This is a genomic window from Tildeniella sp. (assembly GCF_059505325.1).
This window is the reverse complement of the sequence record NZ_JCACKI010000023.1, coordinates 1-56,826: the sequence shown is the minus strand read 5'-3', so window position 1 is coordinate 56,826 and position 56,826 is coordinate 1. Positions and strand designations below refer to the sequence as shown.

The 56,826-nt window shown below is 51.1% G+C and carries 57 protein-coding genes and 1 pseudogene (1 of these 58 only partly in view); 42 read left to right on the top strand and 16 right to left on the bottom strand.

Annotated features, from left to right (window positions below):
• The 31 genes from rplD to AC5JO6_RS09695 form a co-directional block, all read left to right on the top strand.
• A protein-coding gene (rplD, locus tag AC5JO6_RS09845; RefSeq protein ID WP_496080883.1) for a 50S ribosomal protein L4 crosses the window boundary here: on the top strand, positions 1–618 show its 3' portion. The gene continues 15 nt to the left of window position 1, outside the view; only the last 618 of its 633 coding nucleotides appear in the window; the start codon falls outside the window, past its left edge; its stop codon occupies positions 616–618.
• Positions 611–913 carry a 50S ribosomal protein L23 gene (locus AC5JO6_RS09840; protein WP_496080882.1) on the top strand — a complete coding sequence of 101 codons (303 nt, stop codon included), beginning with the start codon at positions 611–613 and terminating at the stop codon, positions 911–913. Before rplD ends, AC5JO6_RS09840 begins: the two co-directional genes overlap by 8 nt.
• Positions 914–993: 80 nt before the next feature.
• On the top strand, positions 994–1,857 hold the full coding sequence (gene rplB / locus AC5JO6_RS09835; RefSeq protein ID WP_496080881.1) for a 50S ribosomal protein L2: 864 nt from the start codon (positions 994–996) through the stop codon (positions 1,855–1,857).
• A gap of 22 nt (positions 1,858–1,879) precedes the next feature.
• Positions 1,880–2,158: a 30S ribosomal protein S19 gene (gene rpsS, locus AC5JO6_RS09830; protein WP_496080880.1), complete on the top strand. Its 279-nt coding sequence runs from the start codon at positions 1,880–1,882 to the stop codon at positions 2,156–2,158.
• A 58-nt stretch (positions 2,159–2,216) separates the two neighbouring features.
• Entirely contained in the window at positions 2,217–2,579 is a 363-nt protein-coding gene (gene rplV, locus AC5JO6_RS09825) for a 50S ribosomal protein L22 (protein WP_496080879.1), read from the top strand.
• Positions 2,580–2,662: 83 nt separating this feature from the next.
• Entirely contained in the window at positions 2,663–3,394 is a 732-nt protein-coding gene (rpsC, locus tag AC5JO6_RS09820; RefSeq protein ID WP_496080878.1) for a 30S ribosomal protein S3, read from the top strand.
• A gap of 81 nt (positions 3,395–3,475) precedes the next feature.
• Entirely contained in the window at positions 3,476–3,895 is a 420-nt protein-coding gene (gene rplP, locus AC5JO6_RS09815; protein WP_496080877.1) for a 50S ribosomal protein L16, read from the top strand.
• 3 nt (positions 3,896–3,898) lie between these two features.
• Entirely contained in the window at positions 3,899–4,114 is a 216-nt protein-coding gene (rpmC, locus tag AC5JO6_RS09810; protein ID WP_496080876.1) for a 50S ribosomal protein L29, read from the top strand.
• 114 nt (positions 4,115–4,228) lie between these two features.
• Complete coding sequence (rpsQ, locus tag AC5JO6_RS09805) at positions 4,229–4,480, top strand: 30S ribosomal protein S17 (protein ID WP_106256529.1); 252 nt, start codon at positions 4,229–4,231, stop codon at positions 4,478–4,480.
• A 12-nt stretch (positions 4,481–4,492) separates the two neighbouring features.
• Positions 4,493–4,861 carry a 50S ribosomal protein L14 gene (rplN, locus tag AC5JO6_RS09800; protein WP_106256528.1) on the top strand — a complete coding sequence of 123 codons (369 nt, stop codon included), beginning with the start codon at positions 4,493–4,495 and terminating at the stop codon, positions 4,859–4,861.
• Positions 4,861–5,208: a 50S ribosomal protein L24 gene (rplX, locus tag AC5JO6_RS09795; protein ID WP_496080875.1), complete on the top strand. Its 348-nt coding sequence runs from the start codon at positions 4,861–4,863 to the stop codon at positions 5,206–5,208. The genes rplN and rplX overlap by 1 nt, the downstream gene beginning before the upstream one ends.
• Before the next feature lie 166 nt (positions 5,209–5,374).
• Positions 5,375–5,920, top strand: a complete 546-nt coding sequence (gene rplE / locus AC5JO6_RS09790; RefSeq protein ID WP_496080874.1) for a 50S ribosomal protein L5 — start codon at positions 5,375–5,377, stop codon at positions 5,918–5,920.
• 23 nt (positions 5,921–5,943) lie between these two features.
• Entirely contained in the window at positions 5,944–6,345 is a 402-nt protein-coding gene (rpsH, locus tag AC5JO6_RS09785) for a 30S ribosomal protein S8 (RefSeq protein WP_496080873.1), read from the top strand.
• Positions 6,346–6,422: 77 nt separating this feature from the next.
• Positions 6,423–6,962 carry a 50S ribosomal protein L6 gene (gene rplF, locus AC5JO6_RS09780; protein WP_496080872.1) on the top strand — a complete coding sequence of 180 codons (540 nt, stop codon included), beginning with the start codon at positions 6,423–6,425 and terminating at the stop codon, positions 6,960–6,962.
• 2 nt (positions 6,963–6,964) lie between these two features.
• Entirely contained in the window at positions 6,965–7,327 is a 363-nt protein-coding gene (rplR, locus tag AC5JO6_RS09775; protein ID WP_496080871.1) for a 50S ribosomal protein L18, read from the top strand.
• Between the two features lie 74 nt (positions 7,328–7,401).
• A complete protein-coding gene (gene rpsE, locus AC5JO6_RS09770; RefSeq protein ID WP_496080870.1) occupies positions 7,402–7,923 on the top strand; it encodes a 30S ribosomal protein S5 in 522 nt (173 codons plus the stop codon).
• An 87-nt stretch (positions 7,924–8,010) separates the two neighbouring features.
• Positions 8,011–8,475 carry a 50S ribosomal protein L15 gene (rplO, locus tag AC5JO6_RS09765; protein ID WP_496080869.1) on the top strand — a complete coding sequence of 155 codons (465 nt, stop codon included), beginning with the start codon at positions 8,011–8,013 and terminating at the stop codon, positions 8,473–8,475.
• Positions 8,476–8,601: 126 nt separating this feature from the next.
• A complete protein-coding gene (gene secY / locus AC5JO6_RS09760) occupies positions 8,602–9,909 on the top strand; it encodes a preprotein translocase subunit SecY (RefSeq protein ID WP_496080868.1) in 1,308 nt (435 codons plus the stop codon).
• Positions 9,909–10,457 (top strand): adenylate kinase, encoded by a 549-nt coding sequence (locus AC5JO6_RS09755; RefSeq protein WP_496080867.1) that lies wholly within the window; start codon positions 9,909–9,911, stop codon positions 10,455–10,457. The genes secY and AC5JO6_RS09755 overlap by 1 nt, the downstream gene beginning before the upstream one ends.
• Before the next feature lie 268 nt (positions 10,458–10,725).
• A complete protein-coding gene (infA, locus tag AC5JO6_RS09750; RefSeq protein ID WP_496070570.1) occupies positions 10,726–10,953 on the top strand; it encodes a translation initiation factor IF-1 in 228 nt (75 codons plus the stop codon).
• A gap of 127 nt (positions 10,954–11,080) precedes the next feature.
• Positions 11,081–11,194 carry a 50S ribosomal protein L36 gene (gene rpmJ / locus AC5JO6_RS09745; RefSeq protein WP_071777214.1) on the top strand — a complete coding sequence of 38 codons (114 nt, stop codon included), beginning with the start codon at positions 11,081–11,083 and terminating at the stop codon, positions 11,192–11,194.
• Between the two features lie 92 nt (positions 11,195–11,286).
• A complete protein-coding gene (rpsM, locus tag AC5JO6_RS09740; RefSeq protein WP_496080866.1) occupies positions 11,287–11,670 on the top strand; it encodes a 30S ribosomal protein S13 in 384 nt (127 codons plus the stop codon).
• A 145-nt stretch (positions 11,671–11,815) separates the two neighbouring features.
• Positions 11,816–12,211 (top strand): 30S ribosomal protein S11, encoded by a 396-nt coding sequence (gene rpsK / locus AC5JO6_RS09735; RefSeq protein WP_496080865.1) that lies wholly within the window; start codon positions 11,816–11,818, stop codon positions 12,209–12,211.
• Positions 12,212–12,361: 150 nt separating this feature from the next.
• Positions 12,362–13,309 (top strand): DNA-directed RNA polymerase subunit alpha, encoded by a 948-nt coding sequence (locus AC5JO6_RS09730; RefSeq protein ID WP_496080864.1) that lies wholly within the window; start codon positions 12,362–12,364, stop codon positions 13,307–13,309.
• A gap of 70 nt (positions 13,310–13,379) precedes the next feature.
• The gene (gene rplQ / locus AC5JO6_RS09725) at positions 13,380–13,730 is read left to right on the top strand and encodes a 50S ribosomal protein L17 (protein WP_496080863.1); all 351 of its coding nucleotides are present in this window, start codon (positions 13,380–13,382) and stop codon (positions 13,728–13,730) included.
• Between the two features lie 4 nt (positions 13,731–13,734).
• A complete protein-coding gene (truA, locus tag AC5JO6_RS09720) occupies positions 13,735–14,583 on the top strand; it encodes a tRNA pseudouridine(38-40) synthase TruA (RefSeq protein ID WP_496080862.1) in 849 nt (282 codons plus the stop codon).
• A 65-nt stretch (positions 14,584–14,648) separates the two neighbouring features.
• Positions 14,649–15,104, top strand: a complete 456-nt coding sequence (gene rplM / locus AC5JO6_RS09715) for a 50S ribosomal protein L13 (RefSeq protein ID WP_496080861.1) — start codon at positions 14,649–14,651, stop codon at positions 15,102–15,104.
• Positions 15,104–15,514 (top strand): 30S ribosomal protein S9, encoded by a 411-nt coding sequence (gene rpsI / locus AC5JO6_RS09710; RefSeq protein ID WP_496080860.1) that lies wholly within the window; start codon positions 15,104–15,106, stop codon positions 15,512–15,514. The genes rplM and rpsI overlap by 1 nt, the downstream gene beginning before the upstream one ends.
• A gap of 89 nt (positions 15,515–15,603) precedes the next feature.
• Entirely contained in the window at positions 15,604–15,858 is a 255-nt protein-coding gene (rpmE, locus tag AC5JO6_RS09705) for a 50S ribosomal protein L31 (protein ID WP_496080859.1), read from the top strand.
• 120 nt (positions 15,859–15,978) lie between these two features.
• The gene (prfA, locus tag AC5JO6_RS09700) at positions 15,979–17,091 is read left to right on the top strand and encodes a peptide chain release factor 1 (RefSeq protein ID WP_496080858.1); all 1,113 of its coding nucleotides are present in this window, start codon (positions 15,979–15,981) and stop codon (positions 17,089–17,091) included.
• A gap of 1,004 nt (positions 17,092–18,095) precedes the next feature.
• Positions 18,096–23,378, top strand: a complete 5,283-nt coding sequence (locus tag AC5JO6_RS09695) for an nSTAND1 domain-containing NTPase (RefSeq protein WP_496080857.1) — start codon at positions 18,096–18,098, stop codon at positions 23,376–23,378.
• A gap of 105 nt (positions 23,379–23,483) precedes the next feature.
• On the opposite strand, the gene gnd is transcribed toward AC5JO6_RS09695, so the two are convergent.
• Positions 23,484–24,995, bottom strand: coding sequence for an NADP-dependent phosphogluconate dehydrogenase (gene gnd / locus AC5JO6_RS09690; protein WP_496080856.1), 1,512 nt, complete (start codon positions 24,993–24,995; stop codon positions 23,484–23,486).
• Between the two features lie 267 nt (positions 24,996–25,262).
• On the opposite strand from gnd, the gene AC5JO6_RS09685 reads away from it, so the two are divergent.
• Entirely contained in the window at positions 25,263–26,126 is an 864-nt protein-coding gene (locus AC5JO6_RS09685) for a Ycf66 family protein (RefSeq protein ID WP_496080855.1), read from the top strand.
• 39 nt (positions 26,127–26,165) lie between these two features.
• Here the strand turns inward: AC5JO6_RS09685 and AC5JO6_RS09680 are convergent, their stop codons facing one another.
• Entirely contained in the window at positions 26,166–27,392 is a 1,227-nt protein-coding gene (locus AC5JO6_RS09680; RefSeq protein WP_496080854.1) for an amidohydrolase family protein, read from the bottom strand.
• A gap of 61 nt (positions 27,393–27,453) precedes the next feature.
• On the opposite strand from AC5JO6_RS09680, the gene AC5JO6_RS09675 reads away from it, so the two are divergent.
• On the top strand, positions 27,454–28,077 hold the full coding sequence (locus AC5JO6_RS09675; protein WP_496080853.1) for a hypothetical protein: 624 nt from the start codon (positions 27,454–27,456) through the stop codon (positions 28,075–28,077).
• A 502-nt stretch (positions 28,078–28,579) separates the two neighbouring features.
• Complete coding sequence (locus tag AC5JO6_RS09670) at positions 28,580–30,121, top strand: pentapeptide repeat-containing protein (protein WP_496080902.1); 1,542 nt, start codon at positions 28,580–28,582, stop codon at positions 30,119–30,121.
• Between the two features lie 152 nt (positions 30,122–30,273).
• Here AC5JO6_RS09670 and cbiB read toward each other — a convergent pair whose 3' ends face one another.
• Positions 30,274–31,233: an adenosylcobinamide-phosphate synthase CbiB gene (gene cbiB / locus AC5JO6_RS09665; RefSeq protein ID WP_496080901.1), complete on the bottom strand. Its 960-nt coding sequence runs from the start codon at positions 31,231–31,233 to the stop codon at positions 30,274–30,276.
• 227 nt (positions 31,234–31,460) lie between these two features.
• Between cbiB and apcA the strand changes: the two genes are divergently transcribed.
• The 3 genes from apcA to AC5JO6_RS09650 all read left to right on the top strand — a co-directional run bounded on the left by apcA (position 31,461) and on the right by AC5JO6_RS09650 (position 33,083).
• The gene (apcA, locus tag AC5JO6_RS09660) at positions 31,461–31,946 is read left to right on the top strand and encodes an allophycocyanin subunit alpha (RefSeq protein ID WP_496080852.1); all 486 of its coding nucleotides are present in this window, start codon (positions 31,461–31,463) and stop codon (positions 31,944–31,946) included.
• A 114-nt stretch (positions 31,947–32,060) separates the two neighbouring features.
• Positions 32,061–32,546: an allophycocyanin subunit beta gene (gene apcB / locus AC5JO6_RS09655; protein WP_496080851.1), complete on the top strand. Its 486-nt coding sequence runs from the start codon at positions 32,061–32,063 to the stop codon at positions 32,544–32,546.
• Positions 32,547–32,879: 333 nt separating this feature from the next.
• Positions 32,880–33,083 carry a rod-capping linker protein CpcD domain-containing protein gene (locus tag AC5JO6_RS09650; protein ID WP_496069183.1) on the top strand — a complete coding sequence of 68 codons (204 nt, stop codon included), beginning with the start codon at positions 32,880–32,882 and terminating at the stop codon, positions 33,081–33,083.
• 183 nt (positions 33,084–33,266) lie between these two features.
• Here the strand turns inward: AC5JO6_RS09650 and AC5JO6_RS09645 are convergent, their stop codons facing one another.
• From AC5JO6_RS09645 to AC5JO6_RS09620, 6 genes are all read right to left on the bottom strand, one after another.
• Positions 33,267–34,784, bottom strand: a complete 1,518-nt coding sequence (locus AC5JO6_RS09645; RefSeq protein ID WP_496080850.1) for a GMC oxidoreductase — start codon at positions 34,782–34,784, stop codon at positions 33,267–33,269.
• Between the two features lie 10 nt (positions 34,785–34,794).
• Complete coding sequence (locus tag AC5JO6_RS09640) at positions 34,795–35,406, bottom strand: cytochrome c oxidase subunit 3 (RefSeq protein ID WP_496080849.1); 612 nt, start codon at positions 35,404–35,406, stop codon at positions 34,795–34,797.
• A 116-nt stretch (positions 35,407–35,522) separates the two neighbouring features.
• Positions 35,523–37,205, bottom strand: coding sequence for a cytochrome c oxidase subunit I (ctaD, locus tag AC5JO6_RS09635; protein WP_496080848.1), 1,683 nt, complete (start codon positions 37,203–37,205; stop codon positions 35,523–35,525).
• A 106-nt stretch (positions 37,206–37,311) separates the two neighbouring features.
• Positions 37,312–38,289: a cytochrome c oxidase subunit II gene (locus AC5JO6_RS09630; protein ID WP_496080847.1), complete on the bottom strand. Its 978-nt coding sequence runs from the start codon at positions 38,287–38,289 to the stop codon at positions 37,312–37,314.
• Between the two features lie 70 nt (positions 38,290–38,359).
• Positions 38,360–38,965, bottom strand: coding sequence for a DUF2231 domain-containing protein (locus AC5JO6_RS09625; protein WP_496080846.1), 606 nt, complete (start codon positions 38,963–38,965; stop codon positions 38,360–38,362).
• Positions 38,962–39,462, bottom strand: coding sequence for a DUF2231 domain-containing protein (locus AC5JO6_RS09620; RefSeq protein ID WP_496080845.1), 501 nt, complete (start codon positions 39,460–39,462; stop codon positions 38,962–38,964). The genes AC5JO6_RS09625 and AC5JO6_RS09620 overlap by 4 nt, the downstream gene beginning before the upstream one ends.
• Before the next feature lie 281 nt (positions 39,463–39,743).
• Here AC5JO6_RS09620 and AC5JO6_RS09615 point away from each other — a divergent pair, with 281 nt between their 5' ends.
• Complete coding sequence (locus tag AC5JO6_RS09615; protein WP_496080844.1) at positions 39,744–40,448, top strand: class I SAM-dependent methyltransferase; 705 nt, start codon at positions 39,744–39,746, stop codon at positions 40,446–40,448.
• Positions 40,449–40,697: 249 nt separating this feature from the next.
• Here AC5JO6_RS09615 and AC5JO6_RS09610 read toward each other — a convergent pair whose 3' ends face one another.
• Positions 40,698–41,780 (bottom strand): 3-deoxy-7-phosphoheptulonate synthase, encoded by a 1,083-nt coding sequence (locus AC5JO6_RS09610; RefSeq protein ID WP_496080843.1) that lies wholly within the window; start codon positions 41,778–41,780, stop codon positions 40,698–40,700.
• Positions 41,781–42,021: 241 nt separating this feature from the next.
• Between AC5JO6_RS09610 and AC5JO6_RS09605 the strand changes: the two genes are divergently transcribed.
• Positions 42,022–42,180 (top strand): hypothetical protein, encoded by a 159-nt coding sequence (locus tag AC5JO6_RS09605; RefSeq protein ID WP_496080842.1) that lies wholly within the window; start codon positions 42,022–42,024, stop codon positions 42,178–42,180.
• Between the two features lie 12 nt (positions 42,181–42,192).
• Here the strand turns inward: AC5JO6_RS09605 and tyrA are convergent, their stop codons facing one another.
• Both tyrA and hppD read right to left on the bottom strand, forming a co-directional pair.
• Complete coding sequence (gene tyrA / locus AC5JO6_RS09600; RefSeq protein ID WP_496080841.1) at positions 42,193–43,299, bottom strand: bifunctional chorismate mutase/prephenate dehydrogenase; 1,107 nt, start codon at positions 43,297–43,299, stop codon at positions 42,193–42,195.
• A gap of 54 nt (positions 43,300–43,353) precedes the next feature.
• Positions 43,354–44,439: a 4-hydroxyphenylpyruvate dioxygenase gene (hppD, locus tag AC5JO6_RS09595; protein ID WP_496080840.1), complete on the bottom strand. Its 1,086-nt coding sequence runs from the start codon at positions 44,437–44,439 to the stop codon at positions 43,354–43,356.
• A gap of 789 nt (positions 44,440–45,228) precedes the next feature.
• Between hppD and AC5JO6_RS09590 the strand changes: the two genes are divergently transcribed.
• Positions 45,229–51,948, top strand: coding sequence for an amino acid adenylation domain-containing protein (locus AC5JO6_RS09590; protein WP_496080839.1), 6,720 nt, complete (start codon positions 45,229–45,231; stop codon positions 51,946–51,948).
• A gap of 142 nt (positions 51,949–52,090) precedes the next feature.
• Here the strand turns inward: AC5JO6_RS09590 and AC5JO6_RS09585 are convergent, their stop codons facing one another.
• Positions 52,091–52,876 (bottom strand): hypothetical protein, encoded by a 786-nt coding sequence (locus AC5JO6_RS09585; RefSeq protein ID WP_496080838.1) that lies wholly within the window; start codon positions 52,874–52,876, stop codon positions 52,091–52,093.
• 463 nt (positions 52,877–53,339) lie between these two features.
• Here AC5JO6_RS09585 and AC5JO6_RS09580 point away from each other — a divergent pair, with 463 nt between their 5' ends.
• The gene (locus AC5JO6_RS09580; protein WP_496080837.1) at positions 53,340–54,080 is read left to right on the top strand and encodes an LmeA family phospholipid-binding protein; all 741 of its coding nucleotides are present in this window, start codon (positions 53,340–53,342) and stop codon (positions 54,078–54,080) included.
• 108 nt (positions 54,081–54,188) lie between these two features.
• On the opposite strand, the gene AC5JO6_RS09575 is transcribed toward AC5JO6_RS09580, so the two are convergent.
• Positions 54,189–55,127: an RluA family pseudouridine synthase gene (locus AC5JO6_RS09575; RefSeq protein ID WP_496080900.1), complete on the bottom strand. Its 939-nt coding sequence runs from the start codon at positions 55,125–55,127 to the stop codon at positions 54,189–54,191.
• Between the two features lie 188 nt (positions 55,128–55,315).
• Here AC5JO6_RS09575 and AC5JO6_RS09570 point away from each other — a divergent pair, with 188 nt between their 5' ends.
• Positions 55,316–55,807, top strand: coding sequence for a DUF29 domain-containing protein (locus AC5JO6_RS09570; RefSeq protein WP_496080836.1), 492 nt, complete (start codon positions 55,316–55,318; stop codon positions 55,805–55,807).
• Here AC5JO6_RS09570 and cobA read toward each other — a convergent pair.
• Entirely contained in the window at positions 55,792–56,580 is a 789-nt protein-coding gene (gene cobA / locus AC5JO6_RS09565) for a uroporphyrinogen-III C-methyltransferase (RefSeq protein WP_496080835.1), read from the bottom strand. The genes AC5JO6_RS09570 and cobA overlap by 16 nt on opposite strands.
• Positions 56,553–56,826, bottom strand: a pseudogene (locus AC5JO6_RS09560) (hypothetical protein); the annotation flags it as partial. The pseudogene AC5JO6_RS09560 and the gene cobA, both read right to left, overlap by 28 nt.

The window sequence follows — 56,826 nt, the reverse complement described above, 5'->3', positions numbered from 1 at the left end:
GTTAAAGATTGGCAAGGTCAGGAGGCAGGTACCGCTTCTCTAGACCTAAAAGTGGCAAGTGAGGGAAATGCGGCTCACATCGTCCATCGTGCGTTGACTCGCCAATTAGCAAATGCACGTCAGGGAACTGCTTCTACGAAAACTCGCGCTGAAGTCCGTGGTGGTGGACGCAAGCCTTGGAGACAAAAGGGTACAGGTCGTGCTCGTGCAGGCTCAAATCGATCGCCCCTTTGGCGCGGCGGTGGCGTGATCTTTGGTCCTAAGCCAAGAGATTACACCGTCAAGATGAACCGCAAAGAGCGGCGGTTAGCCCTTCGCACAGCGTTACAAAGTCGGCTTGAGGCTCTGGTGGTGGTGCAAGATTTTGCTGACAACCTGCCTCGCCCGAAAACCAAAGAAGTGGTAAAAGCGTTGGCAGGTTGGGGCGTTGAGCCGAGGGCAAAAGTCCTGCTCATTGTTGCCGAGCGGAATGAAAATGTCTACTTGTCAGCTCGTAACATTGACAACCTACGAATGATTTCCGCTAGCAATTTGAACGTGTTTGACTTGCTTGCAGCTGATCACATTGTCGCCACGGCATCCGCTCTTACAAAAATTCAGGAGGTCTACGGTGACTAACTACAACGCTGGTGCTCTTGCTGACCTGGTGCGCCGCCCGATCGTGACTGAGAAAGCGACGCTCCTGTTGGAAAACAATCAGTACACGTTTGAGGTCGATCCCAGAGCGAAAAAGCCGGAAATAAAGGCGGCGATCGAGACTCTGTTTGAGGTCAAAGTGGTGAACGTTAGCACCCAAAACCCTCCTCGCAAAGCGCGTCGCGTCGGTAAATTTGCGGGTCATCGTCCGCACTACAAACGTGCAGTGGTCACGCTAGCAGTTGGAGACTCCATCACACTTTTCCCCGAAGTCTGATGTACTGACCCTCCTGCTGTCTGACGTTCGCCATGCCAAATTTTGACCCGAAACTGCAAAAATCCCCAAGAGCTTAACGTATGGGCATCCGTATTTATCGACCAATGACCCCCGGTACTCGTACCCGCACGGTCTCCGCTTTCTCTGAAGTCACTAAGAGTGAACCAGAAAAGTCTCTAACACACTCAAAGCACCGTCCCAAAGGGCGCAATAACCGGGGTGTGATTACGTGCCGTCATCGGGGTGGTGGGCACAAGCGCCTTTATCGGGTTATTGATTTCAAGCGTGATAAGCACAATATTCCCGCTAAGGTCGTTGCGATCGAGTACGACCCCAACCGGAACGCACGCATTGCACTGCTTTTTTATCAGGATGGCGAGAAGCGTTACATCCTTCACCCAGCTAACCTGCCAGTCGGCACAATCATTCGCTCTGGACCGGATTCGCCCTTTGAAGTGGGCAATGCTATGCCGTTAGGCAACGTGCCGCTCGGTACACTGGTGCACAATGTTGAACTGGTGCCCGGTAAAGGTGGACAAATTGTGCGTGCAGCAGGCGCAAGCGCACAGGTCGCGGCGAAAGAAGGCAACTTTGTCACGCTGAAGCTGCCCTCCGGTGAAGTGCGTTTGATTCGTCGCGAATGTTACGCCACGATCGGCTCTGTGGGTAACGCTGACATTCGCAACACCAGCTTTGGTAAAGCGGGTCGCAAGCGCTGGAAAGGTCGCCGCCCCCAAGTGAGAGGCAGCGTGATGAACCCAGTCGATCACCCACACGGTGGTGGTGAGGGTCGTGCACCGATCGGTCGATCGGGTCCGGTAACACCTTGGGGTAAGCCAACCCTGGGCTACAAAACTCGGAAGAAGAAGAAGCTGAGCAACGCATTGATCGTGCGTCGCCGTCGGAAATCTTCCAAGCGAGGCAGAGGCGGTCGGGATTCATAAATGACTGAGGGGAAATAGAACTATGGGTCGTTCATTAAAAAAAGGTCCGTTCGTTGCTGACCACCTGCTGAGCAAGATTGAGGCACTAAATGTCAAAGGTGATAAGCAGGTCATCAAAACCTGGTCTCGTGCGTCCACTATTTTGCCTCAGATGATTGGTCATACCATCGCTGTGCATAACGGGCGACAACACGTCCCCGTCTATGTCACCGAACAGATGGTCGGGCACAAGTTAGGGGAATTTGCTCCTACTCGGACGTTTCGCAGTCACGCGGGTGGCGACAAAAAAGCACGTCGATGACGTTAGGCGATTGGGAAAATGGGCGATTGGTTAATCGCTGCTGCTAAAGGAAAAATGTATGGCTATTGACACTACCACTGAAGTTAAAGCGATCGCTCGTTACGTTCGCATGTCTCCTCACAAAGTCAGGCGTGTGCTTGATCAGATTCGCGGGCGTTCGTACCGAGAAGCGCTCATTATCTTGGAGTTCATGCCGTATCGTGCCTGTGAGCCTGTGCTTAAAGTACTGCGATCGGCAGCCGCCAACGCTGAGCACAATCAAGGCTTGAATCGAGCAGAATTGTTAGTCAATCAAGCTTTTGCTGACCAAGGACCTTCGCTAAAGCGCTTCCGACCGAGAGCGCAAGGACGTGCCTACCAGATTCGGAAGCCTACATGCCACATTACGATCACAGTGGCTCCTGGCACAGCGGCTGAATAAGTTGAGCAGGCTTGACGACGCAGCGCTGATTAGCGACACGCAACCATCATTGACACCTACTGCTTTTATTAGAGGACGCATTCGTGGGACAGAAAATTCATCCAACTGGTTTCCGCCTGGGGATCACCCAAGAGCACCGCTCCTGCTGGTTTGGTGACCATAAGCGTTACCCCGAACTGCTGCAAGAAGATTACAAAATTCGTCGGTTTATCGAGAAGAATCTCAGCAGCGCAGGAATCTCAGAAGTGCGAATCGAACGTAAAGCCGATCAAATCGATCTGGAAGTGCGAACGGCTCGCCCCGGCGTTGTGGTGGGTCGAGGTGGTGCTGGCATTGAATCGCTGCGCGTTAGCTTGCAAGAAGTTCTAGGTGGGGGCGATCGCCAAATTCGGATCAACGTCGTGGAAGTGGCGCGGGTTGATGCCGATGCTGCGCTGATTGGTGAATACATCGCTCAGCAGCTAGAACGACGGGTGTCGTTTCGTCGTGTGGTGCGTCAAGCGATTCAGCGCGCTCAACGGGCGGGCATCGAAGGCATCAAAGTGCAAGTAAGTGGTCGCCTTAACGGGGCAGAAATTGCCCGTCCTGAATGGACGCGTGAAGGTAGAGTGCCCCTGCATACCCTCAGGGCTGATATTGATTACGCTTACTGCACTGCTCAAACGATCTACGGCACTCTAGGCATTAAAGTCTGGATCTTTAAAGGCGAAATTATCCCTGGGCAAGAGCAAGAGCCTGCTCCCACCAACAATCAGCCGCGCCGTCGTCAACAGCGTCGCCGTCAACAGTTTGAAGATCGATCGAATGAAGGATAAAGGATGACGGATGAGGGACCAACAATCTCTCAAATCCCTGATTCCTGACTCCGGACTCCTGAATTCCCAAGGTATTGAGTCATGTTAAGTCCAAGAAGAACAAAATTTCGGAAACAGCAGCGCGGACGGATGAGTGGTCTGGCAACCCGTGGTAACGAGCTTAACTTTGGTGAGTTTGGCTTACAGGCGCAAGAGCCTTCCTGGATTACAGCCCGCCAGATTGAAGCAAGCCGTCGTGCCATGACCCGCTACATCCGGCGGGGCGGCAAAATCTGGATTCGGATCTTTCCCGATAAGCCCATCACCATGCGACCCGCTGAAACTCGGATGGGTTCTGGTAAGGGTGCTCCCGAATTTTGGGTGGCAGTGGTTAAACCCGGTCGCATTATGTTTGAAATTACTGGCGTGCCTGAGGCAACGGCAAGAGAAGCGATGCGTCTTGCCTCATTCAAGTTGCCGATCAAAACCAAGTTCATCACCCGTCAAACGGAGGAGTCCTAAATCATGCCTCTTCCCAAAATTAGTGAAGTCCGCGATTTGAGTGATCAAGAGCTAACGGAACAGATTGTAGCCACGAAACGCCAATTGTTTGAGCTGCGTTTTCAGAAAGGTACTCGACAGTTAGAGAAGTCTCACCGCTTTAAACACACCCGCCACCGTTTAGCGCAACTGCTAACGCTTGAGAACGAACGGAAGCTTACTTCAAAGGATGAAGGCTAAAGGCTAAGGGCTAAAAACGGTTGGGGATCATCAGCGATCCGCTGCTAATCAACTCCCCTCAAGAACGCTTTATCCTTCATCTTTTATCCTTTATCCTTTTTCCGGAGACATCCCATGGCAGTAAAAGAGAGAGTTGGCTTAGTCGTCAGCGACAAGATGGAAAAAACGATCGTGGTGGCAGTGGAAAGCCGTTCTGCTCATCCCAAATACGGCAAAATTGTGGCGCGAACTAAGCGCTATAAGGCACACGACGAAGAGAACAAATGCCATGTGGGCGATCGCGTCCGCATTCAGGAAACGAGACCGCTAAGTGCTACAAAGCGCTGGATCGTGACCGACGTTATTACTACAGCGGCTCAAGCATAGTCGGAGGAATCCATGATCCAACAAGAGTCTTACTTGAATGTGGCTGACAACAGCGGTGCACGTAAGCTGATGTGTATCCGTGTCATTGGTGGCGGTAATCGCCGCTATGGCGGTGTTGGTGACATTATTATTGCGGTCGTCAAAGATGCGATCCCCAATATGGCAGTCAAAAAATCTGACGTGGTGCGTGCTGTAATTGTGCGAACTCGTAAGGGTCTCCGTCGCGACAGCGGCATGAGCATTCGTTTTGACGACAACGCTGCCGTATTAATTAATAACGATGGGAATCCCAGGGGCACACGGGTGTTCGGTCCGGTTGCCCGTGAGCTACGCGATAAAAACTTTACTAAAATTGTCTCCCTCGCGCCGGAGGTACTGTAATGGCACACGTTAAATCAACTGCAATCCGCCACAAGCTGCACGTCAAAAAGGGCGACACCGTTCAAATTATTGCTGGCAGCGATAAAGGCAAAGTAGGCGAAGTACTGCAAACACTGCCTAAAACGAGCAAAGTGGTTGTTAAGGGTGTCAATATTCGCACCAAGCACGTTAAACCTCAGCAGGAAGGCGAATCTGGACAGATCGTTACCAGCGAAGCGCCAATCCATAGCTCCAATGTGATGCTTTACTCTGAGAAACAAAAAGTTGCCAGCCGCGTTTGTTACACCGTTGATGCTGACGGTCGCAAAGTACGGATGCTCAAGAAGACTGGCGAAACTATCGACTAGGTAAGGTTGTTAGCAATTAGTTGCTAGTTGTTGGTCAGAATAAAGCCCTTTAGTCCAGGCTTTACCCACTTACAACTTACGTCTCAATACCTCACAACCAAGAGCCAACGACTAAAAACTGTTTATTTCCCTGACCCAGCCCAGGGGCGCTGAAGGAACGACGACTATGGCAGAACGACTCAAGACTCATTATCAAGAAAAGATTGTTCCAAAGCTGATGGAACAGTTTAGCTACGCCAACATTCACCAGGTTCCCAAAGTGATCAAGGTGACTGTGAATCGAGGGATGGGTGAAGCCGCTCAAAATGCAAAGGCACTAGAAGCATCATTGGCTGAAATCAGCTTAATCACGGGGCAAAAGCCCGTTGTTACACGAGCCAAAAAGGCGATCGCTGGTTTCAAGATTCGTCAGGGTATGCCCGTTGGCATCATGGTGACGCTTCGGTCGGGACGCATGTACGCTTTTCTTGATCGTCTCATCAACCTCACTCTGCCACGGATTCGAGATTTTCGCGGGATCAGCCCCAAAAGCTTTGACGGACGGGGAAATTACACATTGGGCTTGCGCGAACAGCTCATTTTTCCAGAAGTTGAATACGACAGCGTTGACCAGGTACGTGGGATGGACATTTCAATCATTACCACTGCAAACACCGATGAGGAGGGTCGCGCCTTGCTGAAAGAACTGGGCATGCCCTTCCGGGATAACTAAGGCAGCTTTATCAAGGGAAAACTATGGCGGCACACGACACTATTTCAGACATGCTGACGCGGATTCGGAATGCGAACCTGGCACGTCACCAAACAACCGAGGTTCCATCAACCAAGATGACCCGCAGTATTGCCAAGGTTTTGAAGGATGAAGGCTTCATTGCCGACTTTGCCGAAGCAGGCGAGGGCATTAAGCAAAATTTGGTCATCGCGCTGAAGTATAGAGGCAAAACGAAGCGACCCATCATCACAACCCTGCGACGCGTTAGCAAACCAGGCTTTCGGGTTTACTCCAACCGACGGGAATTGCCACGAGTATTGGGTGGGATTGGTATTGCCATCATCTCTACCTCAAGTGGGATTATGACCGATCGCGAAGCACGTCGAACTGGGTTAGGTGGCGAAGTGCTTTGCTACATCTGGTAAGCCAGTGGTCACTCTTTGGCGCTTAGTTTTTAGATCACTAAACAGCTAATCACTGTTTCAAGTAGGAGTAGTCAGTTATGTCTCGTATCGGCAAGCGCCCCATTGATATTCCCGGTAAAGTGACTATAGACATTGATGGGCAGTCTGTCACAGTGAAGGGACCGAAAGGTGAGCTTTCTAGAGTCTTACCCGGTGAAGTTGCGATCGTCCAGGAAGGAGAAACCCTCCTCGTCACTCGTCAAGACGAATCCCGTGCAGCGCGGCAGCGTCATGGTCTCTGCCGTACCCTCGTTGCCAATATGGTCGAAGGAGTCTCACAAGGGTTTCAGCGCCGTCTTGAGATTCAAGGCGTTGGCTACCGTGCCCAGGTTCAGGGTCGGAATTTAATCCTAAACGTCGGCTACAGCAAACCTGTTGAGCTAGAGCCTCCGGCTGGTATCCAGGTGGCTGTAGAAGGCAACACTAATGTGGTTGTGAGCGGCATTGATAAAGAAATCGTCGGCAACACGGCAGCTCGGATTCGCGCTGTACGTCCGCCAGAACCTTATAAAGGCAAGGGTATTCGCTATGCCGGTGAAGCGGTAAGACGCAAAGTTGGTAAGGCAGGGAAGAAGTAATCATGAAATTAACTCGTAAAGAATCAACACGTCGTCGTCATAGTCGGGTGCGTCGTCGCGTCATTGGAACCTCAGAGCGACCTCGTTTAGCGGTTTTTCGCTCAAATCACCACATTTATGCTCAAGTAATCGATGACACGCAGCATCATACGCTGGCAGCGGCTTCTACGCTTGATCCAGATCTGAAGGTCGCTTTGGACTCTGGGTCAAACTGTGATGCTTCGATCGAAGTCGGAAAGCTGGTTGCCCAACGAACCTTAGCAAAGGGTATCAAGCAGGTTGTCTTCGATCGCGGCGGCAGCCTCTACCATGGTCGCGTCAAGGCATTAGCTGATGCCGCTCGTGAAGCTGGACTCGTTTTCTAACGATTGTTAGCTGTTAGCAACTAGCTGTCAGCAACTAACAACTAATGTCTAGCAATTAACAACTTGGAGTAGATATGGCAAAGGGTCGTAAAAGTCCGAAGAGTCGGGAAAAAGAAACAGATTGGCAAGAGCGAGTGGTTCAAATCCGTCGCGTTACCAAGGTCGTTAAAGGCGGTAAAAAGCTTAGCTTTCGAGCGATCGTCGTTATTGGTAATGAGAAGGGTCAAGTCGGCGTTGGCGTAGGCAAAGCTAGTGATGTCATTGGGGCTGTCAAAAAGGGAGTTGCCGACGGTAAGAAACATCTGGTTGATGTACCGCTCACCAAGTCCAATTCCATTCCTCATCCTGCTAATGGTACTGGCGGTGGTGCCAAGATCATGATGCGCCCAGCAGCGCCTGGTACAGGTGTAATTGCCGGGGGAGCCGTTCGCACAGTCTTGGAGCTTGCAGGCGTTCGCAACGTTCTGGCAAAACAGCTCGGTTCTGGCAACCCTCTGAACAATGCAAGAGCCACTGTTAACGCGCTTGAAACGCTACGCACGTTTGCTGATGTGGCTGAAGAGCGTGGCATTCCTATCGAGAACCTCTACGCCTGAGTAGCGGTTAGTTTTTAGCTTTAGCAGTTAGATGCTGAACTTAATACCTAAAAACTAACAACCAATCACTAGCAACTGGATAAGACTATGAGACTGGATGACATTGCACCACAAGATGGTTCCAAAAAACGCTCTCGGCGAGTTGGTCGGGGGATAGCGGCTGGTCAAGGGGCAAGCTGTGGCTTTGGTATGCGGGGGCAGAAATCGCGATCGGGTCGTCCAACTCGTCCTGGCTTTGAAGGTGGTCAGATGCCGCTTTACCGTCGCCTACCAAAGTTGAAGCACTTTCCACTCATTAATCGCACAAGTTACACCATCATTAATGTTGGTGCATTGTCTTCGCTGGCTGCGAGTACGGAAGTAACGCTCACATCACTTCTTGAGGCGGGTATTGTGACTAGCGATGACGGTCCTCTGAAACTCCTTGGTGATGGCGAGGTAACAGTGCCATTGACGGTTCACGCAGCTGCTTTTAGTGCGTCTGCTCGCGCTAAGATTGAAGCAGCTAAAGGGACTTGTGAATTGCTTGGCGCTGGCTCAGTCGCTATGTAGTACTGGGTTCCGTTCGTTTTCATGGCTGGCTACTTTGCTGTCAGTATTGGCAATGGCTTGAACGAACAGGCAAAACAGCCCACAGACTTCTGCAACTGAACGACGTACACGTAGAGGAACTGCTCCATGGATAGTGGTCGAGATAGAACGCCAAGTGCTCAGGAAACATTCGCCCAGATGGCGCAGGCTGCTGGTTTACGAGGTCGTATCCTCCTTACCATCGGCATGCTGATTTTGATTCGTTTGGGGATGTTTTTGCCGCTGCCAGGGATTGACCGAGCGGCGTTTAGTCAAAGTATTCAAAACAGCCCCCTCATTGGGTTCTTGGATGTATTCTCAGGTGGCGGTATTGCTGCGCTGGGGATCTTTGCTCTAGGCATTCTGCCCTATATCAATGCGTCTATTATTCTTCAGCTATTAACGTCTGCGCTTCCGGCACTTGAGAACTTACAGAAGAATGAAGGTGAAGCGGGTCGTCGCAAAATTTCGCAGATCACCCGCTATGTCTCTCTAGGGTGGGCGATCGTTCAAAGTATTGGTATTGCCGTCTGGGTTCGTCCCTATGCTGAAGGTTGGGGACCTTTGTTCATCACGCAAACGGTTCTAGCGTTGACAGCAGGTTCCATGTTCGTGATGTGGGTCGGCGAACTGATCACTGAGCGGGGCATTGGCAACGGCGCATCCTTACTTATTTTCGTCAATATCGTTTCTAGCTTACCGACTTCTGTTGGTCAAACTTTGGAACTGGCGCAGAGCGGCGATCGCAACGTGGTCAGTGGTGTTGTGATGCTGCTCGTTGTGTTTCTAGTGATGATTGTCGGCATTGTCTTCGTCCAGGAAGGAAACCGTCGCATTCCAATCATTTCAGCTCGTCGCCAAGTCGGACGACGCACCTACATGGAGCGTAACAGCTACTTGCCACTACGACTGAACCAGGGGGGGGTCATGCCAATCATTTTTGCCTCCGCAGTGCTGGTTCTACCCATAACACTGGCTCAGTTTACAAAAAACGATCTCGCGATACAGGTGGCTAACTATCTCAGCCCCAATGGCAACGCTCCGTGGGTTCACGCAGCACTCTACCTGCTCTTAATCCTCTTTTTTAGCTACTTTTATGCGTCTCTGGTCGTCAACCCTGTAGATATGTCTCAAAATCTGAAGAAGATGGGAGCCAGCATTCCAGGTATTCGTCCAGGCAAAGCGACGAGTGATTATATTGGGCGTGTCTTAAATCGCCTCACGTTTCTAGGTGCTATCTTTCTGGGTCTGGTGGCGATTGTGCCTACCGCTGTGGAGGGCGCTACCAACGTGAGGACGTTTCAAGGTATTGGGGCAACGTCCTTGCTGATTCTCGTGGGTGTGGCGATCGACACGGCAAAACAAGTTCAAACTTATGTCATCTCCCAACGCTATGAAGGGATGGTGAAACAATAGTGGCACGTCTTATTTTTCTCGGTGCTCCTGGAGCGGGTAAGGGAACCCAGGCAAAAGCACTAGCAGCCTGGGGGCAGATTCCGCATATTTCCACTGGCGAGATTTTGCGAGGGGCAGTGTCTCAGCAAACGACCCTAGGGCTAAAAGCTCAGTCATATATGGATCAAGGCAATCTTGTACCCGACCAGCTCGTCATTGCCTTAATCAAAGAGCGCTTGAGTCAACCGGATGCTGAAAAAGGTTGGATCTTGGATGGTTTTCCTCGTAACGAGGCTCAGGCAGCGTTTCTAGATCAGCTGCTGGTTGAAATCGATCAAGACTACAGTTATGCCGTTAATTTAGAGGTTCCTGATGATGTACTCGTACAGCGAATGTTGGGGCGTGGACGGCAGGATGATACTGAAGCAGTGATTCGACGGCGTTTACAGGTCTATCACGAGCAAACCGCTCCCTTGATCGACTTTTATCAGATTCGACACAAGCTAATGTCGATCGATGGCAATATCCCACCAGAGACAGTTACAGATAAACTTAAAAGTCTTCTTTAACGATCGTTATTATGCGCGTCGCGTTTAAGGAGAAGCCGAATCGCTCTAACCAGTACCAGCTCAATGATTAGAAAATCGTTCAAGCCTATCGATACTAAGCGGAATGCTTACAGCCCACTGTCATGTCAGACCTCATAAGCGGAGGTTTCATCACTCGTACTCTAGATACGCTGTGTTCAGAACAAATGTTTTAGACTCAAAGAAGGAATGAGCACAAAACTAGCCTCATCCCTAAGATGCGATAGTCGTTGATTTAAAGGAGACCAAATTGTCAAAACAAGATCTGATTGAGATGGAGGGAACGGTGACTGAGTCACTACCAAACGCTATGTTTCGAGTCAAGCTAGACAATGAGTTCAATGTTTTAGCTCACATCTCTGGCAAGATTCGACGTAATTACATCAAAATCTTACCCGGCGATCGAGTCAAGGTAGAATTGACCCCCTACGATTTAACTAAAGGTCGCATCACCTATCGGTTACGCAACAAAAAATAGATGCGCTCTCAAAGCTATACGTCCTTGTCAAGATCATTGAGATGGCTCAAAGCATTTCAAGAAGAGTTTGACAATTTCTACTAAAGCTTGATATGATAATATGTTTGTAACAGTGGCGAGATGAGGCATGAAAGTTAGGGCATCGGTTCGTAAGATCTGTGAGAAATGTCGCGTTATTCGTCGTCGTGGCAGGGTTATGGTGATTTGCCCAAACCCGAAGCATAAGCAGCGTCAAGGATAAGCAGTATTTTTTCGCGCTGCTAGCTGATAGACAAGGCAATGCTGGCAGGTAATGGGTGAGATTTTAGCAGTAGAAGACTGGGAGAGAAAAGCGTGGCACGGATTGCCGGAGTAGACTTACCTCGTGATAAGAGGATCGAGATTGGTCTGACCTATATTTACGGAATCGGACTTACCCGTTCTAAAGACGTTTTGAAAGCAACTGGTGTCAACCCAGATATCCGCGTTAAGGATCTGAGTGACGCTGATGTTTCGTTGCTGCGCGAAGAAGTTGAGGAGAACTACCAAATTGAGGGTGACTTGAGGCGACTCGAATCGATGAACATCAAGCGATTGATGGATATCGGTACGTACCGCGGTCGTCGTCATCGCCTAGGTCTTCCTGTTCGCGGTCAACGAACTCGCACTAACGCTCGTACTCGGCGCGGTGGTCGTCGCACTGTCGCTGGTAAGAAAAAGGCACCTAGTAAGAAGTAGTCGCCTTCAGTGGTTTTACATTCAAAGAAGTGGCTTTGCATGGTCTGCAAGTGTATGTCTCGATCATATCGGCAATCGATTTGCCAGTACTGACTTTCATTGCACGTTTAGCCAACTAAGTTAACACCCAATTAGAGAACCGATCATGGCGCGACAACCAGCTCGAAAAACCGGAGCACGTAAGCAGAAGAAAAATGTACCAAGTGGTGTAGCTTACATTCAATCTACCTTTAACAACACGATCGTGACGATCTCAGACACCAATGGTGAGGTCATTTCATGGGCATCTGCTGGCTCAAGTGGCTTTAAAGGTGCTAAGAAGGGAACTCCTTTTGCAGCGCAGACTGCTGCCGAGAGCGCTGCGCGCAGAGCCTCAGATCAAGGTATGCGTCAACTTGAAGTAATGGTAAGTGGTCCGGGTGCTGGTAGAGAAACGGCAATCCGTGCCCTTCAAGGCTCTGGATTAGAGATTACATTGATCCGCGATGTAACACCTATTCCACACAACGGATGTCGTCCTCCAAAGCGTCGCCGCGTTTAAGCGGAGCTGGCTCAATGCGGATAGTTCAGGACCGCTTGAGAATCGTGACGTTAGAAAACGGCTCTACCTGACAGTCCACAGAAAATTTGTACGTTCAAAGTTAGGTCAGTAAGGCGTTTGCCTTTCACTAAGAAGCGGAGAGGTTGCTACATGACACAGTTTCAGGTCGAGTGCGTTGAGTCTAAAACGGAGCGGGATCAAAGCCAAAACAGCAGGTTTGTCATTGAACCGCTAGAGCGTGGACAAGGCATTACCTTGGGCAATGCTCTAAGGCGTGTGCTGCTTTCTAACTTAGAAGGAGCGGCGGTGACGGCGGTGCGAATCGCAGGCGTGAATCACGAGTTCGCTACGATTCCGGGTGTGCGTGAAGACGTTCTGGATATCTTGCTTAACATGAAGAAGATTGTCCTCAAGAGCTATTCATCCCAGCCTCAAATTGGTCGTCTGCTGGCACAGGGTCCTGCAACGGTCACAGCAGACCAGTTTGATCTCCCCTCTGAAGTAGAATTGGTCGATCCAAACCAGTATGTTGCCACCCTCTCAGCGGGTGCCACTTTAGAAATGGAGTTTAGGATCGAGCGCGGTAAGGGTTATCGCACGGTTGAAAGGGGTCGAGATGAGACAACAGCGCTAGACTTTCTTCAAATTGATTCACTCTTTATGCCAGTTCGCAAGGTGAATTACAGCGTGGAGGATGGCAGAAGCGGTGGTTTGATTGAGCGAGACCGCCTCATCATGGAAATCTCTACCAATGGTAGCCTGACACCTCAAGAGGCATTAAGCCAAGCAGCAGATATTCTGGTTGACTTGTTCAATCCTCTTAAGGAAATCACCTTTGAGCCGTCAGACGACGACGATGGCGATGAGGAAAATCCGGCGAACCAGATCCCGATCGAAGAACTCCAGCTTTCAGTTCGTGCCTACAACTGCTTGAAACGTGCTCAAATTAACTCAGTAGCAGATCTGTTGGACTACAGCCAAGAGGATTTGCTAGAAATCAAAAACTTTGGTCAAAAGTCGGCTGAAGAGGTCGTTGAAGCTTTACAGCAGCGTTTGGGCATCACGCTACCGCAGGAAAAATCCTCAAAACCCAGCTAGGAGCCAGCTCTCCCTCGCCCGAAAAGTCTCGCCAACGCATTTCTAACTTGTAACTTAAAAGTGAACTCTCATGCGTCATCGCTGTCGTGTCCCTCTACTTAGCAAGCCTGCTGATCAGCGCCGTGCCTTATTGCGGTCGTTAACTACAGAGCTGATTCGGAATGGTCGTATTAAAACGACCAAAACTCGCGCTCGGGCTGTTCGCTCTGAAGCTGATCGCATGATTACCCTTGCTAAAGATGGCTCCTTGGCGGCGCGTAGGCGAGCGTTGGGCTATTTGTTTGACAAGCAGTTGGTACATGCACTGTTTGAGCAAGCAGCCTCTCGCTATGGCGATCGCAATGGTGGCTATACCCGCATCATCCGTACTGTTCACCGTCGTGGCGACAACGCTGAGATGGCTATTATAGAGCTAACCTGATTTCATGCTGTCTTCTGCGACCCTGCCAAACCAACGAGTTGCCCTGGTAATTCAATACCTGGGTACGCACTTTCATGGCTGGCAGCGGCAACCGCAGCACCGAACCGTGCAGGAAGCGATCGAAACAGTCTTAGAGACAGTTTTAGAGCGTCCCATTCGGCTTCATGCGGCTGGTCGAACTGATTCTGGTGTTCATGCAGCCGCTCAGGTAGCGCACTTTGACGCTCCTGCTCACATACCCGCGTCTCGCTGGGCATCCATCCTTAATGCTCGTCTGCCCACAGACATTTTGATTCGTGCCTCAGCTACAGTCAGCCCGACTTGGCATGCCAGGTTTTCTGCGGTCTGGCGGCGCTATCGCTACACACTCTATACCGATCCTCTCCCTAATTTGTTTATTCGCCCTTTTGCGTGGCACTACTATTACGAGCCGCTTGACGAAGTGCTCATTCGAGAAGCGCTGTCCCCCTTAGTTGGGCGGCACCATCTAGCAGCGTTTCATCGTGCTGGCTCAGATCGACCGCATTCCTGGGTGGATGTGCAAGCGGCTGAATGTAAGCGCGACGGCTCCCTGGTCTATATTGAAATGCAGGCAAGTGGATTCCTTTATGGCATGATGCGTTTGCTAGTCGGCATGCTGGTACAGGTAGGACGTGGGGTACGATCGCCGATTAGCTTCACTGAGGTATGGGAAAAGGAACACCGAGAGCAGGTGAAATATGCCGCTCCAGCACAAGGGCTATGCCTGCTAAGGGTTGGGTACCCAGAGTTTCCGTTTCCGCCAGACGTTTGGTACGATACTCAACCAACATTTACCCTGTCGGCACTCCCTGAGCGATCGCTGGCGACTTAAAAATTTCCACTCCGGTGTTCGCCTTCACGTTTTGCCCATCATTCTTTCAAGTACACGAGACTGTTATGACCAAGACTTACCTCCCTCCCGTCGATTCGATCGAGCGCAACTGGTACCTCGTAGATGCCACTGATCAGCGTCTGGGTCGCCTCGCCAGTGAAATTGCTACTGTACTACGCGGCAAAAACAAGCCGACGTTTACGCCTCATCTCGATACGGGCGATTTTGTGATTGTCATCAATGCCGAAAAAATCGATGTTACTGGCAAAAAGCGCAGCCAGAAACTATATCGTCGCCATTCTGGTCGTCCTGGTGGGATGAAGACCGAAACCTTTGCCAAGCTTCAGGCACGTTTGCCTGAACGGATCATTGAGCAAGCCGTGAAAGGAATGTTACCTAAAAACACCCTGGGACGACAGCTTTTCACGAAGCTTAAGGTTTATGCGGGGTCTGATCATCCCCATGAGGCTCAGATGCCTCAAACTCTAGCCATTCATACCATTCCAGGAGGACAGCACTAATGCAAGCTATAGACCAAGGTCGAGTCGTATATTTAGGCACTGGACGGCGGAAGTCAGCCGTGGCGCGAGTGCGTTTGGTGCCGGGTAACGGTCAACTGACGATCAATGGCAAGCCTGGAGATCTCTATCTTCAGTTCAACGCTGAGTATTTGTCTTCTGCCAAAGCTCCACTGGAAACCTTGGGACTTGAGGGTGAGTATGACATTCTGGTGAATGCTCATGGGGGTGGTTTGACTGGGCAGGCGGATGCAGTGCGTTTAGGTGTGGCACGTGCGCTATGCCAGCTTGACCCTGATAATCGTAAGCCTTTGAAAATTGAAGGTTATTTGACCCGTGATCCACGTGCTAAAGAACGTAAGAAGTACGGCTTGCGCAAAGCGCGTAAAGCACCTCAGTTCTCGAAGCGATAGGCAGGCGATCGACGCTGGTTGTTAGCGCTTAGCACCGATAGAATTGAACGCTAGAATTAAACAAGAGACGGTAAGCTGGAGAGTTAACGATGCCTAAGCCTGATATTCATCCCAAGTGGTACCCTGACGCTAAAGTCTATTGCAACGGGGAAGTGGTGATGACCATTGGTTCCACAAAGCCTGAACTGCATGTCGATGTATGGTCAGGGAACCATCCATTTTATACAGGTACGCAAAAGATTATTGATACCGAAGGTCGGGTCGATCGCTTTTTACGCAAGTACGGCATGTTAGAAGGCGAAGATGCGGCAGAGGCACAGCCACAGAAGAAGAAAAAGCGGTAGAGGGGCTGATTTTAAGCTGCGGGTTAAGAGTTTGGATGAAGCGCTAGACGCCAATCTAAGTCTCAAATTTCAGCATTTTGAGTCGGTCACTTACTCTATGGTTTTCGTCGAGTTTTTCTTATGGCTGAAGCATACCTGTTGGATAAACTGCGATCGGTGGAGCAGACGTTTAACGAACTGACGCGTCGGTTGGCAGATCCTGACGTGGCAAAAGATCCTGGTGAATTTCAGCGGGTTGCAAAAACGCGATCGTCTTTGGAAGAGGTTGTCAACACCTTTGAGGACTGGAAGACGGCGCAGCAGTCGCTGACAGAAGCAAGGCAGATTCTGAAAGAAGCAGGGGGCGACTTAGAACTACAGGAAATGGCAGCCCTGGAGGCGGCAGAGTTGGAAGCAAAGTCTGTTGCTCTGGAAACGCAACTAAAAGTGCTGCTGCTACCGAGCGATCCAAATGATGACAGGAACATCATGTTGGAAATTCGTGCTGGTACAGGCGGCGACGAAGCAAGCATTTGGGCAGGTGATTTGGTGCGGATGTACTCGCGCTACGCTGAAACGCAACATTGGCGCGTTAAGCTGTTGAGCGAATCGCTGGCGGATATGGGCGGCTTCAAGGAAGCCATTCTGGAGATTCAGGGCGATCGCGTTTACAGCAAGCTCAAATTTGAAGCAGGGGTTCATCGAGTGCAGCGCGTTCCGGTGACAGAAGCGTCTGGTCGTGTCCACACGTCTACAGCAACCGTGGCAATTATGCCAGAAGTGGATGATGTGGAAATTCATATTGATCCAAAAGATATTGAATTAACCACGGCACGATCGGGCGGTGCTGGCGGGCAAAACGTCAACAAGGTCGAAACAGCCGTTGATTTGATGCACAAGCCAACTGGCATTCGGATTTTTTGCACGGAGGAGCGATCGCAACTCCAGAACCGTGAGCGTGCAATGCAAATCTTACGAGCAAAGCTCTACGAGCTGAAATTGCGAGAACAGCAAGAAGCCGTTACTTCCATGCGGCGATCGCAGGTTGGTACAGGGTCACGCTCCGAAAAGATTCGTACCTACAACTACAAAGACAATCGCATCACTGATCACCGTTTGGGACAGAATTTTTCGCTTGTCCCGGTGCTGGAAGGTGACATTGATGAAGTCATTCAAACCTGTATCTCTCAAGACCAGCAAGAGCGTCTAGAAGCTTTGGCAGCCGAGTCGAACGGGCAACCGTCAGCGGTCTAAAACATCTGCTTTTCAAGTAGTACGAAGCTCATAAAAGACAGCTTACAGCCACGATCGTTCAACGCTGCAAGCAACGATCGAGATGCCAAAGCCCTGCCTTCAGAACGCTTCACGAACGGCATGGTGCTAACACGCGCTTACACTGCGCCCTTCTGCACCGCACTACAGTACGCTGAGCTAAGAGGACGTTTGAAAAGTCCCGTTCTCTGTCACTTTGGCGACTAGAAGTCGCAACTACAGAGACAAAATCTGCCGTCGCAGGTTACAGAACCCTGGTTTTGCGGTAGTCCGCAACGGCGAACTTTGTTTACGTAGTCGCGGTTTTAACCGCCAGACACGTTTAAGCCACCCTCTAAGCCCATCTAGACATCATTCTGGTAGTTAGGCTCACTTTATACGCCTTACAGAATCAGTTTGACTCAGTAACCTTACGTAATAGCGGTTCAATTTTGAGCATAATCCAGGGAAAATACCGTACTTTAACGGTATTTTGCTCACTGTTTGTACAGCCTTGTGCAACGATTTGATCAGGCTGCATGAGCAAGATTTCTTAGAGAAAAATTAGTTCTGAACTAACTTCAACCACTCTAAAAATCACCCTTAGGGGTGTTACCCCCTTTTACGCTTACCAAAAACTTCATTACCTTTGAACTAAGAGAGCCAACGATCAAACTCAAGCACGTCGTCAGCTTTCTTGACCAAAACAGGCTTCAGATAACGCTTTGTGGATTCAGTTCCTATTAGATGAAGCAGAGTCTAAGCCATTTGGCTTAGATTTTCATCAGCTCTAAGAATCCGTTTAAGAAGTTTTCAAGTTTGCAAATCGTTTGCTTACTTTCGTCTTTTGGATCGAGCGTCCGTCTTTTTCATGCGCTCTCAATCTGTATCTTGAGTGTGCCCTGATGATGCCTTTTGATGGGTTGAACGTATGTATTGAATATTGCTGAAGACGGTTAGATACATCATTCAGCCTCATTACAAAAAACTTCGGGGAGGGTTACATAGTGTCACGCGATGCTTTAGTCGTTGGAATTAGTACGTATCAGTGGTTGCCCGGTTTAAGCGCACCCTCCCATGATGCTGAGGCGATCGCTCAGCGACTACAGGTGGATGGTGATTTTCGGGTCGCTCGGATGCCAGAGATTGTCCAGGCGGGACAATCCAGAATTGGCTTTAAAACTCAAGTGACTGTCGCGGATTTAGAAGGTGCGCTCGTCAAACTGTTTAAGCCAAAGGGAAACAATATTCCCCAAACAGCCTTATTTTACTTTTCGGGGCATGGGTTACAGAAAGATGCGGGTGTGCAAGAAGGATTTCTAGCAACCAGTGATGCGAATCCAAACACCAGCTTCTACGGACTGTCACTGTTTTGGCTGCGGCGGTTGTTGCAGGAAAGCCCCGTGCGGCAACGCATTGTGCTACTAGACTGCTGCCACAGTGGGGAGCTACTGAACTTTCTGGAAGCTGATCCGGGTGCTCGATCGGGCACCGATCGCCTGTTTATGGCGGCATCACGAGAATACGAAGCGGCTTACGAATCGATGATCGGTAAGTACAGCGTGTTTACGCAGGCGTTGTTAGATGGCTTAGATCCGACTCGCATGGCGAATGGCACCGTCACTAACTATGCGCTCACTGATTGGGTCAGTAATGCACTCAAACGAGAGCAGCAGCAGCCATTATTTGAAAATTCTGGTAGTGAAATTCTCCTCACACGCGGACAGGCTGCATCGGCAGTCATCAAAACAGAGCTTGCCCTGGATGTTTGCCCGTTTCGAGGGCTGGAGTTTTTTGATGAGGCACACGCCGAGTACTTTTTTGGGCGCGAAGATCTGACCGATCAACTGATTGAAAAGCTTAGAGTGGGGAATTTCGCTGCCGTTGTGGGGGCATCGGGCAGCGGCAAATCGTCGTTGGTTAGAGCTGGCTTAATCCACACCTTGCGACAGGGCAAAAAGTTTTCGGGGAGCGATCGCTGGCGGATCCAACTGATTAGCCCCACCGATCAACCGCTCAAAAGTCTGGCAACTGCCTTCGTTAACCCCAAGGATTCGGCGATCGATCGGGCAGAGCAATTAAGGCGCGCCGAAATGCTACTCCGAGATGGCGGCACGGGACTGTCTCATCTGGTACGCGCCAGCCTGATGTCTGCGAAGCATGGCAGAAATTCTCGACTGTTGCTAATCATTGACCAGTTTGAGGAGGTCTTCACGCTGTGCCAGGGGGTGCAAGCAGAACGCGATCGACAAAGTTTTTTCAACAGTCTTATCACTGCTCTCCGCGAAATTGGCGATTGCTTCAGCGTTGTCATTGTGCTTCGAGCCGATTTTTTTGGCAAATACTCTCTCTACAACGGTTTAGCAGAGCAAATTGAGCAACATCTGGTAACGGTAACACCCCTCACCTATGACCAGATCAAAGCCTCCATCCTAAAGCCTGCTGCTAAAGCAGGTCTCGTCTGTGAACCCAATCTGATTTACAACATCTTGCTGGATGTTGTGGGCGCACCGGGAGAACTGCCGCTGTTGCAGTACACATTGCTTGAACTATGGCGGCAGCGGCAAATCGACCCTCATGATGGAACCGCTCATTTGACACTGGATGCTTACAACGAGCTGGGTGGCGTTCGTGGCACGCTACAGAAACGGGCAAATGACCTTTTTTATAGCCTCACCCACGAAGAGCAACGGGTTGCCAAGCGAGTTTTTATTGCGTTGACGCAGATTGGCGACGGTACTGAGGATACCCGCCGTCGCATTTCCAAAACCGAACTTGTTAGTCCCTGGTTTCCAGCCGAGTTGATTGAGCGAGTGCTGGAAAAATTGGTCACAGCAAAATTGGTCGTCACCAATCGTGTTAGCTCCAGTTGCAATCGGCAGGAGCGGGCTGTGCAAGGGCTTGCCAATGTCTCTACAGCCTTACGCCTTGCCCAGATGCGCCAGGGAAAGTGCTTACAGCAACCCTCTGAGTTTAATCAAGCCCCAATCTTATTGGCAGATAGTGCCAATTGCAGCATCGCTGGCATTATACGGCGATCGACGCATGAGCTAGCTGAATATGCAACGGCTCAGTTCAGCAGCGATTACCAAGAAACGGTAGATGTTGCCCACGAAGCGCTGATTCGGAATTGGTCGCTGCTGCGAACCTGGCTAGACGAAAATCGGGAGTTGCTTCAGCGACAGCGCCGGATTGAGCATGCTGCTAAGGAGTGGGCTGCTTGGGAACAGTCACGTTCGCCCGAATATTTGCTGCATGGCGATCGGCTGATAGAGGCTGAGGACTACTTGATCGCCTATCCTGACGAACTGTCAGCGCTGGCACAACGGTATATCGTGATTAGCCGTGAGGAAAACCGACGTGCACAGAAAGAGCGACGGCTGCTACAACTGGCTGTGCCCTGTACGCTGTTAGTGGCGCTGGTGGTCACATTTAGTCAGTATCGAGCCGTTGTCAACAGTCAGGCAGAGAAGGAATATCAACTGCAAATTGCCACATCCAGACAGCAAGCTGCCGTGGCTCAAGCGATCTTACAAGAGCCAGAAAGTGATCCGACGACTGCGTTACTGATTAGCCGTTTTGCTGCCGAAAAAGGTGGCTACACCTACGAAGCTCAGGCAAGCCTGCGATCGGCACTGCAAAAACTGCGGCTGCAAGCCAATTTGCAGGGACATCAAGGAGCCGTCCACCAGATCACTTTTAGCCCGAATCAACGGCAACTTGCGACGGCTGGCGCTGATGGCACCGTGCGACTTTGGTCACTCACAACGCAAACAGTGGAGAAGATTCTGGCTTGGCGTGATGAGAGCAATCAATCTTTAACCGCTGAGCGAACGACGACCGATGACTCTCAACGGGCAACGCCGATCGTCGCGATCGCGTTCAGCCCAAACGGTCAGCAACTGGCGGCGATCGCCCAAAACTCTGCTGATGTTCAGGTTTGGTCAGTTGAATCTGGCAAACGTCTATTGACGCTCAGCGGCTTGAAAGCACCTGTGCGGCACTTGAGCTTTAGCCCCAACGGCAACTGGATCGCCGCCAGCGCAGGCAAGGAAGTAAGAGTTTGGGCTGTGGCTAGTGGACAATCACACGCTAGTCTTCGGCACGCTGCTCCTGTCAACAGTCTGGTTTTCAACCCTGACAACCGAGAACTATTAACAGCTAGCGGTACTGTGGCTCAACTTTGGCAGGTGCGTGATGGGCGCATGAGTAACGGGCAGAGTCGTAAGGTTCTGCGTCATGCAAAATTGGTTAATAGCGCCACCTTTAGCCCGGATGGGCAGTCGATCGCGACTGCATGTGATGACGGCATCGTGCGTCTTTGGCAACGCAGCACCGGGCAGCTACGCCGCGCTCTGGCTGCTGAAGCGATCCCCAGTCAGCGTAGCCGCCGAAAACAAGGGCTTGGGCAGGCATCACAACCGCTGAAGCAGGTTTTGTTTAGCCCGAATGGGCAATTTCTTGCTGCTGCTGCTGTCAGTCGCATTCAGTTGTGGAATATTAAGACGGGTCAACTATGGCATCAGCTAGAGCATAACGATACGTTGAGCACCCGCGCTCAGCCTGAACAAGATGTAGTACAACCGAATCCATCACTCAGCAGCATTGCTTTCAGTCCAGACAGTCGTCAGCTAGTTATGGCTGACCATCAATGGGGAGAGGATCAGCCGCTTGAGGCTGCGCGGCTGTGGGATGTACAGACTGGGGCACTGGTCGGTAGTTTGAAGGGGCACTCAGGCGCGATCGAGGCAGTTCAGTTCAGCGGCAATGGCTCTTTGATTGCTACTGCCAGTACAGACGGTTCTGCGCGGTTGTGGTCAACAGCAATGGGCAGCGAATTTCCCATGCTGAAACCAGGCAGCGGGCAAATACAGTGGGCAGCCTTTCGAGGTGCGCTCCAAACCTTACCGACCAATCAGCCTCGATCGTTGACAGCAATGTCGCGTGCTAATCTCTCACAGACGGCGAAAGCAGCGCCTGAGGGGTTTGGGGGCATAGTGACTCTTGCGATCGATGGTACCGTGCACACCTGGAACCCAACTAAGCCAATGGTGAGCGCAGACAATGCTACTCACGTCGCGTCTGTGATGCCAAAGCAATCCTGGTTTTCGGCGCGCTTAACAGGAATCAACGCTTTCAATGTCCTGAGTGTCTTAGGAGCGGCGATCGAGCCAGCGCTCAAGGATCTGCAACCAGCGCCGCTAGGGGCAACGTTAGTCCCTACCCGATCGCTGCCCAGAACAACGGCTGTCTCTACACTCTCAACAGCAAATTCAGTACGGCTGTTACGTGATGTTACTTCGGCAACCGATGGTCAAACACGATCAGGCAGAACGGAGGCTCCTCGCACACCCGAACGTCTCATAAGCAAGCGACCCTTTAGCAGTAAGCTGACGGGCGTTGCTTTTAGCCCCAATACACCATTAGTCGCTACCGCTACTGCCCAAGGCACAGTAGACCTTTGGCAAATTCAGCCAGATCAGTCACTTGTGCCTGTGCGCCGTCTGGATGACAGCAATCCTCTTTCTTTCACAACCCATCAAACTAACCATCATCGTCTTGAGCCTATGCGTCAGCTTGCTTTCAGCCCTGATGGTAAAACGCTTTTAGGTGTGGGCGATCGCATCATTTATCTCTGGGCTGTGCCCTCTGGCAAGCTGGTACAGAGCTTGAGCGGTCACGAAGCAAGCATTGAGCAGGCACAGTTTAGTGCAGACAGCCAGCGTGTGGTGAGTGCTAGTCGCGATCGCACAGCGCGACTCTGGCAGGTGGCTTCCGGTCAACTGCTCACCACGTTCTACCACCGCGATGTTGTCAGCAGTGCCCACTTTAGCCCTGATGGACAGTTAGTGGCGATCGCGAGTTGGGACGGCACGGCTAGAGTGCTGGATGCAGCAACAGGCGCGTCTCGTGTGATTATGGCGGGGCATCAAGGCGCAGTGCTGGATGCAGAGTTTAGTCCTGATGCCGCCACCTTAGTAACTGCCAGTGCCGATGGCACCGTGCGCTTGTGGGATGCCAAGACAGGTACAGAACAGGCACTACTACGCTCTGCGGCACCCGGTGCCAACCAAGAACAAATGCAGCAGGCATTTTTCAGCCCTGACGGTCGCTACGTTGCCAGCCTCAGCAAAAGTGGAGACGTTCACCTTTGGGCAGCAACGTGGGAAGAACTGCTGCGCCTCGCCCGCGATCGTAGCCTGCGGCAGCTTAAACCAGAAGAATGCCTGCGCTATCTACGTTTGTCGCCCAACGCATGTCCATCGCTGGAAAAGAACGGTGAGGGGTGAACGTGCTACCAGCAAGCAATCTGAAAAATCAGGTGAACTGATCAAAAAGGGCACGTTGCGAATGAACGCACGTACCCATCAAACCCTTTTGGTGACTACCAAGTTTTAGCTACGCGTTTCAACTTCCTGTTTCTGCACCTCAGCCGTAGACGGTTGCGGTTGATCCTCTAAAACCGTATCGGGAACTGGTTTCTGAACTGATTCGTCAGGTTTCATCCATTCAGTGTGGAACACGCCTTCTTTATCAGTACGCAGATAGGTATGAGCGCCGAAGTAATCGCGTTGTGCCTGAGTGAGATTTTGCGGTAGGTTAGCACGGCGGTAGCTGTCAAAGTAGTCCAGCGAGGCGCTAAAGGCAGGTACGGCGATGCCCAGTTTGGCGGCTGTAGCCACGACTTCCCGCCAAGCATCCTGCTTGTCCAAAATCGTTTGCTTGAACTCAGGAGCCAGCAGTAAGTTCGGCAATGCTGGATTCTCGTCAAAGGCGTGCTTGATTTTATTCAAGAAGCCTGCCCGAATGATGCAACCACCTTTCCAGATGCGGGCACATTCACCCAGGTCTAACTCAAACCCGTAGGTCTCTGATGCCTTGCTGAGTAGTGCCATACCCTGAGCATACGAGCACATTTTGGAGCAATAGAGAGCATCTCGCACTTTCGTGATGAAGGCGGCTGTGTCCCCATCAAATTTGGCGATCGGTCCTGGTAGAACCTCAGCCGCTGCCAACCGCTCAGCCTTGTAAGACGACATAATCCGGGCAGTCACGGCTGCAATAATCGTTGGAATAGCAACCCCAATTTCTAACGAATCGGTGACAGTCCAGCGTCCAGTGCCCTTCTGCCCCGCCGCATCCAGAATCAGATCGACCAGCGGTAAGCCTGTGTCAGTGTCAATCTTCTTAAAGACATCAGCCGTAATTTCAATCAAGTAAGAGTTGAGTTCGGGCGTGTTGTTCCAGTCGGTGAAAATCTCATGCAGTTTTGCGGCATCAAGACCTAAGACGCTCCTGAGGAGGTCATACGCTTCGGCGATCAACTGCATATCGCCATACTCAATGCCGTTATGTACCATCTTGACGTAGTGACCAGCGCCACCGGGACCAATATAGGTCACGCAAGGACCATCATCGACTTGAGCCGCGATTTTAGTCAGAATTGGTTCCAGGTATTGGTATGCCTGCTTTGTGCCACCGGGCATCATGCTAGGACCGTTGAGCGCTCCTTCTTCGCCGCCGCTGACTCCCATTCCGATAAAGGTAAATTTGGCTGACTCCAGATCTTTAGCACGGCGCTCTGTATCCGTGAATAGAGAATTGCCACCATCGATTAAGATATCGCCTTCATCCAGGAGCGGTTTGAGTTGCTCGATCGTGGCATCGACAGGTGCGCCTGCCTTAACCATGATCAAGATCTTGCGAGGGCGTTCTAAGGCAGCTACAAATTCCTCTAACGAGTAAGCCGCAACAACATTTTTACCTGTTGCCCGTTCTGCCATAAAGGCATCTGTTTTTTCACGACTACGGTTATAAACGGCGATAGGAAACCCATTACGCTCGACGTTGAGCGCCAGGTTTTCGCCCATTACCGCTAGACCAATTACACCAAAGCTTTGTGCCATAAGATTCTCTGCTTAATTCTGCAAGTGCTTGGGCATTCCAATCCCCTTTAGGGTAGCCTGAAGCTCCTAAGTTAGCTTGGAAGATAATCTTAAGCTGTGCTGTATTGCACTTTAATCAAGAGACTCGAAGACGTTAACAAGGAATGAGGTTTAGGGTTTGGCATTTGAGCCGTTTATAGACGTGGACAAAACTCGTCGCTTAAACTTCAACACTCCCTGACAGAATCGATCTATAACTAGTTGTTCGGCATCGTTTGGAGCAGCCCTATGCTGACATATCTTCTGGCACTAATCGTTGGGTTGAGCAGCTTTGGTCTCTACATGGCAGCGTTCTTTTTCCCAGAGGTGCATCGTAAGAACGATTTCATCTGGAGTGGACTGGGGTTGTTTTATGCGCTGGTGCTGTGGGTTTGTGCCGGACGCATTACAGGCGGGGTGTTGCTAGGACAGACGGCAAGCGTCACGCTCCTGGGTTGGCTGGGCTGGCAGACGCTAACTTTGAGACGGCAGGTTGCTCCTGTAGATCAACAAACGGCTGTGCCAACGGCGGCAGAATGGCAAGCTATGCTGTCGAACGCATGGGCTGCATTGTCTCGTTCTCGATCGATCGCGCCGCTTGCCCAGCCGATCGGTAAACAGTTCGCCAAACTCTCTGCCTGGGTGGAAGCGTTAGTGACAACAACGACAAAACCGACAGAGGCTCCGTCACCCAAAGCTGAGTCACAATCGTATGTCCCGCTGACACCTGCGGATTTTGCGAATGCGAGTCAGGACGCTATACAGTCGCCGAAAACGATCGCCACTGATGCGGCTTCAGCGCCCAGTGTTAGCAAGAACCAGTCAGGGGAGAGTCCGTTGACAGCGATCGCTAAGCAAGTTCAGGGTGCTATCAAAGGGCTGACTGCAAAACCTGAGAGCAAGCCCGTTTATGTAAGGAAACAGTTTCGCAAGCCAGATGTGGAGACAACCCCAACCGTTGACGTTGCGTCAGTTAATGCGGGTAGCGATCGCACGACCGAACCAGCGACTCCAACCTCAGACGTTGTGGATGCTGAAGCGAAAGAATTCTCAACACCTCCACCACAGACTGTAGAGGCTGAAGTGTTACCTGACCCAAAATCGACTGAGTGAGCGGTGAGCGGTCAGCAATGAACGCAAATGGAATCAGAGTCATGAGGCAAAGAGCGTTTGCTGGCAGGAGCTTTGAGCAACGATACGACCCTGTTTGATGACGGTACGCTGGGTTGGTGCGGCACCGATCGCCTCCGTTACAGAGGTTGCATTCAAAAGCACTAGATCGGCAGCGTTGCCGGGAGCGATGTGGTGGTTGGGGAGTCCGATCGCCCGTGCCGCATCGGTTGTCGCCATTGCCAAACAGTGCTCATGGCTCTCAGCGGTGTTGAGTTGCAGCACTTGAGCCAGAAGAGTACACATTTTCAGCAGATCGCCATCACCAAACGGCGTAAACAAGTTCTGCACATTGTTGGTTGCTACGCCTGTGGTTACCCCGAAGGCTGCCAGCGTATGGGCAGGCGCAACGCCCCGTCGGACGTTATGCGTATCACGGCGAGCCATCATATACAAGTCTGTAGCCGGGAGTGCCAGAACCGAAATGCCTGCTGCGGCTGTGGCAGTGGCGATCGCCGCCAACTCAACCGGATCTAGCCCTGCCAACTTCGTCATGTGTCCTAGACAGACTCGTCCTTGCCAGCCCCGTTTCAGCGTTTCCGCAATGACAACGGGTAGAAGTAAGGGGGCATCATCATCGAGAAAATCCAGGTGAAAGTCTACGTCACGGTCAAATTCCTGGGCGATGTCAAACACAATGCGAATATTTTGCTCTGGATCAGGATCCACGTAGGGTGCAGAACCAATGACATCACCGCCTAACGCCATTGCCTGACGCAATAACGCTTTGGTACCGGGTTGGTTGGTAATGCCCTCTTGCGCGAAGACTGCAAGCTGAAGGGTTAGTCCCCAAGCATACTCGTCGCGTAGTGGCAACAGCGCTTTGATGCCCGTCAGTTGGATCATAGGATCAACTTCAACATGCGATCGCATCGCCGTCGTACCAAAGGCGATCGCCTGCTCAAGCACCCGTCGCGCTCTAGTTTGAATATCGGCAATAGTGAACGATCGCTTGGCATTGGCGGTTTCTTGCAGCGCTTCGGTAAAGGTGCCCGTTTCCCACTGCACGCGATCGAGCAAAAAGGCTTTGTCGAGATGAATATGTGCGTCAACTAAACCAGGGATGACGAGCGATCCCTGTGCGTCGAGTGTTGTGATTGCTGTACCAAGGAGCGATGGTGCGATGTCGATGATGGTGCCATTGGCGATCGCGATGTCCCATTGGTGCGATCGTCCGGGCAACCGAGCTTGCGTAATTTTTAGATCCATCTGCGCTGCTCCAGTCTTGCTCTTACACTTAGCTTAGTGTTGTTGGCTGCAAGAAGGCTGTATGACCGTGGAACTGGCATCGACGCATTCATCTCCTTTTATCACCGTGCTCAATCAGGCTGCGATCGCGTTTCAAGCTAAAACGAACGCTCGTCCAACTGCTGTAACCGTCGTTGAGGCGCTGCTGCAAGCAGAAAAAACAGCCAAGCGAGAACACCTCATCTACCCATTCGAGGCGTTGTTAGGTGATTGGCAACTTTGCTTTGCAACGGGTACACGCAAAGTACGGCGCGGTGGTATTGCTTTGGGCAACGGTTTTTATGTGCCAAAACTAGCAGTGGCGCAGATCTCTTTTCAGTCTGAGGTTGATGCAGACGTAGACTTGGGCAGAGGGACGATCGGCAATCAGGTTGAAGCTGGTCCAGTCCTGCTACGGTTCACGGGTCCGGCTCACTATTTGGGCAAGAAAAACCTGCTGGCGTTTGATTTCACCCAATTGCAACTCAATGTTTTAGGCAAGACCGTCTACAGCGGTACGGTACCGAGACGCAAACCAAAATCAGGAGACTTTTACAGTCGATCGGTGGCAAATCTCCCTTTCTTTGCCTTCTTTCTGGTCGCGCCAACCTTCATCGCTGCACGCGGACGTGGCGGTGGTTTAGCGCTTTGGGTGAAGATGGTCTAGTCAGTCTAACCGTACGATCAGAGCGATCAGACAAAGGCTTTTGTGAAGATTCATTGACGCGTTACGCAAACGCTGGGGGCTGTCATCAATGACAACTACACATGACTTGTAGCAAGGGTTCCAGCCCCTAGCCTGGTGTGTTGGGGCGGGCGCGATCAGGCTGATACCGCAGGGTTTTGGAGCTAATTGATGACGCGCCCTAATGCACCCTTGACCTCCAAAACAGTCTCTACAAAATTCGATGTTGCTAATCCTCATTCCTTGTCTATCATCTACCGCTGCTAACCTTAAAACTCGATCAAGAGCAGGCTCATTCTGGGTTCAATGTGGGTACCTTAGCATTGGGCTGTGTCGTAGGATGAGAGCTTCATCCCAGTGATCTCACCGATATTTTGCGTTGATAATTTTATCGATACACTGAAATTACGTCTAGCGATCGGGATGCTGGCTCCAGAGCAGGCTGAGGGCGTTGTCAAGGTCACTCTCAATGAAAGCTGAGCGCATGAAAACTGAGGACGTTCTAAAACGATATGCAGCGGGTGAGCGCACATTTGCTGGCATCAACCTGAATGAAGCCAATCTGAGCGGTGCTGATCTGAGCCACGCTGATTTCAGTGGCGGCAATTTGAGTGTGGCAAATCTCAGCGGCGCGAACTTGAGCGAAACCAACCTGAGCCGAGCCAAACTGAACGTCGCCAAACTCAGTGGCGCAAACTTGACCAACGCCAACCTGAGTGAGGCAATTCTCAATGTTGCCAACCTGACACTTGCCGACTTAACCCATGCTGAATTGAGCCAGGCATCCCTTGTAAGAGCAGAGCTTACCAGGGCAGACCTGAGCAGCGCCAACCTGAGCAACGCTAATTTGAGCGGTGCTGACCTCAAAGATGCCAAACTCCGTAACGCCAACCTCACCAATGCCAATCTCAGTCGCGCCGATCTCAAATGGATTGTGTTAACGGGGGCTAATTTAACCGGAGCGAATCTCCACGGCACCGACTTGAGCAGTGCCGATTGTAGCGGTGCCGATCTCAGCAGCACGGAGTTACGGCAGTCGAATTTAAGCCGCACCAATCTGCGTGGGGTGAACTTGAGTGGCGCAAACCTACGGTGGGCAGACCTGAGCGGTGCTGACTTGAGTGGTGCAGACCTGAGCGGTGCCAAACTGAGTGGTGCCACAATGACGGGCGCAAACTTGAGCAACGCTAATCTAATTGGCACCACGCTCGTACACGTTGATCTCACACGGGCAAACCTGATTGGTGCCGATTGGGTAGGGGCTGATCTGAGTGGAGCAACGCTTACAGGGGCAAAGCTCTATGACGTACCGCGCTTTGGTGTGAAAACCGATGGCATGATCTGTGAGTGGGTCGATCTCAGCCCGATCGGTGACCAGAGCCAGATTTACCGTTTCTCTAGCGAGGACACGTTTTTTTACGCTGCACCACCCACCGTGCGCCTCATCATCGACGATCGCTTTAATCAGGATGCACATTACGCATTGGCGGTTACGTATCGCCAGATGGCACAGCACTATCACCTGACGGTCAATCCACCCAACATTCAGGTGGGTCGTCGCCGCACCACGCTAACGTTTGAGTTAAACCACGATCGTCAGCTTTTTTTGATGTGCTGTGTCGCCCTTTTTCCCTTTAAAGATGCGCCTGAGGTGCAACAGCGAACGATCACCCTTGTGAAACTACTGCTGTCAGCAGAACTAGAAAGTCGGTTTGGTACGCTGGAATGGTTTCAACCGTTCCAAACAACGCTCACACAAACGCTCACGCAGATCAACGAATTTAAGCTCTCAGACGCTTCACTGACGGCTCTCAGCAAGATTCCCTTCTTTCAGGCTCCGACTAAAACAAGCTTGATTAACTCCAGCAATCAAAGCCTGCCCCTTTACAGCCACCCGCTGTTTGGCAAGCGCATGATGGCACTCGATCCAACTGGGGCATCGATCGCGCCTCAGTCACATTCTACGTATCATCTGCCCCCGTTAGTTGGGCTGGTTAGCTTCATTCAAGGCTTTCATGGAGGGTAGGGAGTGGGGTGTGGGGTGTGGGGAGCACGGGGAGCACGGGGAGTGGGGTGTGGGAGCACGGGGAGCACGGGGAGCACGGGAGGCAGGGGAAGTAGTTTTAAGTTGATTCTGAAGCTGACCGCTGAAAGCTGACCGCTGAAAGCTCTCTTAACTCAAAACTCAAAACGTTCCAGCGTTGAGACGATCGCACAAACCGTGAGCCACAGCAAGACGCTCCAGCGGGTGAGTTGGAGGGCGCGATCGATGACATCGGCTGTGATCGGCTGCACGGCATCGCCCAAGAGGGGCTTGGGTTTGGCAATGCCTCGATAATAATTAACACCACCGACCTGCACATCTAACGCGGTGGCATAAGCACACTCGCTCCAGCCGGAGTTGGGGCTGGGATCTTGAGGCGCATCCCGCCGACAAAGCCGCCAAACGTGGAGCGGTCTGCGGGACAAGAGGGCGATCGTCAACACCGTCAAACGGCAGGGCATCCAGGTCAAAACATCCTCTGTTTTGGCGCTAAACCAGCCCAAATCGGTGTAGGGTGCATCTTTGTAGCCCACCATCGAATCTAGGGTGCTGGCAGCTTTGTATGCCAACGCCAGCGGGACACTGCCGATCGGCAGCATGGCTCCTACCAGGGCGTAGAACAAGGGTGCGAGTACGCCGTCTGTGGCGTTTTCTGTCACTGTCTCAAACACGGCTCGTAAGATGTCTGTTGCAGTCAAGCGGTCGGTGTCGCGTCCCACATACTGACTCAGACGCGATCGAGCGTTGACTAGATCTCCTGTTGCTAAGGGACGTAACACTTCTGTCGCGGCATCTCTGAGGCTTCTAGCAGCAAAACAGCTTGCCAGTAGAATGCTGGCTGTAGCGGTGCCGACGAGTGGATGAAGGTAGTGAGCGATCGCCACCAGCGCCCAGCCGACGAACCCACTGCCCAAGATGATACTGCTACCCAGAACAACGCCAGCGCACCGCAAGGCTAAAGGCGTTTGGCAACAATAAAATGCCCACCGTGTAACGTAGGCGATCGCCCAACCGATCCCCTGCACTGGATGCCACCAGCCTTTAGGGTCACCGATTAAATAATCCAGCGCTGCGGCAAAGATTAAAACATTAATCGAGAAAACGTAAGTAGAGACGTAAAACGTGCTAGTGAACAGGCGATCGCTGCTCCCCTTTAAACATGAGGATAATATTACAATCTATTACATCCCGTTAAGGACGGGGAACGCAATGCCGCAGAATTAACTACGAGCGGTAATTGCGTCGGGCGAGAGTGGGAGTTTTTCCCTCTAACGCACGACCAGTCACACCATCGGTTACATTCTTCTAGAGGAATCCATCCATGAGTATTGTCACGAAATCGATCGTGAATGCAGATGCTGAAGCTCGCTACCTCGGTCCTGGCGAACTCGATCGCATCAAGAGCTTCGTCACCAGTGGCGAACGGAGACTACGGATCGCTCAAACATTGACCGAATCCCGCGAACGCATCATCAAGCAAGCTGGTGATCAACTATTTCAAAAGCGTCCTGACGTTGTTTCCCCCGGTGGCAACGCTTACGGCGAAGAAATGACCGCTACCTGCCTGCGTGACCTCGACTACTACCTGCGTCTTGTGACCTACGGTGTGGTTGCGGGTGATGTGACACCGATCGAAGAAATCGGCATCGTGGGCGTTCGTGAGATGTACAACTCTCTGGGCACCCCCATTCCCGCAGTCGCTGAAGGCATTCGCGCTATGAAGACCGTTGCGGCTTCGCTTCTGTCTGGTGAAGATGCAGCAGAAGCTGGCGGCTACTTCGACTACGTTATCGGTGCGATGCAGTAAGCCAACGCGATCGTGGACAGAAAAAGCATAAACGTTGCTTATCTTTTGCCCTCTCGCCTTTGCCGTTCTGTGCTCAACTTCTCGTAAGACTACGCGATTTAAGGAATCTCAATCATGCAAGACGCTATTACCTCCGTCATTAACTCTTCGGATGTACAGGGCAAGTACCTGGACAACGCTTCCCTCGAAAAGCTGAAAGCATACTTCAGCACTGGTGAACTACGCGTTCGTGCGGCAACAACCGTCAGCGCCAACGCAGCCGTGATCGTCAAAGAAGCGGTTGCTAAGTCCTTGCTGTACTCGGATATCACCCGTCCCGGCGGCAACATGTACACCACCCGTCGCTATGCTGCTTGCATCCGCGACCTCGACTACTACCTGCGCTATGCAACCTATGCCATGCTGGCTGGCGATCCTTCCATCCTGGATGAGCGCGTGCTCAACGGTTTGAAAGAAACCTACAACTCGCTAGGCGTTCCCGTTTCGGCAACCATTCAGGCGATCCAAGCAATCAAAGAAGTGGCGGCTGGTCTGGTTGGTTCTGACGCTGGCAAAGAGTTGGGCGTTTACCTCGACTACATCTCCTCTGGCTTGAGCTAACCCTCAACGTCGATGAATGACGAGTTGTGAGCCACGAGTTAATTTGATTCAAAACTCAAAACTCAACATTCAAAACTCAATGGAAGGTTTGGGAGTCTAGGGTGAGTGCTAGCTTGTCAAAGGCTAATCGCCATGAGTGTTTAGTTTTAACGATCTAACATTGATTCTTGACTCCCAAACGTCCTCTCCAAACTTTCCTCTAGGGCTGCTTTGTAGTACGCTCACCGCATCGTAGATGAAAAGCGACTCGATCGATGCCGATCAATACTGATCTTTGTTCAGATTCAAAATTTCTTCCCTTCGCTACGCCCATATCCAGGAGAAATCATTCCTATGCGCTTCTTTAAAATTACTGCTTGTGTTCCCAGCCAGACCCGTATCCGTACACAGCGGGAACTGCAAAACACCTACTTTACGAAATTAGTACCCTACGACAACTGGTTTCGTGAACAGCAACGCATTCAAAAGCAGGGCGGCACCATTATTAAAGTGGAATTGGCAACGGGCAAGCCTGGAGCAAATACAGGACTGGCGTAACGTGTTGCACAAATAACAATGCCGATCCCCGACTTCTTTGTTCAGTCTTGATGTGACTAGCTGAACTTGATGCAGAAGCCGGGGATCTGGCAGCGAGCGCATTAGATCCCCGACTTCTGAACCAGGTTGAGCCAATGACAGCAAGGTTCAACAAAGAAGCCGGGGATCTTGTGTTTACCCGTTTTAGCTTCCCTTTAAGCGATCGATCAAATGATCACCCACCCGTAGCGCATTGGCAATAATGGTCAGCGCGGGACTTACACCAGCATTGGAGGGGAAGAAGCTGCCATCGACGACATAGAGATTGTCGAGTTCGTGGGTGCGGCAGTTGAGGTCAAGCACTGAAGTAGCCGGATCGGTGCCAAACCGACAGGTGCCGCACTGGTTTGCGACGACTTGCAAAGGCACTTCGCCCTGAGGATGCAGTCCACTACGCTGAAGGACAGACTGTTTGACGGTTTTTTCGATCGTCTTCAGCACTTCTGTCCAGCGATAGACAAGCCGCGCATGGGTCTCTGTATTATTGGCAGTGTAGTCTACACAGAGCTTGTCACCATTCAAGCGCACCCGGTTATTTGGGTCAGGCAAATCTTCGGTCTGTACCCACCAGCCGATCGATCGTGTCGCTAATTGTTGTAGCCCGAAGTTGGGCATCACTTTAGCAAATACAGAAAGAATGGGCGGCGATTCGGCAAAGATCACGTCTTGCAGCAGCCCACCTGTGTTTTGAATGTGACCCATCGGGTACGGAAACTCTTTTTCGCCCCAGTAAAAATCGTTGACGCTGACGCTGCGTTGAAACTTACCAGAGTTTGGGGCGCTGAGTTGCACGACGGAGGTAATCTGATGTTTCATCAGGTTGCGTCCTACCTGGTCGGAACGGTTGGCAAGTCCGTTAGGATGCATCTCGTTGACCGATCGCAACAACAGTGCTGCCGAATTAATCGCCCCACAGGACACCACGACCAGATCACCCAAAAACAGGTGCGGTTTGCCATTCACATCTGCCTGGACAGCCTTTACTACCTTGCCAGACTCATTGGTGTGCAGGTACATTGCCTTCGTATTGGTCTTGAGCGTCACATTCGGAAATTTCAGCGCTGGTACAATCCCGCTTACCTCAGAGTCATTGGTGGGATCGTCGTCTTGCAGCGTGAGACCGAGTGGAATCGCAGTGGGATGCAAGCCTTGTTGAGCGATCGCCTCGACAACGTCTTGAATTTGCGGCTCATGAGCAACAGCCGGATAAGGATAGTCTGCACTGTGCGGCGGTTCAGTTGGGTCATCAGCAGATCCATGCACCTTGTAAAGCTGTTCTGCTTCTGTGTAATACGGTTCAAAGTCCTGATACTTCAAACCCCATTCTGGCGACAGACCGTCTTGATGCTCAACCGCCTCAAAATCTCGTTCACGTCGTCGTAGCAGTGCCGAACCATAGATTTTTGTATTGCCGCCGATCGCGTAATTGGTCTGTGGTGAAAAGGGTTCACCTGCGATGTCGTACCACTGCTCCGGTGCATGGTAGCGCTCCTTACGAAACACATCCACGTTGCTACGGTTCTGCTCCTCCAAAGCCATGAAGCCGCCTCGCTCCAGGATGAGAATTTTCTTTCCCGTCGGTGCCAGCTTGTATGCCAGCGTCCCTCCGCCCGCACCCGTACCAATGATGATGATGTCGTAATATTGATCGTCGATGATCATTGGTAGATCCTCACTGCCACAGGTAAATTAGGCTGAACAAAATAATCCAAATCACGTCAACGAAGTGCCAGAACAGAGATGTTGATGCAAAACCATAGTGATTTTCAGGTGTGGCGTGTTTGGGCGTGAAAGAGCGAATGAATACGCCTAATTGTAAAAGAATGCCGACGAGAACGTGCAAACCGTGGAAGCCCGTGAGCAGATAGAAGGTGCCGCCAAACAAGCCAGTGGTGAGTCCAAAGTTGAGACCGTTCCACTCGATCGCCTGACCCACCAAAAAATAAGTGCCCATTGCCGCTGTAGCAAATAAGAACAAGCGAAAAAGGTTCAGCTTGTTTCGTTCTAGCGCCAGTTCTCCAAAGTAAATGACAAAGCTACTGGAAACGAGAACCGCCGTGTTGATCGCAGGATTGAAAATTTCTAGCCCATCTACGTTGGGGGGAAGCCAGTCTGCTGTAGTCAACTTGAGGGCAATGTAGCCACCAAAAAAGCCTAGAAAGACCATACTTTCCGACAGCAGAAATACGATGAACCCGAACATACGATTATCGGCGTGTTCGCCAGGTATGCCCTCCTTTTCGGGTGCAGACTGCAAGTGTTCGGGAGTGACTGAGGTATCCATAATGGGGAGTGGGGAGTGGGGAAAGAAGTTTTGAGTTAAATCTCCGCGCCTCTGCGTCTCTGCGGTGTTCCACCTTCTGCCTTCTAACAACTAAAAACCATCAACTAAAAACTTCCCTATTGCGTTGCCGCCACTTCTTCAGGCGATTCCGTAGCGGTCAGGGGTTCGTTCATGCCGTAGCCGTAGGGACCTGAGACAACGATCGGAATCGCTTCAAAATTCTCTTCGGGTGGTGGGGAAGGGACGAGCCATTCTAGCCCGATCGCGCGCCAGGGGTTATCCGGTGCCTTCTTGCCTTGCACCCAGGAGCCGACGATATTCAAAATAAAGGGCAGGGTAGACATTCCCAACAGGAAGCCGCCCAAACTGGCAAGTACGTTCCAGAAGGCGTATTGGTCATCGTAGGACGAAACGCGGCGGAGCATTCCCTGTAAGCCTAAAGGATGCATGGGCAAGAAGCAAAGGTTGGTGCCGATGAACGCCAGCCAGAAGTGGAGTTTGCCCAAACCTTCGTAATACATGCGCCCAGTCATTTTGGGAAACCAGTGGTAGATAGCGGCGAACATGCCCATCGCGATCGTGCCGTAGACGATGTAGTGGAAATGCCCGACGACAAAGTAGGTGTTGTTCACATGAATGTCGATCGGCACGGAACCCAGCATCACGCCTGTAATCCCTGCAAACAGAAACATAATCACGCCACCCAGCGCAAACAGCATGGGAGTATCGAGCCGCAGTTTGCCGCGCCAGACGGTCGCTGTCCAGGCAAAGATTTTTACGCCTGTGGGCACTGCTACGCACATGGTCGTGAACATGAAGATCATCCGCATCCAGCCGGGAGTACCGCTGGCATACATGTGATGCACCCAGACCAGAATGCTGAGTCCTGAAATGGCGATCGATGAAATGGCAACGACTCGATAGCCAAACAGCGGCTTGCGAGAGTAGACGGGCAGAATTTCGGAGAACACGCCAAAGATCGGCAGCGCCATCACGTATACAGCGGGATGGGAATAGAACCAGAAAAAGTGCTGATACAGCAGCGGATTGCCGCCTTTATCAGAATTAAAAAACGCTGTGCCAAAGGTCAAGTCAAACAAGAGCATGACGGCTCCAGCGGTCAACACGGGCAAGCCTGCAAGCTGCAATAGCTGAGCGCTCAACACCGTCCATACAAAGACAGGCATCCGAAAGTAGGTCATACCCGGTGCCCGCATCCGCACGATCGTGGTGACAAAGTTGACTGCGCCCATGATGGACGAGACCCCAGAGACAGCAACCGCTAAAATCCACAAGAACTGTCCATTGATTACCTCTCTTCCCGGATTTTGGATACTTACAGGCGGGTACGACCACCAACCTGCCTGAGCCGTGCCATTGGGCAGCAAAAAGCTACTCAGCAGCAAGAGACCGAACACAGGCACCATCCAAAACGCCACGGCATTCAATGTGGGGAATGCCATATCCCGTGCGCCAATCATCAACGGCACGAGGTAATTTGCCAGCCCTACCAGCGTGGGGAAGATCCACAGGAAGATCATGATCGAGCCGTGCATGGTGAAGATGCCGTTGTAGAGGGCGCGAGCGACTACATCCGACTTAGGCGTAATCAACTCCGCTCGAATAATCATGGCAAGCAGCCCGCCAATGAGAAAGAACACAAACGACGTGACGAGATACTGAATCCCAATGACTTTGTGATCGCGGCTAAAGGAGAAGTAGCGCCGCCATTCAGGAGGTTCGCTTTGAGGTTTTGCCTCGCTGCCGTTGCCCAGGTTTTCGACTGCAATGTTGGTCATGCGAGAAAGTTGTTGGTTGTTAGTTTTTAGTTGTTAGAAGGTAGAAGGGGAAACACCGCAGAGACGCGGAGGTTTAACTCAAAAACTCCTGCCCACTCCCCACTCCCTACTCCCCACTCCCTTTTTCCATATCTTTCTCAATCCCTTTTTTATCGGGTACTTCCTCGTCAATGCCCTGCGGGGTTGGTTGGTTGACCATCGGGGGCTTTGCAGGGGGAACGGATGCCCAACCGACTTCGACGGGTTTGTTGGGTTCGCCGCGATAGTATTCGGAATACGCTTGATTAAAGGCTGGGGTTAGTTTTGTAGCGGCGGCTCGTTTGAGCCAATCCTTGTATGTGTCGGGTGATTCGACGAGGACATCTGCCTGCATGGCGGCAAAGTAGGTGCCACTGAACTGGGAGTCTTCGAGCCGATACTTGCCTGCCAGAATGGGCGTGAATTCCAGGTCGATCGTCCGTTTGGGTAAAATATCTTGCTTCAGGCGAAAAGCAGGGACGTAGAAGCCGTGTAGTACATCTTCGGAATAGAGTGCGAGGCGGATGCGACGATCGACCGGGACGTGCAACTCCGTACTGGTAACGTTCTGATTGGGATAGTGGAATGTCCACGCCCACTGCTTTGCATTGACTTCGATTTCTTCGATCGGCTGTCCTTCCGCATCCAGCGTCGCGGCATAGGCAGGCTCCATGCCCATATGATGCAAATGCACGACATCCATCGGTCCGCGAATATTCATCTGGTTATACACATTGAAACTGCTGGTGACAATCCAGATCACCAACAAAATGGGGATCACTGTCCATACCACCTCTAGCTTGACATTGCCCTCGATCGGGGGACCGTCACTGATATCAAAACGGCTCACCTGGCTGGTTAGAATCGCCAGCATCAACACGCCGAACACACCGAGAAAGACGATCGTGCCCAATGTCACCAGGAAGCTGAACAGGTCATCAATCAGCAGCGATTCGGCAGTAGCCTGCGGAGGTAGCCAACTGTACGACTGCTGCCCCATCCACAAGCTCACCAGGAGCACAAACCCCGCATACCCAACCCACGGCAAATAACGCAATAGTCTCATCGCAAGCGGCTCCTGTTGACCCAGTTTTGGTATGACCAACATTCAATCTGGTCGTCTTTCAGTCAGTTAGTTACTTCAACACCACATTGGGGTCTTGCCCCAGGCGCAACAGTTGATCAGCCGTATTGTGGATGCCAAACTCGCCGCCCAGATGTGCCCCCAGAGTGCCCTGAAGAAACATGATGCCGAGAATGAAAACGCCTGCCAGTACGTAGCTCCACTGCACCTGTCTGGCATTATCCTGCCGCCAAACAAAGCGCTGAAAGCCTCGCCAAACCGCCATACCGACGATAAGCGCCAGCAGCAGTACGCCTCCAACGCCATGCCACAGCATCGTCTCCATTGCCCGCAAGCCCCAGGCACTTTTGACATCGGCAGAGGGCACTGCCAGCATGACTTCGTAAAAGCCTGCCGCGACGGTAAAAAACGTGACAATAGCTGCCGCAACGACGTTGTACCAACCTACATCAAAGAAGTTCGATCGCACCGCATTGATCGACAAAAACTTGAGAATCGACTTTTCTAACGGAAACAGCACACCTGCAATGTCAAAGGCGATCGCAATAATAAATAAACCCAGCGTGATATGCACTAAATTCGGGTGAATCGGAATGGTGTAAGGCAAGCCATTGGCACCCAGTTGATCGCTCAGTTGATTAATCAGTTCTGGATTCATCGCAGTGCTCCATCTCTGATAGCTTCTACCACAGGCACACTGTGTAGCCCATAGACCCAGACCAATTTGTCACCCAGATACACCTGGAAGACGACCAGCGCCGTCAGCAGCACACCTGCACCCAGAAACGCCGTGGGTAATTTTTGCGGATCGCGGGAGCGAATAATGAAGCGCCATGCCGTCACGGCAGCCAGAATTGCTGACAGTGACCAGCCTAACAGCGTATGAATGTTCATCGTCGATCGCGCCGCTGCGTACGGTTCTGCCAAGCCCGCTTCGACCTGCCCAAACAGCACGGCAATAAAAATAGAGAGTGTGGCAAAAAATAAATTCCACCAGCCCACTTCAAACAGGCGAGTGTTGCGGGTTACAGCGCCCAGCACGTCGCAGAAGACGGCGAACAGCACCATCGCAATGACGAAGTGAACGACGATCGGGTGGAGAGTGTCTGGATACGGCAGATTATGCTCATTCAGGGGCGGAAGATACTCAAACATACAGGTCTCCTTGGCGATCGAGGGCTAAATCACCAATTGTGATGGTCACAGTTCAACGTCTAAGCCAATGCTTACAAAGTCTCTCACAGACCTCTTGCACTTAATAGATATGGTAATCACATTCCACTCTCTAATGCAGAAGACGCAAAGAAGATCGTCAAAAAACAGCCCCGAAGCACTTGTGAGCTGGACTTAACCATTGAGATGTTTTGCAAGCAACACAAATTCTTTTTAGCTTCAGGATACGCTTACTGAAAGATTGCAGAACTTAGGAGAAAACAATGGGATTAGCTCCCGAAAGTTTGGTGAAAAGAGCAAGGCGGCGTGTGCGATCGTACACCGTTTTACCTCTGACCTACCGCCTGAAGCACGGAGAGTTGGGTAAGTACCTTGCCTACTCGTGCTATATACCTGGATGGGTGCAGGAAAACGAATCGGTAGCGCTTGCTCAAGCTGCCTACAACCTGCCACCAGACCCCGTGATTGTGGAGGTTGGCTCCTTTGTCGGTAAGTCTGCCGTTTTACTAGCAGGTGCGCGGAAATTGCAAGGTAGCGGACAGGTGCATTGTATCGACCCTTTTGATGCGTCGGGCGATGAGTTTTCGGTTCCGTTTTACATGCGTGTGGCAAAGCGTCGTAAGGTACCTCTTGATCAATGGTTTTCAGAGAATATGGCACGCGCTGGGCTGACCGCTTGGGTAAAAGCGCACAAAGCGACCGGGCAAGAAATGGGCAGAAACTGGTCTACGCCGATCGATCTGCTTTACCTGGATGGCGATCAGTCTCCAGCGGGTGCCCGTGAGACCTATGAATTGTTTGCTCCCCATTTGAAGCCAGGTGGCACGATCGTGCTACACAATACAGCAGAACGGGAGTATGACCCGGGGCACGATGGCTGCTACCGAATCTCCAAAGAGTCTATCCGGCATCCCGACTATACGGACATTTATCAGGTCGAGATGATGACGTTTGCCCGTAAAGTTTAGAGGATACCTTAAAAGTCCAGTGGGTTTGGCGACTGAAGTCGCAGCTACCAAAACAAAACCTGCCGATGCAGGTGGCAAAATCCGTGTTCCTCCTCAGTCCGTGTAGACGGGCTTGGTGCTTATAGTCGCGGTTTTAATCGCTGCGGTACGCTTTAAATAGGCTCTCAAAAGCCAGCCACAGCGATCGACCTTTCTCTGACGATTGATCGCTGTCAGCTACACGCACTGATGCTATAGCTTGATAGTCTTCTAATCAACAGCAACCACTGATCGCTGGTACGTGTTCGCTTTGGCAAGACAACCTGCCAGCGATCGCAGCATGTCAGCGGTAGTAGTGAAATCGACACAGGCATCTGTAATGCTTTGACCGTACACCAGGTCGCTTAAATCCTTGGGAAGTTTCTGATTCCCTGCCACCAGATGACTTTCAATCATCACCCCCATCAGATGGTGAGAGCCTGCTGTTACCTGGTCAGCAAGGTTTTGCAGCGCGATCGGCTGGTGTGTGTAGTCCTTACCTGCATTGTCGTGGCTACAATCGACCATCACTCGTGGATTTAACCCGTGCTCCGCTAATTCAGCAGCGGCTTTTTCAACGTGAATCGGGGCGTAGTTAGGACCGTGTTTGCCACCCCGCAGCACCAGATGCGTATCGGGTGTACCCGTGGTCGTGACGATGCTGGCTAAACCGTGAAAATTGATGCCCAAAAAGCGATGAGGTTGGCTAGCAGCCAGCATCGCGTTCACAGCAATACGAAACCCACCATCGGTACCGTTTTTGAAGCCCACAGGCATGGATAGCCCCGATGCCATTTCTCGGTGCGTTTGGCTTTCGGTCGTCCGGGCACCGATCGCGGTCCAGGAAATCACATCAGCGATGTATTGCGGAATAATTGGATCGAGCAGTTCGGTGGCAGCAGGAAGTCCCAAATGCGCAAGGTCTAACAACAGCCTGCGTGCCCGACGCAATCCTGTGTTGATATCAAAGCTTCCATCTAAGTGAGGATCGTTGATCAGCCCTTTCCAGCCGATCGTCGTGCGAGGTTTCTCAAAGTAGACCCGCATCACAATTTCGAGCTGATCCGCTAACTCTTCACGCAAAGCTGCCAGCCGTTCACCATAGGCGTAAGCTGCATCAACGTCGTGAATCGAGCAGGGTCCAACGATCACCAGCAATCGTCTGTCTTCGCTCCGCAGAATATTACGGATGCGATCGCGGGTTTCGGTCACTAAAACCGATGCTTTCTCAGTAATGGGCAATTCGCTGTGAATAAACGCTGGACTCAGCAGCGGACGCGTTTCAATAACGTGGAGATCGGAAGTCTTAGGCATGTGGGTGTCAAGAGTTCAGTGGAGAACCTTAGCAGTTGGTTATCAAGAATGATTGGCAGAAAGTATTAGTATCAGAAAATTCAAGGTGCTTACAGAAAATTCAAGGTGCTTACAGATGTTCCAAACTACTGACGGGTTGAATAGTGGCAGCAAACCCAAACCGCTTTGATAGTGCTAACACTACATAGCCCATTTTACAAAAGATCGTGCCTATCGACTGATCCAGAGTTGAGCAGTCAGCTTGGAGTACCGCGTACTCAAACCGTGTGCATTGGTCAAGTATGTGCCAATACTTGGCAAGTGGTCGTGTGGAGGCGATCACTGGTTGCCAATCTTCCTCTACACCCACTCCCTACTCCCTACTCCCTACTCCCCACCCCCGCAGAATGCAGTCGTCTAGGTCTTGACTCAATTATCGGCAAACTGGCTCAGCCTTAACTTTCGCCTCACATTCATTTGCAGCCAGCAACGTGCTCAGTTGATTGATGACATGGTTGCTTTCCTCCAGTGCTCGCGGTGCCTCTTGCCCAAACGCCCTATGAGCAGTTTCAAACTCAGCGATCAAAGCGGCTCGATCGCCTTGCGCCAGCAGTTTGGCTAGACGATCGGACGTTTCGACTAGCCGCTGAATTGCCTCACAGCGCTCATCGGATGCCAACAAAATATCGATATAAAGTGCGGCGCTTTGTGCCAACAGGCGACTCACCGTATTGATTTCAATGCGGTAGAGCGGACTGGCAAATTCCAGGCTGCGCTCAATATCAATGCCCTCTTCTGCCAGAAAAGCCCCTAGCGTCAAGTTGGCAAAGAAGCGAATCGCCTGCACTGCCACCATCATGCGATCGTGCTCTTCGGGTGTACTGCTAATAAGCTTGCCACCATCCGCTTCCATTAAATCCAGCAACCACTGACTCGCCGAGGGGTTACGTCCTGGGCAAATCACTACTTTCTGTCCTAAAAAGGAGCTGGCACCCGGACCAAACATGGGATGAAGACCCAAAACGGGACCCGTGTGGCATTCCATCATCGTTTGCACAACAGTAACCTTCGTACTGGCAATATCCGCCAGCGTCGTCGTTGGAGCAAGGTAAGGGGCAACCTTCCGAATCACTGCTACTGTCGCCTTGAGCGGTACACAAAGGAGCACCAAATCGGCATTACCGAGCAGACCATCGGCATCATCCCAACCGTCATACTCCAGCACGCTCACGTGATGACCAGCGGCAGACAGACGATCGACAAAAAAGCGCCCCATCAAGCCGCATCCACCAACGACAGTGATGCGACGCGGCTCAATGACCGGATGAAGTGATGATGCCTTGGCTAAGGCTGCCATGCAGCTAGTGACGATGCTGCTCCAGATATGGTCTGGAACACCAGCCTGTGCTAGTTGTGGCTGGTAACTGACTAGTTGCTTCTGCCTTGGAGTTGTCTCTAGCGTTGCTAGCAGTGAGAGTCGATCGCCCAGCAGTTTAATTAACGTTTGATCCAGTTGTTGAAGCTTTTCAGGGGTGTTCATCGTCACTACCAAGTGGGGAGAATCGTTGTATGCACTCACAGCAGCCTGGTTCGTTCAGAGATTGCCTCGTGCTGCCTGTTCACGCTCCAGCGCCACAAAGAGCGATTTGAAATTACCCGCGCCAAAACCGCGTGAACCGTGTCGTTCAATAATTTCAAAAAACAGCGTCGGTCGATCGCCCACTGGTTTTGTAAACAGTTGCAAGAGATAACCATCGTCATCGCGATCGACCAAAATCCCTAGCTCCGCCAGTTGTTTCACTGGAATCTCCAGCTCACTTACCCAGTCTTCCAGGTTGTCATAATAGGTCTTGGGAATAGGCAGAAATTCAACGCCAGCCTGCTTTAACTGAATCACCGTTTGGACAATATCATCGGTTGTCAGCCCAAGATGCTGAATGCCCGGTCCATAATGAAAATCTAAATATTCCTGAATTTGAGATTTACGTCGTCCTGGTGCTGGCTCATTGATATTGATAATTGTTTTGCTACCGTTTTCCAGCACTTTTGACATTAGAGCTGAATATTCGGTTGAAATCGCGTGATCATCAAAATGCATCCGCACATCAAAGCCCATCGCTTTCACAAAATAGTTCACCCAACGATCCATTGCGCCGTATTCAACATTGCCAACAATGTGATCAACACGTGTTAACCCAACTCCATTGGTGGGCGTTGATGATCGAGCGACAAAACCCGGTGCAAAATTATCAAGATAGTCGCTGCGATCGATAAATTTAACTAAGACATCCCCAAACGCACGAATGGCAGCATAGCGTAAGACACCATATTCGTCTTCGTGGTCAGTGGGCGGAATGGCTCCGATCGCGCCACGAGCCACTGCTTGCTTGTAGGCACTAGTTACATCTGAGACTTGTAAAGCAATGACAGCAACGGTATCTCCGTGCTTCAAAACGCTCTGCGCGATCGCGTACTCTGCACTCAACGCTGAGCTTAAGACAAAGCGAATATCTCCCTGTTCCAGGAGATAAGATGTCACTTTACGATCGCCTGTCTCCAACCCTCGATAAGCAGTGGTTGTAAAGCCAAAACACTTAGAGTAAACAAGCGCTGCTTGCTTAGCATTGCCAACATAAAACTCCAGATGATCAAGCCCTTTAATTGGATAATTATCGTTCATAGTAGTTCTTTCTGCGATGATAGAAAAAGCCTTTAAGTCAACCAAGCCTCAGGACTCATTTCGAGTTTTATCGACTTGATTGCATCACTCTATTTGCTCCCTCAAGGAAGCGCCTAGTGTAACTACTCAGTCTTCATCAAAAAGTAAGGCTTTGTGAAGATTGACTAAAACCCATGTTTGACAGCAGTTTGGGCTTATTTGCAAAGAGACATAAAGTTTGGTGTCCTCAATTTGGGACAGTTTCGACCGAGAATTTACAGAAAGTTTAAATCCAATCACCTCAGTATTATTACTGACAAGTCAGCAGAAGCTGTATGGTGTCTGCGATCGCCGCTGCGCTTCGTTTTACTTCCTGATCACACAACCAGCAACTTGTATTGTCCTGATGAACTTTCTGAAGAACAGTGGCTGCTGCAAATAAAGTCATGTTAGCTTCCATGAATTGTGATTGATCCCCCCAATATCATCTACCCAGCTACGCTTGGAAAGCTGTTGCTGTGATAGCTGTCTATTTCTTACTAAGCTTTAAACGCTGATGTCAGCTATTAGCTAAGGGTGCTTTTTGCCGCGATCGAGCATTGATGTGAACGCTTAAGGTCTAACAATGTTGCCGATTGCCAGAGCTTCATACATCGCTTATCAATTTTAGGGAATTTTAATAGTTTGAATGACAATGCTCCACTGATTCAGGGCTAAGTCTAAAACTTGCAATTGTTGGAAATTAAGCACAATTCTTCATTCGTGTGAGCACGTTTGAACAGCTTGCTGTGTACATTTAGGAGTCTTATTATGGTTGCCACTAACGAAAGATCGGTTTCTTTAACTGAAAATTTAGTAATCAAGCCTGAACCAACCTCAGTACCGATAGATTTACTAACGGTAAGCGCGCCAACGCAACCATCAATTCTTATTCAAGACGACGATCGCCAAACTGTTCCTCAGCAAAAAATTGTTTTAGAAAAAACGGATGACCGCGACCACTCGGTGGTACAGTTGCCCAGCGATTTTCTCAAAACGCCTACAACAACCTATCAACCCAAATATTGTGCGCTCACTTTACCTGATCAATTGATTAAGGCTTTGCAAGCGCAGGCGCAACACGATGATATTGATGAGCGATCGTTCTTACTGGCAGCATTCAATGCCCTACTGTACCGCTACACACAGCAGGAAACGATTGATCTGGAATTAACACTTCCCATTAAGAAAACTAACGGCACTGACACAGTAGAAATTTGCTCGCAGCTCCATAGTGAATTAAGTGTTCATGCACTCATTGGGCAAATCTCGACGACACTCAATGACGTTCAATATTCACTCAACACGCCGTCACTTCAAGCTCAACCTGATGCACCATTCAACGCCCGTAGATCATTACCAATTGCGGTTACGTTCGTTGAAGATTTTTTCCGCATCGAAGGTAAAGAACAGCTAGTGTCAGAGTTTCAGCCGCAAACGTCTGTAGCGTCTGATTACCCTGATTTACATTTGATTATTCTTCAGCAAGAAAACAGCGTTTCAGGACTGTTGCAGTACAACGCCAGCCTCTTTCAAGCAGAGACAATCCAGCGGTTAGCTGGGCACCTTCAACTGTTGCTGCAAGGCATGGTGGACGATCGGGATAGCTCGATCGCGCAACTGCCGCTGTTGACGCAAGCAGAAAGGCAACAATTAGCGGGATGGCAAAGTACCACCGTTTCGCATCCTCAAACGCCAATTCATCAATATATTGAGGCTCACGCCATTCAACAACCGGAGGCGATCGCGCTAAGGTTCAAAAACCAGCAGTTGACGTATGCAGAACTCAATCAGCGTGCCAACCAACTGGCTCATTACCTCACTCAAATTGGCGTTGGTGCCGAGGTGCGAGTGGCGGTTTGTGTGGAACCGTCATTAGACGTTGCGGTGAGTTTACTTGGCGTTTTCAAAGCAGGTGGTGTGTATGTGCCGCTTGATGCAACCTATCCGACTGAGCGGTTAGCTGCCATTCTAGAAGAAACTCAGCCCAAAGTGCTGCTGACTCAAGCGCATCTCTTACCGCAATTACCAGCACTGGCAGAACACAGCCTTTGTCTTGATCGAGATTGGGCAACATTGCATCCGTTTCCAACTCATAACCCCGCCAGCGAAATCAACCTCAACCAAACATCTCATTTGATTTATACCTCTGGTACAACAGGTCAGCCGAAAGGCGTTGCTACCAGTTATGGCAATTTGGTGCAATACATTTTGGTGGCACAAGAACGCTTCGGCTTTGATCAGCATGACGTGATGCCTGCGATCGCTCGCTTTACCTTCAGCATCACTATGTTTGAACTGTTATCACCATTGGTTGCAGGTGGCACACTCGTCTTGCTGGAACGAGAACATATTTTGGATTTCAAGCGTCTGACGCAAACGCTGGCGCAGCTAACCGTTATCCATACATCGCCGAGTTTGTTGCAAAAACTTCTGGCTTATATTCAAGACAATCATTTAGACCTCAAGCTGTTCCAACACCTCAAGCACGTTTCTACAGGAGGCGATATGGTGCCTGCCGCTTTGCTAGACACGATGAAAAGGGTGTTTCAGCAGGCAGAAATTTATGTGATTTACGGCTGTAGTGAAGTCAGTTGTATGGGCTGCACCTATCCCGTTACTAGAGATCAGCAGGTCACTAAAAGTCGGGTTGGCAAGCCGTTTCCAAATGTTGTTGTGCGTCTGTACGATGCCCATCAAAAGCAGGTACCGATCGGTATTCCCGGTGAGATTTATATTGGTGGGGCAGGCGTAACAAAGGGGTATTTACAGCGAGAAGCTTTAACCCAGGAGAAGTTTGTCACGATCGAAGGGCAACGGTTTTACCGCACGGGTGATTTGGGTCGGCTTGATGCTGATGGCAACCTGGAAATGCTGGGTCGCACTGATTTTCAGGTTAAACTGCGCGGCATTCGTATTGAGTTAGGCGAGATTGAAGCCACGCTGCGCCAGGTGCCAGGTGTGCGCGAAGGCATTGTCACGGCACGCGAACTGTGGAACGGAGAAAGAGGTCTTGTTGCTTATGTGGTGCTGGATCACGATCAGCCATTGGTTGAAGAAATTCGCCGCTTCCTGCAAACAAAACTACCGGATTACATGATTCCGGCTGCCTTTGTGGTGCTAGAGGCAATGCCTGTCAACATCAATCAAAAGGTCGATCGGTGTGCGTTACCAGCACCAGATTTTGTCGGGACTGGATTGGATAATGCTTCTTATATCGCACCCAGAAACCCTCTAGAGACCCTGCTGAGTGACATTTGGGCAAAAACGCTTGGCTTGGAACAGATCGGCATTCAGGATGACTTTTTTGCGCTGGGCGGACACTCACTGCTAGCCGCTCAGATGATTGCTCGGTTGCAGTCCGCCGCAAGCCTGGAGCTTTCGATTAGCCGCTTGTTTGAATTTCCAACGATCGCGGCTTTGGCAGAGCACCTTGCGCCAGACGGACAGATCGATAGTACTGCCTGCGCCGTCGTAGATCCAATCGTCCCTACATCACGGGAAACCGATCTACCCCTCTCTAGCTCCCAAGAGCAGCTATGGTTTCTGAGCCAATTGGAAGGCGGAGGCGTTGCTTACAATATTCCTTCTGCCTTCAAGCTAGTAGGGGCACTACATCTAACTGCACTGGAACAGGCTCTTACGGAAATCCTACAGCGTCACGAATCCCTGCGGACAACCTTCCCGATCGTGAATGCGGCTCCCGTCCAGCGAATTTTGCCACCACAGCCCTTTCCTTTACCAGTGGTAGACTTACAAACCCTGCCAGAGTCAGAACAGATGGTAGCGGTTGACCGCCTGATTCGTGAGGATGCACAATGCCCCTTCCGGTTGGCAGACGATGTACCACTACGGGGTAAGTTGCTGCGCTTGAGCGAAACAGCTTATATCTTGTTGCTGACGATGCATCATATTGCCTCTGATGGTTGGTCACTCGCGGTTTTTCGGAGAGAACTTGCCGCACTCTACACGTCCTTTTCACAGGGACTGGCATCCCCTCTGGAAGCACTGCCCATTCAGTATGCTGACTTTGCAGATTGGCAACGGCAATGGCTACAGGGAGATTCTCTGAGTCAGCAAGTAGTCTACTGGCAGCAGCAGCTAGCGGGGGCTCCGACGCTCTTGGAGTTACCCACCGATCGCTCTCGCCCACCCATGCAATCCTTCCGAGGTGGCACAGAATCGTTTGTTCTGGATGCAAAACTGACTCACCAGCTCAAAACGCTCAGCCAGCGTAGTGGAGCAACTCTGTTCATGACTCTGCTGTCAGCCTTTGCAGTTCTACTGTCGCGCTACAGCGGACAGCATGACATGGTAATCGGGACTCCAATCGCAAATCGCAAGCGGAGTGAAATTGAGCCGTTGATTGGTTTCTTTATTAACTTGCTGTCTCTGCGCGTTAATTTGACAGGCAACCCAGGTTTCCTGGAGCTACTCAAGCGCGTGCGTCAGGTCTCTCTGGATGCCTATGCTCATCAGGACGTGCCTTTTGAGCAGGTTGTAGAGGTCTTGCAGCCAGAACGGAATCTGAGCTACAGCCCCCTGTTTCAAGTGCTGTTGATCTTGCAGAACACCCCAGCAGAGCCATTAGACTTACCGGATTTAACACTGACTCCGCTCAAAGTCGATAGCGGTGTTTCTAAGTACGATCTCACTCTGATGCTGGAAGAGACTGAAGCAGGCTTAGTGGCGGAGTTTGAGTACAACGGTGATTTGTTTGATGCGACGACGATCGACCGCATGATTGGTCACTTCAAAGTGTTGCTACAGGCGATCGTGACCCATCCAGAACAGCCCATTGCTGCCCTACCACTGCTGACCGAACCAGAGCGCGATCAACTCTTGACAACATGGAATCATACGCCTTTAGCGTATCCTCAAGCGCAGTGCATTCATCAGTTGTTTGAGGCACAGGTGGAACAAACTCCTGAGGCGATCGCTGTCGTCTTCGAGCAGCAGTCTCTGACGTACCGAGAACTGAACTGTCGGGCAAATCAGCTAGCTCACTATCTGCAAGCGCTAGGCGTGGGACCGGATGCGCTAGTTGGTATCTGTGTCGAACGCTCCCTTGAGATGGTTGTGGGCTTACTCGGTATTCTCAAAGCGGGTGGCTCGTACGTGCCGCTTGATCCTGCTTATCCCAAAGATCGTCTGACCTTCATGCTCGAGGATTCACAGTTGCCCTTACTCCTCACGCAACAAACGCTCTGTGATCAGTTCTCGGAGCAACCTGTACAGGTCATTTGCCTCGATACCGATTGGGAGGCGATCGCGCCACATGGCACTGATAATCCAAACAGCACCGTCGCTCCTGAACATCTGGCTTACACAATTTATACATCAGGCTCCACTGGTAAACCGAAAGGGGTACAAATTCCCCATAGCGCAGCCGTTAACTTCCTAAACTCAATGCGCCAGCAGCCAGGGCTGACAGAACACGACATCCTGCTGGCAGTGACGACCATTTCGTTCGATATTGCTGTTTTAGAGCTGTACTTGCCACTGATGGTGGGCGCTCGTATCGTCCTGGTCAAGCGTGAGGATGCTGCTGATGCCGCTCAGTTGACCAAGCTGTTGGCATCCTCAAACGCAACGTTCATGCAAGCGACTCCAGCAACCTGGCAGATGCTGATTGCTCACGGTTGGCTGGGCGATCGACGACTCAAAATGCTCTGTGGCGGAGAGGCAATGCCCCGTGAAATGGCTAATCAACTATTGGCACGCGGCGGCTCGCTTTGGAATATGTATGGTCCCACAGAAACGACCGTCTGGTCATCGGTTTCTCAGGTCGAACCCGGCAGTGGTTCGGTGCCAGTGGGAGGACCGATTGCTAATACCCAAATCTATGTGCTAGAAGCCCCAACTGATACTCAACAAGGTTCAATGAGACCCGTTCCCATTGGCATACCAGGGGAGGTGCATATCGGTGGCGATGGTTTGGCTCGTGGCTACCTCAATCGCCCCGAACTGACTCAAGAGCGGTTTGTTGCTGATCCGTTTAGCGCCAAACCTGGAGCACGCCTTTACAAAACTGGCGACCTGGCACGCTATCGACCCGATGGTACCCTCGAATTTCTGGGGCGGCTTGATCATCAAGTCAAACTGCGCGGCTTCCGCATTGAATTGGGAGAAATAGAAGCGATCCTCAACCACCACTCTGCGGTCAAACAGGCTGTGGTCGTGGTGCGAGAAGATACCCCAGGCGATCAACGTCTGGTTGCCTATTTAACAACTCAGAGCAAGGTTGTGCCTACAGCACTAGAACTACGCCACTTCCTCAAGGAACAACTGCCAGGGTATATGGTGCCTGCCACCTTTAGTACTCTAGAGGCACTACCGCTGACACCGAATGGTAAGGTCGATCGCCGTGCTTTACCAGTTCCAGCCATGTCCACTGAGGAACAGGATTGCCGCACCTGTGTTGCTCCTAGAGATGAGGTTGAACGTCAGTTGATTGAAGTTTGGCAGGACGTGTTGAACATCAAACCGATCAGCATTAAAGATAACTTCTTTGATCTCGGTGGGCACTCCCTGTCAGCCGTTCGCGTCTGTGCTCAGGTTGAGAAAGTGTTTGGCAAAAGCCTTCCCATCACAACGCTGCTGCAATCTCCTACTGTTGAAGAGATTGCCACCATTCTTCGCAAGACCGAAACAGAGGAAACAGAGGAAAGCGTCGGTGATTTGGTACCTCTACGAGCTGGGGGCAGCAAACCACCTCTGTTTTGCATCTACGGTATTTTGCTCTATCGGGATTTGGTGGATCAGCTCGACGTGGATCAACCTGTCTATGGTGTTTACTTGCAGGAAGAAGTAGATCTCCTGAAACCAGACAACATTGACGAGCGAGCTGCCATCTTTTCCAGTGTTCCTGCGATCGCCGCCCGTTATCTGCAAGTTATTCGCACACTTCAGCCGCATGGTCCTTACTATCTAGCAGGAGAGTGTTTTGGCGGTATCGTTGCTTTTGAGATGGCTCACCAGTTGACGGCATTAGGAGAAGAGGTTGCCTTGGTCGGCTTGTTAGATGCTTGGGCTCCTAATAGTCAGATAGCACTCTCACTGCTCCAACGGCTCACCCTACACGGTCAATTGTTACTTAGACTCGGACTCCCTTATGCTTTGGAGTTACTGCAACAAAATCTGGAGGAGTTAAAGCTTCAGGTTAAGGCTCGCCTCTACAAACTCCGTGAGCAGCTACCGTTCGCAGGAAAGGTACCAGAGATGTTGTCTGAATCAATGCAACGATCCATCAGCGGTGAAATGCGCCAGCAAGCGATACAGTCGTATGTTCCTAAGCCGTATGCAGGTCGAATGGTATTGTTTCGAGCTACAGAGCGAGATGTGTTTGAAAAAGACGATCGCGATATGGGCTGGACCTCTCTCGCCGCTGGAGGCTTGCAGCTTTTCGACGTACCCGGCGATCACCTTGGTATTCTCAAAGCTCCTAATGTCCAAGTGTTGGCAAATCAACTACGGTCGTTTTTGGGCTAATGACGCGCCGATGGTTAATTGATGCATCACTAGCCCAAAGATGAGCGAGAGCAACAAGTGATACTTAAACAGGCTCTTTTTTGTGAGTTAAAGAGCAAACGTGTTGTGTCGGATCTTCTGCTTAAGTTTGAGCGATCGAAAACTACTCCAGCGACTTGCCTGTCTTGCTGAGCAATTTACCAAACTTCTGAATCGGACCTTTGAGACCCCGGTGAGCTTCTGAAGCTGCTTCAGTAGTTTGTTCGCCGATTTTGGTCAGCGCTTCAGCAATGTCAGATGCACTTGCATTTTTGCGCTTGAGGGTTTGCTTCAGTTCCTTCAACCCGTTGGAAATTTCTTTCAAACTCTCGTTGTCGGATTTGTGCAACAGACTGTACCAATGATCGATCGCGCCAATGGCAGTATCAGTATCAACCTTAGTCAAATCACCTTCTAGCGTTTCGCTTAAGGACTCAATTTGCTCGGCTGCTTCCTTGTCTTCTGCCTTACCGAGTGCTTGCCCTGCTTTAGATAACTGCTTGCCCAACTTCTGGAGAGGCGTTTTCACGCCTTTATCAGCATCAGAGGCAAGGTCGCTGGTTTGATCGCCAATGTGGGAAAGCACTTCGCCGAGATCGTGACCAGTCGCTTTGCCGCCCTTTAAAAGTTGCTTGAGTTCTTTCAAGCCATTGGCAAGTTCCTTAATCTCTGGCTCTTTTGACTTTTGCAATGTACTGTGCCATTCGTCGATCGCGCCTAGAGCAGCATCGGTATCGATCGCGGTCAAATCGCCGTCTAGTGTTTCCAGTAAAGAGTCCAATGCTTGAGTATCAGTGCTGGCATCCTTATCAGCGGCAACCGCTTTAGACGCAGCATCGCTTTGCTTGTGTTTTTGCTCATCTTCTTGAGAAGCAGTTTGCTTACTTTTAGAGTCTTGCTTACTAGCCATAATGTTGATTGGGTGACAAACAAACGATGTACACGCGTCAGTCTATAAAGCGCATGGCACAGTTTCCTCACACTAAAGACCAATGTCTGCGCTTAGTGCAGTGTGCTGAGATGATTCGATCGAAAGAGGTCTCATTCTGTTTTTCAACCTATGTGTTGCTGATGAATTTGCAACGACAGCGTTGGTGTGTTAGGTCGATGCTCACCACAGCCGTCCCAAATCAGTTGTGAGCGGGACTGAATCATTGAGCGGTCAGCCAGCCTTTCTCTAATTGCTGACCGCTGACTGCTAAGAGCTGATAGCCATATTGCTTCTCACAATTCGTTGAGGATTGCTACAGGCAAGACTTGTGAATAGTTGCGCTAACACATATGGTTTGTCGATAGCGTCTGTCGCACTGTTGATGCGTGGTTCCTTTGCAGCTCTTACAGTATCAGTATTGAAATGCAAAGCGCTTAGAGCCATGTCGCAAGAACCACGCTTGGATGAACAAGTTATTTCACAGGCGGCTCTAGCAGGCTTGTCTACTCAGCTAGAGTCAGCAGAAGATATCCAGGTTGACGTGCGCACAGATGTTTTGAAAGCCACTCAGGGCAAGGCAGATTCGGTATCGGTGAGCGGTCAAGGTGTGGTTGTACAGGATGTGCGAGTGCAGGCAGTGACGGTACAGACCGATCGCCTTTCGTTCAATCCATTGAGCATTTTGCTGGGGCAGTTAAAGCTAGACCAGCCACTAGAGGCAACGGCTCAGGTTTTCTTAACTGAAGCAGATTTAAATCGGGCAATGCAGGCAGAGGCAGTCACCAGCAGGCTGCATGCGTTAGAACTGAACGTTGAAGGAGAGTCCGTCACTGTGGAGCTTGTGCATCCCTTAGCAGTAAAGCTACCTGCTGACGGCAAAATTGCGCTTGACGGTACTGCCCTGCTGCGCGGACGGGAAGCCGTTCGACAGGTTCGGTTTGCAGTGGTAATTATTCCTCGTACGGATGAACAGCCTGTGCGACTGGAATCGTTTGTTTGTGACCCAGGAGACGCGATCTCGATCGAGTTTGCGATCGCTATTCTGCAAAAGTTTAAAGCATTATTGGAGCTACCGTATGTAGCGATCGAAGGTATGGCAATTCAAGTGAAGCGTTTGAGGATTGAATCGGGCAAACTGATGATTGAAACGGAAGCGCATGTTCCCCAAATTCCTTCGCTGTAACAGTGCCATCTTTCAATACAAACGAACTGATTGCAGAGAAAGGTGCAAATGGAAGACACCACGCTTTATTTATGTCTTTCTGAGATCGCTTTGAACGTTCTTATTGGCTCATTTTCTCAGCGTTGACGAGGCATTGCGGCGGCGTAGAATTTCAACCAGGGTTAAAAAGGCAGTGGGTATCGGTGCAACGGCAACGATCGTGGTTCCCGATACAGGATGTTCTAACTGCAATCGCCATGCATGAAGCGCCTGCCCCGCCAGTTTGACCCCAACGGCTCGTCCTGCACCATAGACCGGATCGCCGACGATCGGATGTCCCATCCTGGCACTATGAACCCGAATTTGATGGGTACGTCCGGTTTCTAAGGCAAACTGCATCAGCGTATAGTTTCCCATGCGCTCTTTGACTTGCCAATGGGTTACAGCACGGCGACCCCCTTTTTCTTCGGGGATAATTGCCATCTTTTTGCGATCGAGCAAATGACGACCGATCGGCAGGTCGATCGTGCCACTCTCAGCAGCAGGCGCACCGTAAATCACCGCTAGATAATCGCGTCGCGCTGTTTTTGCTTTCAGTTGTGCCTGTAAGTGCTGGTGTGCCTGATCGGTTTTGGCAACGGCGATCGCGCCACTGGTATTTTTATCGAGCCGATGCACAATACCTGGACGCTGGACACCGCCAATGCCCGCCAAGCGATCGCAGTGTGCCAGCAGCGCATTGACCAGTGTGCCCCCTTCATGACCTGGAGCCGGATGCACGACTAATCCCACTGGTTTGTTGAGAATCAGCAAATGTTCGTCTTCGTAAAGAATATCGAGCGGAATATCTTCTGCCTGAAGGTCAAGCGGCTGGGCATCGGGAACGGTGAGGTGAACGCGATCGCCCGTCTGCACCATCGCTTTTTTGGACGTACACACCGCTCCATTCACCTCTACCTGCCCTTGTTCAATCAGCTTCTGGGCACGCGATCGCGAGACTTCAGGCAGTGCTTCAGAAAGGTAGCGATCGAGGCGTTGATGTGCCTTCTCTTCGGGCGAATCGCCCAAGGCTTTAATCTGTAGTGCAATGTGTGAGGACAATTTCTAACCCTTGCTCAAGAAACTCAACGATGTCGTCTGCGCGTTCAAGCAGTACAACTATCCAACCCGTTTGAAAACTGGTGATAACGGTTGTTACTTAACCCTAATGTATCCTACAGCAAACCCAAAACTGTCCATGTTAGACTTCGATCGACATGACGTACCTAAGCCAGGTGATTGTGATGACAGCGAAACATCCCGAAACGTCTGCTCCCAGTCCGCAGCTTTACGATCGCGATTTCTATCTCTGGCTTCAGGAAACCGCCCGATTATTGCGAGACGGCGAGTTTCAAAAGCTTGACATCGAAAATCTGGTGGAAGAAATTGAGAGCATGGGTAGGAGTGAAAAACGGTCAGTTAAAAGCAATCTTGAGATTGTTTTAATACACTTGCTGAAGTACAAATATCAGCCAGAGCGACGCTCCAACAGTTGGCGGTTAACGCTCTTTGAGCATCGCGATCGCCTGGAAGCAGAGTTTCTCGACAGCCCAAGCTTGCGCCCTTACTTTGCGACTGGGTTTGAGGACTGCTACCGAAGCGCTCGGAAAAAAGCGTCCATTGAAACTGGCTTACCGATCGCAACCTTTCCCCCAGACTCGCCTTTTACACCCGAACAGGCGCTCAATGAGGATTATTTGCCAGAATAGGGTTCAGCTTGTGCGATCGCTACAGGGCGGTAGTCAGAAAGAATCTCGTGGAGGTTGACGACTGAGCCGATGACCGCGATCGCGGGTGCCTCAAACTTTGCCATTTCAACCTGTTGGACAATGGTTTCTAGAGTGCCGATGAGTTCTTCCTGTTCGGGTCTTGTGCCCCAACGTACCAGCGCGACGGGTGTATTGGGAGCCAATCCTGCAAACTGAAGTTGTTCTGTGATGTAGGGCAAATTGTGGATGCCCATGTAAACGACGATCGTTTCTGAACCATGCGCGATCGCCTGCCAGTTAACGGCTGGACGATACTTCCCCGCACCCTCATGCCCTGTGACAAAGGTTACTGATGAACTGTAGGCACGGTGCGTCAGCGGAATGCCCGCATAGGCAGTCGCCGCAATACCTGACGTAATTCCTGGCACCACTTCAACTGCAATGCCCGCCTTCACCAGATCTTCCATCTCCTCGCCACCGCGACCAAAGATGAAGGGATCGCCACCCTTTAGCCGCACGACGATCGCGGCTGCTTGCGCCTTCTCCATCAGCAGTTGCGTAATATCCGTCTGTAAGAGCGAGTGCGCTCCCCGACGTTTGCCAGCATTGATTTGCTCTGCTTGTGGATTAATCATTGCCAGCACAGGCGGACTCACCAATGCATCGTAAACCACGACATCCGCGCATTCCAGCAAGGTCTTGCCCTTCAGCGTCATCAAACCTGGGTCACCGGGACCCGCGCCGACTAAGTAGACTTTGCCTGAGTGGTGCATGGGAAAGAAGGAGAGGAGTGAGGAGTGAGGGGAAGTAGGGATGGGGCAAGGGGAAGCGGAGGAGGCAGGGGAAGCAAAGAAGGGAAGCGGAAGATGGGGAACCGAGGCGGCAAGAGAAAAGGCTTAAGTTGTGTTCTTCTTGAGTCAAACCGAAGGAGCTTTGATTTTTGCATTGCTCCCTCTGCCTCCCCTGCTCCCTCTGCCTCCCCTGCTCCCTCTGCCTCCCCTGCTCCCTCTGCCTCCCCT

Excerpts from the sequence above, each read along its gene's own strand:
- ctaD (WP_496080848.1), bottom strand. The coding sequence starts at position 37,205 with ATGACCAACATTGCAGTCGAAAACCTGGGCAACGGCAGCGAGGCAAAA.
- rplV (WP_496080879.1), top strand. The coding sequence starts at position 2,217 with ATGGCTATTGACACTACCACTGAAGTTAAAGCGATCGCTCGTTACGTT.
- rplR (WP_496080871.1), top strand. The coding sequence starts at position 6,965 with ATGAAATTAACTCGTAAAGAATCAACACGTCGTCGTCATAGTCGGGTG.
- rplB (WP_496080881.1), top strand. The coding sequence starts at position 994 with ATGGGCATCCGTATTTATCGACCAATGACCCCCGGTACTCGTACCCGC.
- rpmC (WP_496080876.1), top strand. The coding sequence starts at position 3,899 with ATGCCTCTTCCCAAAATTAGTGAAGTCCGCGATTTGAGTGATCAAGAG.
- hppD (WP_496080840.1), bottom strand. The coding sequence starts at position 44,439 with ATGAACGATAATTATCCAATTAAAGGGCTTGATCATCTGGAGTTTTAT.
- AC5JO6_RS09590 (WP_496080839.1), top strand. The coding sequence starts at position 45,229 with ATGGTTGCCACTAACGAAAGATCGGTTTCTTTAACTGAAAATTTAGTA.
- rpmJ (WP_071777214.1), top strand. The coding sequence starts at position 11,081 with ATGAAAGTTAGGGCATCGGTTCGTAAGATCTGTGAGAAATGTCGCGTT.
- rpsQ (WP_106256529.1), top strand. The coding sequence starts at position 4,229 with ATGGCAGTAAAAGAGAGAGTTGGCTTAGTCGTCAGCGACAAGATGGAA.
- gnd (WP_496080856.1), bottom strand. The coding sequence starts at position 24,995 with ATGGCACAAAGCTTTGGTGTAATTGGTCTAGCGGTAATGGGCGAAAAC.
- rplF (WP_496080872.1), top strand. The coding sequence starts at position 6,423 with ATGTCTCGTATCGGCAAGCGCCCCATTGATATTCCCGGTAAAGTGACT.
- rpmE (WP_496080859.1), top strand. The coding sequence starts at position 15,604 with ATGCCTAAGCCTGATATTCATCCCAAGTGGTACCCTGACGCTAAAGTC.
- AC5JO6_RS09650 (WP_496069183.1), top strand. The coding sequence starts at position 32,880 with ATGCGCTTCTTTAAAATTACTGCTTGTGTTCCCAGCCAGACCCGTATC.
- rpsI (WP_496080860.1), top strand. The coding sequence starts at position 15,104 with ATGCAAGCTATAGACCAAGGTCGAGTCGTATATTTAGGCACTGGACGG.
- rplO (WP_496080869.1), top strand. The coding sequence starts at position 8,011 with ATGAGACTGGATGACATTGCACCACAAGATGGTTCCAAAAAACGCTCT.
- AC5JO6_RS09625 (WP_496080846.1), bottom strand. The coding sequence starts at position 38,965 with ATGAATCCAGAACTGATTAATCAACTGAGCGATCAACTGGGTGCCAAT.
- rpsE (WP_496080870.1), top strand. The coding sequence starts at position 7,402 with ATGGCAAAGGGTCGTAAAAGTCCGAAGAGTCGGGAAAAAGAAACAGAT.
- rpsK (WP_496080865.1), top strand. The coding sequence starts at position 11,816 with ATGGCGCGACAACCAGCTCGAAAAACCGGAGCACGTAAGCAGAAGAAA.
- AC5JO6_RS09680 (WP_496080854.1), bottom strand. The coding sequence starts at position 27,392 with ATGGATCTAAAAATTACGCAAGCTCGGTTGCCCGGACGATCGCACCAA.
- rplP (WP_496080877.1), top strand. The coding sequence starts at position 3,476 with ATGTTAAGTCCAAGAAGAACAAAATTTCGGAAACAGCAGCGCGGACGG.
- secY (WP_496080868.1), top strand. The coding sequence starts at position 8,602 with ATGGATAGTGGTCGAGATAGAACGCCAAGTGCTCAGGAAACATTCGCC.
- rplQ (WP_496080863.1), top strand. The coding sequence starts at position 13,380 with ATGCGTCATCGCTGTCGTGTCCCTCTACTTAGCAAGCCTGCTGATCAG.
- AC5JO6_RS09610 (WP_496080843.1), bottom strand. The coding sequence starts at position 41,780 with ATGCCTAAGACTTCCGATCTCCACGTTATTGAAACGCGTCCGCTGCTG.
- AC5JO6_RS09675 (WP_496080853.1), top strand. The coding sequence starts at position 27,454 with ATGACCGTGGAACTGGCATCGACGCATTCATCTCCTTTTATCACCGTG.
- apcB (WP_496080851.1), top strand. The coding sequence starts at position 32,061 with ATGCAAGACGCTATTACCTCCGTCATTAACTCTTCGGATGTACAGGGC.
- rplE (WP_496080874.1), top strand. The coding sequence starts at position 5,375 with ATGGCAGAACGACTCAAGACTCATTATCAAGAAAAGATTGTTCCAAAG.
- AC5JO6_RS09615 (WP_496080844.1), top strand. The coding sequence starts at position 39,744 with ATGGGATTAGCTCCCGAAAGTTTGGTGAAAAGAGCAAGGCGGCGTGTG.
- tyrA (WP_496080841.1), bottom strand. The coding sequence starts at position 43,299 with ATGAACACCCCTGAAAAGCTTCAACAACTGGATCAAACGTTAATTAAA.
- prfA (WP_496080858.1), top strand. The coding sequence starts at position 15,979 with ATGGCTGAAGCATACCTGTTGGATAAACTGCGATCGGTGGAGCAGACG.
- rpsS (WP_496080880.1), top strand. The coding sequence starts at position 1,880 with ATGGGTCGTTCATTAAAAAAAGGTCCGTTCGTTGCTGACCACCTGCTG.
- AC5JO6_RS09620 (WP_496080845.1), bottom strand. The coding sequence starts at position 39,462 with ATGTTTGAGTATCTTCCGCCCCTGAATGAGCATAATCTGCCGTATCCA.
- truA (WP_496080862.1), top strand. The coding sequence starts at position 13,735 with ATGCTGTCTTCTGCGACCCTGCCAAACCAACGAGTTGCCCTGGTAATT.
- AC5JO6_RS09730 (WP_496080864.1), top strand. The coding sequence starts at position 12,362 with ATGACACAGTTTCAGGTCGAGTGCGTTGAGTCTAAAACGGAGCGGGAT.
- cobA (WP_496080835.1), bottom strand. The coding sequence starts at position 56,580 with ATGCACCACTCAGGCAAAGTCTACTTAGTCGGCGCGGGTCCCGGTGAC.
- AC5JO6_RS09645 (WP_496080850.1), bottom strand. The coding sequence starts at position 34,784 with ATGATCATCGACGATCAATATTACGACATCATCATCATTGGTACGGGT.
- rplM (WP_496080861.1), top strand. The coding sequence starts at position 14,649 with ATGACCAAGACTTACCTCCCTCCCGTCGATTCGATCGAGCGCAACTGG.
- rplX (WP_496080875.1), top strand. The coding sequence starts at position 4,861 with ATGGCACACGTTAAATCAACTGCAATCCGCCACAAGCTGCACGTCAAA.
- AC5JO6_RS09570 (WP_496080836.1), top strand. The coding sequence starts at position 55,316 with ATGACGTACCTAAGCCAGGTGATTGTGATGACAGCGAAACATCCCGAA.
- AC5JO6_RS09585 (WP_496080838.1), bottom strand. The coding sequence starts at position 52,876 with ATGGCTAGTAAGCAAGACTCTAAAAGTAAGCAAACTGCTTCTCAAGAA.
- rpsH (WP_496080873.1), top strand. The coding sequence starts at position 5,944 with ATGGCGGCACACGACACTATTTCAGACATGCTGACGCGGATTCGGAAT.
- apcA (WP_496080852.1), top strand. The coding sequence starts at position 31,461 with ATGAGTATTGTCACGAAATCGATCGTGAATGCAGATGCTGAAGCTCGC.
- AC5JO6_RS09630 (WP_496080847.1), bottom strand. The coding sequence starts at position 38,289 with ATGAGACTATTGCGTTATTTGCCGTGGGTTGGGTATGCGGGGTTTGTG.
- AC5JO6_RS09580 (WP_496080837.1), top strand. The coding sequence starts at position 53,340 with ATGTCGCAAGAACCACGCTTGGATGAACAAGTTATTTCACAGGCGGCT.
- AC5JO6_RS09640 (WP_496080849.1), bottom strand. The coding sequence starts at position 35,406 with ATGGATACCTCAGTCACTCCCGAACACTTGCAGTCTGCACCCGAAAAG.
- rplN (WP_106256528.1), top strand. The coding sequence starts at position 4,493 with ATGATCCAACAAGAGTCTTACTTGAATGTGGCTGACAACAGCGGTGCA.
- AC5JO6_RS09670 (WP_496080902.1), top strand. The coding sequence starts at position 28,580 with ATGAAAACTGAGGACGTTCTAAAACGATATGCAGCGGGTGAGCGCACA.
- AC5JO6_RS09685 (WP_496080855.1), top strand. The coding sequence starts at position 25,263 with ATGCTGACATATCTTCTGGCACTAATCGTTGGGTTGAGCAGCTTTGGT.